Here is a 56,518-nt window from a genome sequence, read left to right as displayed (position 1 = left end):
ACGGTGCACCTGGGCCCGGCCGCGGCGCTGAAGCAGGCGGCCATCGTGGTGCCGAAAATCGTGGGGCAGATGGTGAAGGTGCTCGGGGGGCTGGTCACCCGCGACGTGCCGCTGAGCACGGTGGGCGGCCCCATCATGATGTACCAGCTGGCGGCCCGGAGCGCCGAGCAGGGGCTCGACTCCTTCCTCAACCTGATGGCCATCATCTCCATCAACCTGGGCGTGATGAACCTGCTGCCCATCCCCGTGCTGGATGGCTTCGCGCTGCTGTCCGCCGCGTGGGAGGGCATCCGCCGTCGCCCCATCCCCGTGCGCGTGCGCGAGGCCGCCAACATGGTGGGCCTGGCGCTGCTCATCCTGCTGATGCTCCTGGTCTTCACCAACGACATCACCCGCTAGAGGTCCCATGCGCGCGAGCACCTTCGTCATCTTGCTGGCGCTGGGCATCTCCACCGGGTGCGCATCGCGCGCGGCGAAGCCGGACTCGCGTGAGGACTCCAGCCCGGAGCCGTCCTCGCCCCGGGTGACGAAGCGCGAGCAGATGCCTCGCTCCTACGTGGGCGAGGGGCTGGCCTCGTTCTACGGCCCGGGGCTGCACGGCCGTCCCACCGCGAGCGGGGAGCGCTTCAACCAGAACGAGCTCACCGCCGCGCACCGCAAGGAGCGCTTTGGCGCGTGCCTGCGCGTGGTGAACATGGAGAACGGCCGCGCCGTGCAGGTGCGCGTGAATGACCGGGGGCCGTACGTGGATGGACGCATCATCGACGTCTCGAAGGCCGCCGCCTCCAAGCTGGGCATGCTGGACAAGGGCGTGGTGCGCGTGCGGCTGTACCGCTGCAAGGACGCCGTGTCGGAGATTCCCCGCGCAATGTGGGCCGCGCCGGTGTAGGGAGCGCCCATGTTCCTCTCGCTGGACACCTCCACGCTGACGATGTCGCTCGCCCTGGTGGAGCGCGGGCCGGAGGGGGCCGTGCGCGCGGTGGAGCACTCCGTGGTGCGTCCTCCCGTGAAGCAGAGCGAGGCGCTGCCCGGTGTCGTCGGTGAGCTGCTGGACCGCCATGGCGTCAAGCTGGCGGATTTGGAGGGCCTCATCGTGGGCCTGGGCCCGGGCTCCTTCACGGGGCTGCGCATCGGCCTGGCCACGGTGAAGTCGCTGGCGTACGCGGCGAACCTCAAGGTCGCGGGCGCGTCCTCGTTGGCGGCCGTGGCGCTGGAGGGCCCGGAGGACGTGCCGCTCTACTGCCTGGCCGTGGCGCGCAAGGACGACCTGTACCTGGGCGCGTATGTTCGGCGCGGCGCGACGGTGGAGGCGCTGGAGCCGGAGACGGCCATGTCGCCCAAGGACGTGGCCGCGCGCATGGCCGCGGAGCCGCGGGCGGTGGCGCTGGGGCCGGCGCTGGTGGACTACCGCGCGGCGCTGGTGTCGCACGGCGTGGCGGCGGAGCGGCTCCTGACGGGGCCGGACTTTCCCTCGGCGGTGGAGCTGACGCGGCTGGCACGCATGCCGGAGACGTTTTCGCTCGAGGCCCTCTTCGCCATGGAGCCGCACTACGTGCGGGCCTCCGAGCCGGAGCGAAACCCCAAGTTCCCTCCGCTGCCGGGGCCTGCGCCCACGGCGCGGTTGAAGGACGACTGAAGCGTCCAGCGCTCACGCGCTCGGGCGATGCAAAGGACGCGCGATGAACGAGAATCTCAAGATTGCCGTGGTGGGCGCCACGGGTGTGGTGGGCCGTGAGGTGTTGGCCGCGCTGTACGCGCGCGACGTGCCCGCGGAGCAGGTGCGCGCCTTCGGCTCCGAGCGCTCGAAGGGGCTGGAGGTGGAGTACGGCGAGGATTCGCTGGAGGTGGAGCGCGCCGTTCCGGAGGCCTTCAAGGGCATGGGGCTGGTGTTGCTGGCCACGCCCGCGGAGGCGTCTCGCACGCTGGCTCCGGCCGCTCAGGCCGCGGGCGCGTGGGTGGTGGATGTCAGCTCCGCCTTCCGGTCCGACGGCAACGTCCCGCTGGTGCTGCCGGGCTTCAACACGGAGCTCTTGGGCGCGACGATGAAGGGGCGCCTGGTGTGCCTGCCGAGCGCGGTGACGACGGCGTCGGTGCATGTGATGGAGCCCCTGCGCCGGGCCTTCGGCGTGGTGCGCGCGCAGGTGACGGCGATGATGAGCGTGTCCAGCGCTGGCGTGCGCGGCGTGGCGGAGCTGGAGAAGCAGACCGCGGATTTGATGTCCGGGCGCGAGCCGGACCCGAGCGCCTTCCCGCACCGGGTGGGCTTCAACCTGGTGCCCCAGGTGGGCGGCTTCATGGTGGGCTCCCCGTGGACGGAGGAGGAGGGCGGCTGGACGCTGGAGGCCGCGCGGCTGTTCGCGACGCGGGGCGACGCGCCCGTGCTCGCCGGCACCGCAGTGCAGGTGCCCAGCTTCTACGGCCACGGCCTCACCCTCAACGTGCAGCTGAAGAAGGCGGGCCCGGTGGAGCAGGTGCGCGCGGCCCTGAAGACGTCACCCGCCCTCAAGGTGCTGGACACCCCCGGTGAGCGCATCTACCCCATGCCCATGCTCGTCACGTCGGACCCCACGGTGCACGTGGGCCGGGTGCGCGCCTTCCCCCAGGCCCCCGAGTGGGTGACGCTCTTCGCCGCCGTGGACAACGCCACCCGGGGCGCCGCCCTCAACCTGGTGGAGGCCGGCCTGAAGCTGGCTGAACGCCCCGTCTGACAAATTGGCACGCCGGCCGCGGCCGCCCTGCCTGTTTGGCTCGCCGGAGCGGCCCGCGAGGGCCAGAAGTAGGCCTGCGGGAACGATTTCAACGTGGCCTCCCGCTTGCTAGCTTCCGGCTACCCATGCGCCTCACATTCGCCGTGCTCCTGCTCTTCGCGTCGACCGCCCTGGGGCAGACCGTGACGTTCTCCGGCTCGGTCATCGTCGACAACGACATCGTCGTCTCCAAGGCCAACTGCGCCGATCGCAGGTCCGTCTCCTGGTCGCGGACGGGGACCCTCGCTTGCAGTCCGCTCGTCTTCTGGTTGTCGGACGGCAACTGTTCGGGGGAACCGGGCGAGGGGGACAAGGAAATCTTGGAAATCGCCGAGGGGAACACCGCCACTACGTCCGGCACGCTCGAGCTGCGCATGAGTGATGCGCTCGCCGCGGGTGGCCTCACGTGTGAAACCCAGACGGCGGACAAGACCTACAGGCTCTGTGCGACGGTGGAGAAGCAGGACTCGCTTGGGGCCTGCGACAGTACGACCTCCAGCGTGGGCTCGCCGAGCGTCAACTTCATCCTGGACCCGACCTCTCCCCTGGCGCCGGCACTGCCGGGCGTGACGGGCCTGGACAGCGCGCTGAGTGTCAGCGTGACGGTGCCCAGCGACACGACGAGCATGCTGGTGGAGGTGGTGGAGCTGGTGCCAGGGGATGGGGATGGCGGGACGGCCACCGCGGGCGAGGTGGTGCGCTCGAAGACGCAGACGTCCGACAACACGGTGTTCCGGATGGATGAGCTGGAGAACGACAAGGAGTACGGCGTGCGTGCCTTCGCCTTCGACAAGGCGGGCAATCAGAGCCCGGCGTCGCCTCTGGCGACTGGCTCGCCGATTCCGAGCGATGGTTTCTTCGCGGCGTATCACGCGGCGGGTGGTGCGGAGACGGGCGGGTGTGGGGCGGGCGGGGGTGGCCTCGCGCTGGGCGCCGTGGTGGCGGCCCTGGGGTTCTGGATGACGTCGAGGAGGAAGCTGTCATGAGTCGGGCATGGGCCGTGAGTGTGGCCATGATGGTTGCCGCGCTGCCGGCGTGGGCGCAGGACGTCGGAGTGGTTTCGACCGAGCAGATGGAGTCGTCGCGCAGCGGCGGCATCATCATCCGGGTGGGCGGCTACAAGCCGCTCTTGGATGACGAGAAGGCGCTCAACGGGAATACGCCCTACGAGGACACGTTCGGTGACGCATCGCTGTTGCTCGTCGAGTTGGAGCTGCAGCGCTACTTCTACCAGGGCATCGGCACCGCGGGCGTGGGTGTGTCTGCGGGCTACGGGGAGAAGTACGCGGCCGCGAAGCTCGCGGGCGGAGGCAACGCGGCGGAGCAGACGGCGCTGAAGGTGGTGCCGCTGGCGTTCAACCTCTTCTACAAGTTCGACTACGCGGCCTTCGAGTGGGGAGTCCCCCTGGTGCCGTACGGCAAGCTGGGGCTCATCTACACGCCGTGGTGGGTGACGAAGGGCAGCGACACCGAGACGGCGGACGGCATCACCGCCAGCGGTGGCAAGTGGGGCTGGGGCGCGACGGGCGGGGTGGCCTTCCTGCTGGACGTGCTGCAGCCGCGCTTCGCGCGCGACTTCGACTCGGGGCTGGGCATCAACCACAGCTACCTGTTCGCCGAGTACACCTACGCGGATGTGGACAATTTCGGCAAGCCGGGCTTCGTGCTCTCCAGCCGGCGCTGGATGTTCGGACTCGCGCTGGACTATTAGCGGCGGATGCCGCTTTTTCCGCGCTCCTCCCGCTCGTTCGTCGCGCACTTTCTCTTGATGGTCGCCGTGGGGCCCTGGGCCTCCGGCTGCCGGCGCGTCGTCCGGGCGGACCTGGGCGCGGACCGTACGGTGGAGGCGGGCGTTCCCGTGGAGTTGGGCTCGGGCGAGGCGGGGGCGCAGGCCCTCACCTGGGAGCCCGGTGACGGGACGCCTTCACGGACGGGCTCCCGGCTGTCGCATGCCTTCGCCCGCGCGGGCACGTTCACCGTTCGCGCGCTGCATGAGGGCCAGGAGGTCGGCAGCGTGCGACTCACGGTGGTGCCGCGCCCGTTGCTGCGCGCGGTGCCCTCGGATGCGCGGTCGCTGCTGTGGGTGCCCAGGCTTCAGGGCAACGTGGAGCCGCTGGTGGACTTCTACGAGCGGCTCGTCGGTCCCGATGAGGCCGAGCAGGTGCTGCGGGAGGCTCCGCTGGTGTCGCTCGTGCTGAACAGCCTGACGAGTGGCACGAGTGTCGTGGACCCGGAGGAGGGCTTTGGACTGTTCCTGCTGCCCGGGTTCGACGGCGTGGTGGCGCTGCTGGGCGTGACGGAGCCCGACGCGGCGCTCGCGGCGGTGGCGAAGGAGTTGGAGGCGGTGGGCCACCAGGTGACCGCCACGGAGGATGGCGCCATGCGCGTGACGCCCCTGGACTCCGGCGAGCCGATGCTGCTGTTTGTCGACCGGGGCTATCTGTACCTCGCGATTCCGGACGCGGCGGACGAGGACGTGGTGCCTGGGGAGGGCGAGCCCGTTGAGGTGCTGGCTCAGGAGGAGGCGCCGGCGGTGGTGGGCGATGTCGAGGTGGCGCGCCGCGCGGTGCTGGGGCTGTCCGGTGAGGGGCTCTCCGAGTCCGCGCTGCTGACGGAGCTGCGGCCGAAGGTGGCCGAAGGCAATGTCTACCTGTACTCGGGCGCGTTGCAGCGGGCCGAGGACGCGGAGGAGGCGGGGCCGGTTCGCGGGTTCTTCGCGTCGCTGACGGTGCAGCCGGAGCGGCTGGTGTTGGATGGCTTCCTGTCGTCCACTCGGCCGCTGCTACAGGGGGCGGATGCTCCCGCGTCGGCGTTGCTGGCGGACAGCGCGCTGGGGCCGGTGGCGGCCGCGCAGCTTTCCGTGCCGCCCGAAGAGCTGGCGAAGCTGGCGTTCGGTGCTCCGGGCTCACCGCACCGGGAGCGCACCGTGGAGCGCTGGCGCGCGCGGGGGCTGGACGCGGAGGCGCTGCTGAAGGCGCTGCGCGGCGACGTGGCCATGCTGGTGTACTTCGATGCGCCCGGGTTCCTGCGGAGCTTCGTGCAGAAGCAGCGGCCGGAGCCCAAGGGCACGGTGCTGATCGACGCGGGACTTACGTCCGCGGAGCCGGTGCTGCGGCTGCTCGATGCGCGGCTGCAGGGCACGTCGCTGCGCTTCAGCGCGGAGAAAGTCCCGGGAGGCAAGCTCTACCGGACCCTGATGTGGGGCTATCCGGTGCAGCTCAAGGTGGGTCCGGAGCGGGCCACGCTCGTCGCGGGAGAGTCGCTGGACGGCCGGCCGCGCGGCGACGTGGGGCGCGCGCTGCGCGAGCGCTTCGGGGGCGAGACGTTTGGTGCCGGGCACATGTCGGTGATGGCGGACCTGGGCCAACTGCGCGCGGACCTGGAGGCGCAGGAGTCGGTGCCTGGGGTGTCGGCGGAGCGGCTCGCGTCGGCCCAGGCGCTCGTCAAGGCGGTGATGGAGGGTGTCACGCCGCTGGACTCGGCCTTCCTGGACTTCTCGCTCGCCGAAGGGGGCGCCCGACTCAAGGGAAGCCTGCGGCTTCGCGAGGACGCTCGGACGGGACGAGGCTGGCAGTGAGCGCGGGTGGCGCCGTCACCGTGCTGTACTTCGCCGCCGCTCGTGAGCGGACGGGACGGGCGCGCGAGTCGCTCAACGTGCCCGAGGGCGCGACGGTGCGAGACGTGCTCCGGTTGCTCGCGACGGCGCACCCGGGGTTGGAGCCGTTGCTGCCGCACCTGCGGGTGGCGGTGGACCAGGAGTTCGTGAGCGCCGAGGCACCGGTGCGACAGGGCGCGGAGGTCGCGTTGATTCCTCCGGTGGCGGGTGGCTCGCCTGGGTTGTTCCAGGTGGTGGACCGTCCGCTGCGGTTGGAGGACGTGGTGGAGGCGGTGGGCGGCGAGGCGTACGGCGGGCTGGTGACGTTCAGCGGCTCGGTGCGCAACCAGACGAAGGGACGTCGCGTGCTGCGGCTGGAGTACGAGGCCTACGCGCCCATGGCGGAGAAGAAGCTGGCGGAGATTGGGGGGGAGGCCACGGCGCTGTGGCCGGGCGTGCGGCTGGCGATTGTCCACCGCGTGGGCACGCTGGTGCCCGGAGAGCTGGCGGTGGTCATCGCCGCCGCGGCCCCGCATCGCAAGGAGGCGTTCCGGGGCTGCGAGCACGCCATCGAACGACTCAAGCAGGACGTGCCCATCTGGAAGAAGGAGTTCTTCGAGGACGGCGAGGTCTGGGTCGGACTGGGGCCGTGACGCCGCACAGGTCCCAGATGAGTCCCAACTGTTCGAGCCCGCGAAGCGCGAGGTACACCAGGTCCACTTCCCACCACGCGACGCGCTGACGGACCCGGCCCGCGCGGTGGTGATGGTTGTTGTGGAATTCGCCCAGCGAGAGCACAGCGTAGAGCAGGTTGTTGTGGCTGTTGTCTCGAGTGTCGAAGCGGCGGGGGCCTCGACTCAGGCTCGGGCCGCGCGGGCGCCCGGGCCCGTCCGCGCGCATGGAGGCCTCAGCGCGAGCGGAAGGTCGCGGGGATGTGGACCTCCTCCGGGCCTCCATCGGTCTGCTGCTGCGAGCGCTCCGCATCGGTGATGGGCCGCATGGGCGTGTCCAGGCCCATCTGCTTGCGACGCGCGGCTTCCTTGTCGGCCGCCAGTTGCAGCGCGCGTGCGTTGGATTCGGCCGCGCGTTGTGGCGTGGGGCCCGCGAGCAGGAAGCCCACTGGAAGGCTCAGGAAGAGCAGGCCGACGATGAGCAGCCAGCCCATGTCCTTCCACTGGAGGGGGCCGACGCGCTCCTTCACGACGGAGCCCTGGACGAGCAGCGAGAGCTGGCCTTCCGTCAGCCGCAGCGTCATTCCGTCCGCGAGGGCCACGGAGGTCCGGCCCTGGTCCTTCACGAGCTGATTGGCTGGGACGGAGGTGAAGGCGTCGCCGCGTGCCTTGTGCTCCACATGGACGTTGGGCGGCAGGTGGATGCGCCAGCCGCGTCCGGTGCGCTCGGCCATGAGGAAGGGCTCCTCTGGCAGCGTGAAGCCGTAGAGGGGCAGGGGCGCCTTTTCATCGGGCGCGGCATGCACCTTCGCCTGCTCGGGCCCGTAGCTCCAGGCATCCGCGAGGTTCTCGCCCCAGTACAGCTCGAAATACAGCCCGCCGTCCGCCTTGGTGCTCATCTCGCGTACAAGCATATGCGTCCTGCTGCCTCTCGGCCGCGTCATCGGGCGCGGAAGCCCACCGGTGGACACGAAACGTCCGCCCGCCTACCCGACAACCAAGGGAGGGCAGGGGTTCCCCCGGGCAAATCACCTCGAGGGTGTACTCGGCCCAGCTGGCGAGGTGGGGCCCGGTGTGTTCGGCCCGTTCTTCGCGGGTTCGGTGGGTCCAACGGGGACAGCGGTGGTGGGGGCGCTCGGCCCGTTTCTGGCGGATGCACTCGGTGCACCTGCTCCAGTGCCAGTGGGCGGCACTTGACCTGCCGTTCCCGAGACAGGAGGCGCCTTCGGTCCACCCGTTCCCGCGATACCCGGCGCGCTCGTTCCACCTGTGCCGGTGACAGCAGGTGACAGGGGCCCACCGGTTCCAGCGACAGCAGGAGGTGTTGAACCACTCGTTCCTGTGGCGGCAGGCGGAACCGTTCCACTCGCTCCGGTGCCAACAGGTGCCGCAGTCCCGTTGCTTCCATTTGCAGCAGGTGGTGCTGAGCCGCTCTTTCCCGCTGCGGCAGGCGGAATCGTTCCACTCGCTCCGGTGCCAACAGGCGCTGCGGGCCCACCGTTTCCAGTGACAGCAGGAGCACCTGCTCCACCCGCACCAGTACCAGCGGGCGTCACAGTGCCACCGGCTCCCGAGATAGCAGGTGCAGTTGTTCCGGCTGTCCCGGTACCCGCGGGCGCCGCAGTCACACCGGTTCCAGCGACAGCAGGCGCAATCGCTCCACCTGTCCCGGTACCAGCAGGCGCCACAGTCCCACCGTTGCCAGTGACAGCGGGAGCAATCGCTCCACCTGTCCCGGTACCAGCAGGCGCCACAGTTCCACCGGCTCCCGCGACAGCAGGAGCAATCGCTCCACCCGCACCGGTAACGGCAGGCACCACCGTCCCACCGGCTCCCGCGACAGCAGGAGCAATCGCTCCACCTTCCCCGGTACCAGTGGGCGCCACAATCCCACCGGCTCCCGCGACAGCAGGAGCAATCGCGCCACCTGCACCGGTAACAGCCGGAGGCACGGGACCCGTCGCAGGCGCCACGGGCCCACTGGCTCCAGCAACAGGAGGAGCAGTCGGTCCACCTGGACCCGACGGAGGCGTCGAGCCGGCGACCGTGGGCATTCCCGTTCCAGGTGTCGCGGGAGTCCCCGCTGCCGTCTGCGTCCCCCACCTGAATCGCTCGGGAAGCGCGCCCCGAATCTCGGCCGCCGCCACCGCGACGATGGCCACCGAAATCGCGAGGAAGCCCACCGTCTGCGCCACGGTCTCCACGCGCGGCGGCAGCTTGCGACCGCTCGCCACTTCAATCATCAGCAACAACACCCGCCCACCATCCAACCCGGGAACCGGCAACAGCGTCAGCAACGCCAACGCCATCGATGCGGCCACCAGGGCCCGCAGCACCGAGTCCACACCCGAGGACGCCGCGTCCGACGACTCCTGCCGCACCAGCGCGCCGGGCCCCGTCGGTCCTCCATGCGGCTGGCCACCTCGCACCAGCCGCAGGAGCATCGTCCCACCCTCCGACGCGAGGTTCATCGTGTGGACGAACGCATGGCCCAGCGCCTCGCCCGGCGCATGCGAGCGGTAGACGTACTGTTGGCTCACGCCGATGCGGCCCTCGCCCCGCTCATCCGCGCGGGGACGCACGCTCACCACGCGCGTCTCGCCGTGCCGATTCACCCGCAGCTCCAGCGTGCGGCCCACCCCCACCGCCACCTTCTCCACGAACTCCGTCCAGGTGCGCAGCGGCTGCCCATCCACCGTGTCGATGCGGTCTCCCGGAAGCAGTTGTGCCCGCGCCGCCTCCGAGCCGGGCCGCACCGTGCCCACCGTCAGCGGCACCACCACGTGCGTGCCCGACGTGTACAGCGCGAAGAGGACGCCCAACGCGAAGAGGTAGTTGGCCAGCGGCCCCGCCAGGATGATGAGCGCGCGCCGCACCGGCCCCATGGCCCGGAAACTGACGGCCTCCGCCGCGTCCGCGCGGTGCGGATTCATCCCCTGGATATGCACCGTGGCGCCCAGGGGCACCGCGCCCACGACGAACTGCGTCCCTCCCAACCGGAAGGACGCCATCGGAGGGCCGAACCCGAAGACGAAGCGAGGCACCCGCACGCCGAGCAGCCGCGCGGCGACGAGGTGCCCCAACTCGTGCAGGGCCAACAGCGCCCCAAGGGCGAGCAGGACGAGCGCGTAGTGCATCCCGGAAGGCCGCGCCCTACAGCTTCCGCCGCTGCCCGGTCCGCTTGTAGGCCAGGTAGTCGGAGAGGATGGTTCCGTGGTCGAAGCACAAGTCGGACGGCAGCGCGTCCAGCGCGAAGGTGCGCGCCTCCGCCGCGTCGTCCGAGCCCTGGGGAGCGCCCTCCGAGGTGCCGATGTACACCGTGGACAGCGTGTGTTGGCGAGGGTCCCTCTTCGGGTCCGAGTACGTGAAGAACTGCTCCACCAGCTTCACGTCGAGCCCCGTCTCCTCCTTCACCTCGCGAATGGCCGCCGCGTCCAGCGGCTCACCCTCGTCCACGAACCCGCCCGGCAGCGCCCACCCGATGGGCGGATTCGCGCGGCGGATGAGGACGATGCGTCCGCCGGGAAGCTCGATGATGCAGTCCACGGTGGGCTTGGGGTTGCGGTATTCGGGCATGGCCCCCAGTCTACCCCGACCGTCACGTCCGCACTGCACTCGATGCGTCCGTGGAGTATGGTGCGCACCGTGTCCACCGTGAGACGCTTCCGCCTGCTTGTCCCCGCCCTCCTCGTGAGCGCCATGTCGGGCTGTCTGCCCTTCAACCAGGACCCGGGTGACTACCAGTTCACTCCCGTGGAGGTCTTCCGCGACGAGTGCGGTCTCTACCCCGCCAACCAGGACCAGTTCCACGGCACCCTCCAGGTCACCGGGCGCGTCGTCCGCCTGGACTTCGGGCTGCTCGACACGCAGCTCATCGGCTACTTCCTCGCCGAGGGAGACGACTTCTCCATCGACGGCACCATCGTGAATGCCTCCGCCATGGTGCGAGGGCAGGAGTGTCTGCTCGACGAGGCCAACATCCACATCGACGCCACGACGCAGTGCGGGACGCGCTTCGATGGGGTGATGCGGGTGCGCTACCAGACCGATCAGCGTCCGACGGACTGCGCCTGCGAGCTGTGGATGCGTTTTGAAGCCGTCAAGGAAGCGAAGCGCTGCGAATAGCGCGCTTGAGCCTGGCCTCGCGGGTTCCTAGAACAGAGGGGTTGTCGCCCACTCCGTGGAGGAGCCCATGGCTGAAACGCACCAAGAGATTGTCTCGGTCCTGACCGAGGCCCGCGTCTTCCCACCGCCCCAGGCGTTCTCCCAACGCGCTCTCTTGAAGAGCATGGAGGACTACCAGCGCCTGTGGGACGAGGCCGCCAGGAACCCGGACAAGTACTGGGGAGACCGCGCCCGCGAGGAGCTGTACTGGAAGGAGCCCTTCCAGACGGTGCTCGAATGGAAGCCGCCGCACGCGCGGTGGTTCGTCGAGGGACGCACCAATCTGGCCTACAACTGCCTGGACCGGCACCTCGCCACGCGCCGCGACAAGCCGGCCATCCTCTTCGAGGGCGAGCCCGGAGACCGCCGCAGCATCACCTACGGAGAGCTGTCCACGCAGGTGAACCGGCTGGCGAACGGCCTCAAGTCGCTGGGCATCAAGAAGGGCGACCGCGTGGGCATCTACCTGCCCATGGTGCCCGAGGCCGCGGTGGCGATGCTGGCGTGCGCGCGCATCGGCGCAGTGCACTCGGTGGTGTTCGGCGGCTTCTCCACGGAAGCACTCCAGGAGCGCATGAACGACGCGGGCGCCAAGGTGGTGCTCACCGCGGACGGCGGCTGGCGCAAGGGCGCGGTGGTGCCGCTGCTCAAGAACGTGGAAGCCGCGCTGAAGACCATGACCACCGTGGAGAAGGTGGTGGTGCTGCGGCGCACGGGCGACTCGCTGGCGCTGAACGACTCGAAGCTCTTGGCGTGGGACGCGCTGGTGAAGGACCAGTCCGACACGTGCGAGCCGGAGTGGGTGGAGAGCGAGCACCCGCTGTTCATCCTCTACACCTCAGGCTCCACCGGAAAGCCCAAGGGCGTGCTGCACACCACCGCGGGCTACTCGGTCATGGCGTCGCTCACCACGCGCTGGGTGTTCGACTTGCGCGAGGACGACGTCTACTGGTGCACCGCCGACGTGGGCTGGGTGACGGGGCACAGCTACGTCGTCTACGGACCGCTGATGAACGGCGCGACGACGGTCATCTACGAGGGCGCGCCCACGCACCCGGCGCCGGACCGGTTCTGGGACATCATCGAGCGCTACAAGGCCACCATCCTCTACACCGCGCCCACCGCCATCCGCGCCTTCATGCGCCTGGGCGAGGAGCACCCGCGCAAGAAGGACCTGTCCTCGCTGCGCCTGCTGGGCAGCGTGGGGGAGCCCATCAATCCCGAGGCGTGGATGTGGTACCGCGAGGTCATTGGCGGCGGGCGCTGCCCCGTCGTGGACACCTGGTGGCAGACGGAGACGGGCTCCATCATGATTTCGCCGTTGCCCGGGGCCACGCCCACCAAGCCGGGCTCCGCCACGCTGCCCCTGCCCGGCATCCACGCGGAGATTTTGGACCGTCAGGGCAACGCGGTGCCGAAGGGGCAGGGCGGTCTGCTCTTCGTCACCCAGCCGTGGCCCTCCATGCTGCGCACCGTGTACGGCGACCCGGAGCGCTACGTGCGCACGTACTTCAGCGAGCTGCCCGGCAAGTACTTCACCGGCGACGGCGCGCGCACCGACGCGGACGGCTACTTCTGGTTGATGGGCCGCGTGGATGATGTCGTCAACGTGGCGGGCCACCGCCTGGGCACCGCCGAGGTGGAGAGCGCCCTCGTCTCGCACCCCCGTGTGTCCGAGGCCGCCGTGGTGGGTCGCCCCGACGACTTGAAGGGCACCGCGCTGGTGGCCTTCGTCACGCTCAAGCAGGGCCACGCCCCGTCCCCCGAGCTCAAGAAGGAGCTGGCCCAGCACGTCTCCAAGGAGATTGGCGCGATTGCCCGGCCGGATGAGATTCGCTTCGCGGAGGCCCTGCCCAAGACGCGCTCCGGAAAAATCATGCGCCGCCTGCTGCGCGACGTCGCCGCCGGAAAGCAATCCTCGCAGGACACCACCACGCTGGAGGACCTCAACGTCCTCGCGGCGCTCCAGCAGAACGACGAATAGCCATACCCCGAGGCAGGGCAGGGGAGCGTTGAATCAGGCCCCCTGCCTTCGCCCCCGTGGGACGTGGTGGCTCGGGTGCCCTACGTGAAACCACTCAGGTCGGAACTGCAACTGGGTTTCACCCTACGTGTGACGGTCGGTCTGCGCTAACAATCCGAAATATTCAGGTGTTGAGGAGTTGTTGACACTGGAAGATTACAGGGGCATTAGAGGCCGCGCTCACCCCCCCGAGCGCGACGCCCCGGGTCTTGTTTCCAGCGTCGTTTACCCTCCCCCTCGGATGTGTTCATGAATCTCCGCGATCAGCTCGACTCGCCGCTGTTCACCCATTTCATCGCCAACTACACGAACCCCACGGGGCCTGACTTGCTGGGCCGCACGGAGGCGTTCTTCGAGTGGCAGGAGTCGCGGCGGCAGACCGGGTTGTGGCCGTATTCGCGGAGCCTGGACGGGGCGCCCATGGCCGAGTGCGCCGTGCGCAGCGAGACGGGAGTTGCGCGGCAGGGTTTGAACTTCGGTTCGCAGGACTACCTGGCGCTGTCCACGCATCCGTCCGTGGTGGAGGCGGCGCACAGGGCCATTCGTGACTTCGGCGTGCACAGCGCGGGCTCCGGGATGTTCGGGGGGAACACGGCGCCGTCGCTCAAGTTGGAGCAGGCGCTCGCCGAGCACCTGGAGATGCCGTACGTGGCGCTGTTCGCGACGGGGTGGGGCGCGGGCTTCGGTGCCATCGCCGGGCTGGTGCGTCCCGAGGACCACGTGGTGCTGGACGCGCTGTCCCACGCGAGCCTGCAGCAAGGCGCGAACGCGGCGACGCAGAAGGTGAGCCGCGTGCCGCACCTGAACAACCGCGCGATGCGCCGCAAGCTCCAGGAGCTGCGCGCGAGCGACGCGGCCAACGGCATCCTCGTCGTCACCGAGGGCCTTTTCTCCATGGACTCGGACGTTCCTCGCATCGAGGAGCTGCAGACCATCTGTCACGAGTTCGGCGCGACGCTGCTCGTTGACGTGGCGCACGACCTGGGCGCGCTGGGGCCCAAGGGCACGGGCAGCCTGGGGGCGCAGAACCTGCTGGGGAAGGTGGACCTGGTGGTGGGTTCCTTCTCGAAGACGTTCTCGTCCAATGGCGGCTTCGTGGCGACGCGTTCGGCGGCGGTGCGCCAGTTCGTCCGCGTCATGGGCGGGCCGCACATCTTCTCCAATGCGCTGGTGCCGGTGCAGGCCGCGGTGGCGCTGGAGTCGCTGCGCATCGTCCGCTCGGAGGAGGGTGACGTGCTGCGCGCTCGGGCGATGGAGAACATCCTCGCGCTGCGCGCCGCGTTCGCCGAGCGCGGAGTGAAGTGTCTGGGGGAGCCGTCGAACGTGGTGCCGGTGCCGCTGGGGGACCCGAAGGTGGCGCGCGTGGCATCGAAGCTGGTGTTCGAGCGCGGCGTGTTCCCCAACCTGGTGGAGTACCCGGCGGTGCGCATCCGCGAGTCGCGCTTCCGCATGCAGGTGATGTCGTCGCACACGGTGGCGCAGATGAAGCAAGGCGCCGAGGTGGTGCTCAACGCCGTCGAAGAGGCCCGGACCATGCTCGAGGCCCCGCAGCCGAGCCCGTTACGGGTCGCGCGCGCCGAGTCAGGCAAGCGCGCCGAGGTCTGAGCCGCGCGTGTCGAGTCGGGCGCGCGCCGAGGTCTGAGCCGCGCGCGTCGAGTCGGGCGCGCGCCGAGGTCTGAGCCGCGCGTGTCGAGTCGGGCGCGCGCCGAGTCAGGCAAGCGCGTGTCGAGTCGGGCGCGCGTCGAAGTCTGATGCTCGAGTCGAGCCGGGCAAGTGCCAGGTCAGGTGCTCGCGCCGAGGTCTGAGCCTCGCGCTGTCGCCGCAATCGGCTCCCGCGAATCCCGGCGAAGCCGGCTGTGCCGCTCAGGTGTCGTCGAGGCTGTCGTCGCGCAGGTGCGTGATGTCACCCCACGTCACCAGCCGGAACGCGCCCTGGTGATAGTCGAACTGGTTCCAGCACGCGTTGAGCACCGAGAAGGCGCGCGGCGTGCTCGGCGGAATCCCCAGGCTGTGTCGGAAGAAGCTGCTCAGCACTCCTCCATGGGTGACGACGACAACGCGCTCCCCGGGGTGGCGGCTGCCCACTTCACCCAGGCACTCCACCGCGTGCCCCAGTCGCTGGGACGTGCTCTCGCCTCCCGGGACGACGAAGTCCGGCGCGTTGGTGGCGTACTCGCCGAAAATCTCCGGATGCCGACGACTCGCCTCCTCGCGGGTGAGTCCTTCGAGGATGCCCAGCCCGCGCTCCCTCAGCCGCGCGTCCGAGTGGACCGGGTGGCCCGTCCTCGCGGCGATGCGCTGGGCGGTCTGCATCGCCCGACCCAGGTCGCTGCTGTACAGCGCGCTGAAGGAGAGGGTGGACAGCCGTGTCGCGAGCGCGTCCGCCTGACGCAGCCCCTCGGCGCTCAAGGGGCTGTCCCGGTGGCCCTGGAGCAGCCCCAGGGCGTTCCACTCCGTCTCGCCGTGCCGCAGCAGGATGAGCTCGGTCTTCATGCCCGAAGCCTGACGACAGGCCCCGGGCGGGGCAAGGACTCCGTGCGTGACGTGTCAGCGGCTCAGCGTGCCCGCTCCATGTGCGTCATGCCTTCCTCCAGCAGCGCCGCCACGCCCCGGCGCACCACGTGGACGACCTTGCGGCTGTAGGCCGGGCCTCCATGGGTGTAGTGCCCGCTCACCTTGTGGTGCAGCTCCGTGGCGCCCCACACCAGAACCAGGTCCGCCCACTCCAAATCACTCCGCGCCCGGTCCGACGTGCGCCGCTCGGTGCCGTCCACCATGCGCAGGTCGATGTGGTGGCCAAGCTTCGACTCCAGCTCCTCGCGCACCGCTGGAGAGCCGCCCACCACCACGACCTTGCGCACGCCCAGGCGGTTGCACGTCTCCACGAAGGCGACCTCCGCCCGGTGGTTGGCCGAACCTCCGCAGCGCGCGCAGTGGCTGCGCGGCTCCACCCGCAGCGGCTCGCGGCCACTGGCCTGCGCCACCTTGAGGCACGCGCCATCCGCGCACACGGGGAAGAAGCGCCCCTCGAGCACCTCCGCCGCCTTGTGCAGCTTGGGCTCACTCATCCGCAGCTTGCCGGGACGCGTGAGGCCCGCATCCTCCAGCACCGCGCGAGCGCGCACCCGCGCGTCCGTCAGCGTGATTCCGCGGTCCGACAGCCAGCCGTCGATGTCTCGGTCCGTGCTCATGACTCTCTCCTCGTCGGAGACGGCACGGCGGAGAACAGCTCCGCCTGCACGGGGGAAGTTTCAGGAGAAGCCACCAGTCCCAACACCTCTCTCACCGGACCGAAGCTGCGCCGGTGGATGGGCAGGACCCCCTTCTCCTTGAGCGCCTGGACATGGCGCGCCGTCGGGTAACCCTTGTGGTCCGCCAGCCCATAGCCCGGGTAGCGCGCGTCCAGCTCCGCCATCAGCTTGTCGCGCGTCGTCTTGGCCAGGATGGAGGCCGCGGCGATGCTCATGGAGAGCGTGTCGCCCTTGATGATTCCGCGCTGGGGCGAGGGGCACTGCGGAATCGTCCGCGCGTCCACCAGCACGTAGTCCGGCTTGAGCCCCAGGCCTTCCACCGCGCGGCGCATGGCGAGCAACCCCGCGTGGTAGATGTTGAGGCGGTCGATCTCCTCCACCTCCGCGTGGCCCACCGCCCAGGCCACCGCGTCGCGCTTGATGGCGACCGCCAGCGCCTCGCGCTTCTGCGCGTCGAGCACCTTCTTCGAGTCGTCCAGCCCCTTGAGCCGGTAGCTCCTGGGCAGCACGGCCGCGGCCGCGACGACGGGGCCGGCCAGCGGTGCCATGCCCGCCTCGTCCACGCCCGCCACATGCGTGTGCCCCTGCTCCCATAGCTCCGTCTCGAAGCGCAGCAGGTGGCGCAGCCGCTGGCCCTCGGAGCGGTTCTTCTCCTGACGGGAGCGGATGCGCCGGGCGAGCGCCTGGGCGCCTCGTCGCGGATCCGCGTCGAGCGCCTCCAATAGACCGTTCGGGACGGGGTTCGCCTGGGTGACGAAGCGCTCGGTCAGCTCACCGAGGGCGCACTGAAGCCACTGTTCCCGGCTATCGATGGACATGCTTGCGGACCCGAGCGACTACCGGAACGGTAGGACTCCCCGATGAGGGAACGCGGTGCCCACCACAACACGTCCCCACCGCCGTACACACGGGAGCGCCCGACTGGTGGGTGGCTCCGAGGACGGGGATGTGACGCGAGGAGGCGGGCATGCGGGTCTGACGCATGCTGACAGCCGTACCGCAGGCGGCCGGCTCAATTCAACCTCCCTGGTGCATTCTCGCGAGGAAATCCTAGCGAACCCCGGAGAAGTTGGAGGCCAGATGAGTTCCTACGGACTCAACTCCAGCGTCAATGCGGCCGGCTCGGGTACGCAGTTGCAGGTGTCACACACCCATTCGACGCGGGAGGCAGGGGACACCTTGGCGCCGGCGGTGGCCACCACTCGCACCGGGCTGGGGGCGAGCCGCTCGTTGACGGCGGTGGTGACGCCGTCGCTGTCGGTGACGCCGGAGATGCTCTCGTTGGAGGTGAGGTTGGTGGCGGTGACGGTGGCGCCGCGCACCCGGGCTCCCTCCGCCGAGACGACCTCCACGCGCAACGCCATCAGCGTCGCCTCACAGTCGTCGATGCCGCGCTCCATGCGAGGCGCGTCATCACATCCGGAAAGCAAGCCGAGGCCGATGAGCCAGCAGAGTCCGCGCACGCGAAGCATGTGCTCAAGGTGATGCTTGTCCCTCCGCGCGGCAATGCCTGACTCAGTCGGAAGTGAGTCTCGTGCGCTCGCCCGCGTAGCGCGCCGCGCTGGTGTCCGGGTAGCGGTGCAGCACGTACCGGTAGACTTCCTCCGCGCGGGCCATCTCGTTCATCCGTTCGCCCAGCACGCGCGCCAACAGCACCAGGGCCCGGGGCGCGGTGGGCGCATCCGGTGCCACATCCGCCGCGCGCTCCAGCGCCGCTACCGCCAGTGGGAAGTTTCCTTCCACGGCCGCGGCCTGTCCGATGAACAGGTGGTGCTCGGCGGGCACACGCGAGGCGGGGAGTTGCTCCAGCGCGGCATACAGCTCCAGGGCCCGGGGTACATCGCGCCCCCCCACGGCCGTCGCCAGGGCGGAGAGCTGCTCGGTGGCGCTCGCCTGGCTCGCCCCGGCTTCCCCTCCAGGAGACGCCGCTTCCGTGACGTGCTCCGTCAAGAGCCCTGTCGAGTGGAGCGACGGTGCATCCTTCAGCGGCCGGGTGTTTCCCAGCACCGGCTCCAGGTAGTCCCGCGCCTCGCCGTAGCCCACCTGGTCTCCCCGGACGTACAGGAGCAGGCCCAGCACGTGCGCCGCGAGGAAGGGCACCACCAGCGTGACGCACTCCGCCAGGACGCGGGAGACGATGACCAGGTCCAGCGCGCGCAGCCCCGCGGCCACCCCATGGGCCACGCCCTGGAGGAGCACCAATAGCGCGAGCACGAAGGTGGTCAGCAGGTAGTCGGAGCCCAGGCCCCGGGCCAGCCGGAGCACGAGGCGTGGGTCGAGCATGTGCCACGGCGGCTGGCCCGTCGCGGCGAGCAGGAGCCCCATGGGCAGCCACAGGCCCCCCAGGAGCAGCAGGGCCCAGAGCACCGGGGCCTTGAGCAGGTCGGGTGGCAGCTCCCACTGGATGAACCAGGCGAAGGCGTCCAGCTTCGCGTGGGCGCCGGTATGGGTCAGATACCCGTAGGCGAGCGCCGGCAGGGCCGCGAGCACGAAGACCATCAGCCCGCGCAGGCCCGGGACGATGGCGTCGCGGAAGATGTCGCTGAAGTCCGGGATGTCCAGCGACGTGTCGCCGCGCGCGGACTCCTGGACGAGGCCGAAGAACGTCGCCCAGAACAGGCCGCCGTAGAGGGCGATGAGCGGGGCCCGCATCAACAGGAACGACATCTCCGCGAACCAGGCCACCGTCGCGAGGAACAGGCTCAGCGCCACCAGCAGTTGGAGTCCCGCGGCGGAGAAGGGGTAGCGCCAGGCCTTCTTCAGCCGGTGGGACAGCGGCACCGCACCGCGGTGGATGCCGAGGACCTGTGCGTCGCCGCCGCACGGTCCGCAGGCGACCAGCTCCACTGTCTGGACCCGGCGCCCCACGGCGCACTCGGGGCACAGCGCCGCGCCACAGGACTGGCAGCGCCAGCCGGCGAGGGCCTTGGGATGACGCTGACAGGCGGCCGCGGTGGTGGGAGGCATCTTCCCGGCAGCCTACGTCGTGCCAGGGGCCTCGTCCCAGGGGGCGCCGAGCCAGGCCTGATAGGCGGACTTCTGCGCCTCGCTGGGCTTGTCCACGCGCGAAAGCCACACGGCCTCCGTGGGCTTGGCGCCGAGCACCACGGGAACTTCCACCAGCCTGTCGCGGCGGAAGACCGTCACCCGCACCGTCTCCCCGGGCTTGCGGTCCTCACAGCGGCTCATCAGCGCGGCGCCGTCCGCCTTCCAGCCGTCGAGCGCCACCACGTCGTCCTCGGCGTACAGCCCCGCGTCCTGCGCCGGCGAGCCGTCCAGCACCGTGGCCACCGTGGCGCTCCCCTTGAGGGTGACGCCCAGCCAGCCCTTCGGCTTGGACTCCTTGCCCTTGGGCGGCGTGCCTCCGCGGTCGCTCGCGGACTCCCGGATGCGGAAGTTCATCTCCAGGCCGACGTGCGCGAGGACCGAGTAGTCCAGCTCCTCGGTGGTGCGCAGCGCCCGGTCGAAGAAGGGCGTCAGGTCCACGCCCGCCACTTCGTTCGCCGCGGCCTCCACGCCGTCTTCATTCACGCCGGAGCCGTCCCCGTGGCGGCGCCACAACAGCCGCAGCACGTCATCCAGGCCGCGCGTGTCGTTGGTGGCCCGGCGGATCTCCAAATCCAGGAGCGCCGACACCACCTCGCCCTTCAGGTAGTAGGAGATGGCGCTGTTGGGCGAGTTCTCGTCCGGCCGGTAGTGCTTCACCCAGCTCACCAGCGACGCCTCCAGCAGCGTCTGCGTCCGCCGGCCCGGCGTCGAGTGCAGCGCGGTGAGCGTCTCGCCCATCCGCGTGAGGTAGCGCTGCGCGGACATCAGCCCCGCGCGCCGGACGATGAGGTTGTCGTAGTACGCGGTGGTTCCCTCGAAGGCCCACAACAGGGAGGTGTAGTTCTCCTTCGAGTAGTCGAAGGGCACCAGCGCCCGGGGCTTCACCCGCTTGACGACCCACAGGTGGAAGTACTCGTGCGCGGCCAGCGTCAGCAAGTCCTCCCACCCCCGGCCCGTGGACAGCGCCGTGCGGGGGAAGAGCAGGGCGGTGCTGGCCTGGTGCTCCAGCCCGCCGCGGCCCTTGTCCGTCAGGTACAGGAGGAAGAGGTAGCGTTGCAGGGGAAGTCCGCCGAAGAGGCGGGCCTGCACCTCGCACAGGCGCTGGAAGTCCGCGCACAGCCGCTCGGGGTCCGTCGGTATGTCACCCCAGACGATGATGTCGTGCGGCACGCCCGCGGCGGTGAAGCTCAGCGGCGTGTGGGGGCCCACCTCGAAGGGGCTGTCCACCAGCGTGTCGTAGTCCGAGGCGATGAACGCCCCCGCTCGCTGCCCCAGCGCGCAGAAGGTGCTCCAGCTCGGCGGCGCGTCCACCGTGACCTGGTGCTCCAGGCCCCGCGTCGCCTCCGTGTAGAGGAACACGGTGGCGCCGTTGAGGTACGCGTGGGTGCCGTCCACGTGGCTGGTGCGCACCGTCAGCTCGTTGGCGTACACGCGGTAGCGCAGCGTGACGGCCTGGCCTCCGGCGCTCACGCGCCAGGTCTGCTTGTCCACGCGCCGCACCGTCAACGGCGAGCCGTCCTGCGTCGTCGCGGTGAGGTCCTGGACGTGCCGGGCGAACTCGCGCACCAGGTAGCTGCCCGGCGTCCACACCGGCATCAGCGCGTCGAGCACGGTGGGGCCCGCCGGGAAGGTGACCTCCACTTCCACCAGATGCGAGTGGGGCCGAGGCAGTGAGACGCGGTAGCGGACGGACGGGGACATGGCCGGGCCTTTCTTCCAGGCAGGCTACTTCGCTCGGACGAGGACGGCTCCGAAGAAGCCATCCGTGCCGTGGGTGTGCGGCGCCAGGCGCAGGAACGGGCCAGGGCCCACCTTCGCGCCCAGCTCCGGCCCCAGCAGCTCCGCCACCGGGCGCACGGTGTACTCGGGGTGGCGCGAGAGGAAGTCCTCGATGACGGCCTCGTTCTCCTCCCGCAGCACGCTGCACGTGCCGTAGATGAGCCGGCCTCCGGGCTTCACCATCCGCGAGAAGCGCTCCAGGAGCGCCTTCTGCCGGGCCACGTGCTCGGCCAGGTGCTCGGGCGTCAGGCGGTAGCGCGCGTCAGGCTTGCGGCGGAAGGTGCCGGTGCCGCTGCACGGCGCGTCCACCAGCACCCGGTCCGCCTTGCCCGCGAGCGAGTCCAGCGAGGAGTCCGCCTCCGGCCCCTCCGCGGCGATGAGCTGGGCGCGCACGTTGTGCACCCCGGCGCGGCGGGCCCGCTTCTTGAGGTCCTCCATGCGCCGCGTGTCGATGTCCAACGCGTGCAGGTCTCCCCGGTTCTTCATCTGCGCCGCCAACTGGAGCGTCTTGCCACCCGCGCCCGCGCACGCATCCACGACGCGCGTGGGGGGCGCATCCACCAGCATGCCGAGCAGCTGGCTGCCCTCGTCCTGGATTTCGAGGAAGCCTTCGCGGAAGGTCTCCAGCGAGAAGACGTTCATGCGCGTCTCCAGGTGCAGGCCCATGGGCGACAGCAGGGAGGGCTTGGACTCCACCTCCTCGGTGGACAGGCGCTTCGCCAGCGCGTCGCGGTCCTCCTTGAGGAGGTTGGCGCGGACGGTGAGGGGAGCGCGCTCGTTCATCGCCTCGGCGGCGCGCGCGGCGTCCTTGCCGTACTGCGCGAGGAAGCGCTCGGCGAGGAAGTCCGGCAGCGAGGCGGCGATGGGGAAGCGCTTCTTCTCCGGCAGGGCCTCCAGCGCGGCGGCGGCCTGGGGCAGCGCGCTCAGGGCGGAGGCATCCGCGGGCGTCAGCGACGAGGTGCGCGCCACCTCACCCAGGGCATCTCCGTGCAGGACGCGCGAGGTGGCCAGGCGCAGGACGTCCTGACGGGTGGAGTCCAGCGAGTCGAACTGCGGATGGGCGCGGGACAGCAGGAAGTCCACCGTGCGCTGGCGGCGCAGCAGGGCGTAGACGCGCTCGGCGACGGCGCGGCGCTCCGACGAATAGAGGTTCGTCTTGCGGCGCAGCGTGAAGTCCAGCGCCCGGTCCGACAGTCGCCCTTCATGGCGCACCAGCGCGTACGCCTCCAGGCAGGCCTGGAGCACCAGGTCCTCTCTCACGGGCCGAGGGGAGCGCGCCTGCTCCTTGAGCGTGGGCTTCTTGCTGTGCGTACGCTCGTTGGAGGACTTCTTCGCGGACGGTCGCGAGGTGGGGCGGAATTTGGATTTCTGGGCCATGGCTGCAGGGGCCTTTGCATCCCCCGGGCGGGTTGACAAGCGGGGAAAGCAAACCCGGGTGGTCAGGGGACGCTCGGTCCACCGACACACCCGGGCGGGGGGGCGCTCACCGACGGGGAGCGAGACGGGTTTTCAAGGACGTCGGCCGGCGCGGCGACGGCGGAGCAGGCCGGCCACCATCAGCCCGGCGGCGGGGAGCAGCGCGGCCGTGGGACCCGCGGCGCAACCCCCACCGGACCCGCCGCCCTCATCGTCGGTGCTCGGCGTGCCCGTCGTCGGCGGGGAAGGGCGGTCGTCCGGGTTGCCCGTGGAAGGGGTCCCCGCGTCGGTGCCGCCACCACTGCCGCCATCTTCGCCTCCACCACCGCCACCCGGGGCCGCGGAGACCGTCACGACGGACGTCGCGGTCCGCGTCACCGCGCCGAACGTCGCCGTCGCCGTCACGGTGTACTGGCCGGCCTTGGCGTACGTGTGCTCGGCCGTCGTGCCCTCGGCCGCGCCGCCGTCTCCGAAGTCCCAGCTCACGGGGACGACCGAGGACGTCGTCGCGCGGAAGAGGGCGCGGTGGGGCGCCACGCCGCGCTCGCCCTCCACGGTGACGGACAGGGCATCCGCCGGGGGCGGCTGCTCCACCGGGGGCAGGTCCTTGTGCAGCGTAAAGCTGTCGAGCACCGTGTCATCCGTGGTGATGAGCTTCGCGGTGAGCACGCCCTCCACCACCTCCACGTCGAGGAAGCCGTGCGCCTTGTTGTCGCGGACCTGGCTCCAGCTCGGCTGGCCCTCGGAGAACGCGCGCAGGGCCGCGCCGCCGCCGCCCACCACCAGGTAGGGGATGCCGCCCGAGGACGCGACGCCGTCACCCTGCATCGGCTTGCTGCGCTCGTAGTTGTGGTCATGCCCCGTCAGCACCAGGTCCACGCCGTACTTCTCGAAGATGGGGCCGAACTGGCGCCGCATGGTGAGCTGCGAGCCGTGCTCGCCGCTGGACCAGGGCGGGTGGTGGAAGAAGACCACCTTCCACGGCTGCGTGGTGCCGGCCAGGTCCGTCTGCAGCCACGCCTTCTGGTCCGCCAGCGAGCAGCGCTCCGCCGCCGACAGGCCAATGGCGCAGTTGGAGTCGAGCGACACGAAGTGCACGTGCCCCCAGTCGAACGAGAAGTAGCGCTCCGAGCCCGCCGGGTTGTTGGTGGGCATGTAGAGGTTGTCCAGGTACGGCTGTCCCTGGTTCGTCACGTACTCGTGATTGCCGGGCGAGGCGAAGAGGGGGACCTCCGCCAGCAGCGCGGCCATGGGCGCGAAGAGGTGGTCCTGGAAGTCGGCCTCGGTGCCGTCGGGGTAGGCGTTGTCGCCCAGGGCCACGAACAGCTCCGGCTTGCGCGCGAGCATGTCGGCGGCCACCGCCTTCTGGTCCGAGCCGCCCGTGCCGAAGTCACCCACGGCGGCGAAGTGCACGCTGCGCGTTCCGGGCTCGGGCGCGGTGGTGAAGCGCTTGGTGGGTGTCTTGAGGCCGCAGGCGCTGACCTCGTAGGAATACTCGGTGCTGGGCTTCAGGCCGGTGAGCACCACGGCATGGACGCGGCCCGAGGCCTCCGAGCGGGCGACCTCACTGACGGCTCCCACGCCATACCGCACCTCGGGCGAGCAGTTGGCCGCCAGACGGAACGCCACCAGGGCGGTGTCCGGGCCGACTTTCTGGAGGTAGGGGTCGCGGGCGAGGACGCCCGCGGAAGCCACGGCCGACACCAGGGTCAGGGCCACGGCCAGGGGAAGCGGGTTGAAGCGGGTCTTCCGATGCATGCAGCCTCCTCCCGAACCATTTCGGGACGGAGGCCCAACCGTTCACTCCGCGACCTTCATCCGGACGGGAAGTGGGCGCCGGGCGGCGAGGCAAGCCCTCGCGCACCCGACGCCTGTCCCGCCGGGCGCTACTTCTTCACGTCATAGGTCGCGAGGTCCTCGGTGCGCTCACCCTCCTCGCGCACCTTGCCGACACCGGGCACCAGCCAGTACGTGCGCTCCTTGCCCTCCTTCACCTCGCCAGCGTCGTTGAGCTTGTCGCGGCGGACCTTCACGGCGTTGGTGAAGGTGCCGGCCCGGGTCTGCACCGTCGCGTTCACCTCCAGCACGCGCCACGTATAGGTCGGGTCGCTGTCCTCCTGACTCCCGTCACCCATCACCGTCAGCTCCTGCACGGCGCTGGTGAAGGACCAGGGCAGTGAGCCCGGCGCTCGCGACAGGGACTTCACCGTGGAGGGAGACCAGGTGGTGGTGCGCACCTGCACCCCGTCCCGGTGGTCCTCTTCGCGAAGCCGCACCACCAGGCCATTGCTCTGCTCAAGCTGCCACGAGTACTCCTCGTAGAGGATGCCGGTGGCCACCCGGTCCTGCCGGCTGTGCACGAGCACGCCCGTCGTTCCCGCCGGTGCCCCCGGCACCTCGCGCGGCCCCTGCACCGTCACGCGCTTCTGGAAGTTGCCGTGCACCGGGTCCTGGATGTCGTAGACCCAGACGGAGCCCGTCGTCAGCGGCCACAGCGTCTTGGAGGCCGTGTCGTCCGGGTTGTTGTCGTTCGGGTCCTTGTCGCCCGGCAGGCCCACGTCTCCGCCTGGCGAGGGACCCGGTCCATCTCCATTCGGCAGGCTCCCTCCACCACCACACCCCACCAGCAACCATCCGGCCGCGAGCGCGACCACCCACCTGCGTGTCATGTCAGCTCCTCTCGTGTCCCCTTGGGGCCTACCGCCGTCCACCGCAGCCCCCGCAGGGGCGTGCCCTCCGTCCGTCCCAGCGCCGCCGTCAGCGAGCCGGGCACGGGCTCCTCCACTTCCAGCTCCAGCCGCCGCCCGTCGAAGTCGAGCGCGCAGCTCTTCACCAGCACGTTGCGCTCACGCAGCGCGCTCCGCAGCGATGCCTCCGCGCCCACCAGGTCGTCGGCCTGCGCGGACACCAGCAGGCGCTGCCGGGTCGCCACGGGCGTCTCGCGGTTGAACAGGTCCAGCACGAACAGCAGCGCCGCCACGAACACCGTGCCGACACCGGCGAGCCCCAGGCTTCCGTGGCCGCACGCCATGCCCAGGCCAATCATCAAGAAGAGGATGGCCGCGTCGCGCGGGTCCTTGAGGCCCGAGCGGAAGCGCACGAAGCCGCCCAGCCCCACCAGCCCGAAGGCCTTGGCCACGCTGTCGCCGATGACGGCGGTGATGACCGCCGCCGCCGCGCACAGCAGCACCTGCGCCTGAATCATGTCCGCCTTTGGCAGCGCCCGGCGCATGGGCAGCCGCCAGGGACGCAGTGACAACACCGTGCCGATGAACGCCGCCGCGAGCATCCGCGGCAGCATCACGGTGATGGACAACGAACTCATCTCCGCCTTGGCGCTCTCGAAGAGCGCTGGAATCGAAACCTCCATGTCGGGGCTCCCCTAGAGCTCGACCAGCTGTGTGGCCGCGTCCGCGACGACGCGGCTTGGGCGGACCGTGGTGCCCCGAGCGTCGAGCGTCGACGCCGTGGCGATGACCGCATAGGCATTGCGCAACACCGGCAGGCTCGCGGGGCGTGCCTCCAGGACACGTGAGATGAGCGTGCGTGCCTCGGGCCCCAAGGGCAGCCCCTTGAGCGAGGACAGCACGGTGGCGGGCCAGCGCTTCGCGTGGGCCACCCGCAGCTTCCACGCGCGCGGGTCGTTCATGCCGTCGACGGAGTCCAGCGCCTCCTTCGTCTGCGAGGAGCCCCGCTCACGCAGCGCCCACGCTTCCTGCGAGTCGAGTCCGGTCAGCGAGCGCAGCACCAGCTTCAGCGCCTTGCCCGCCAGGGCCTCGCGCAGTCCGCGCGCCACCGGGGTGTCCAGTCCCTGCGTGCCGCGCAGCACCGCCAGCCGGTCATGGGGCAGGAGCGCCTCTCTCAGCGCGTCCGCCCGCGCGTCCGACAGGCCTCCCAGGCTGCGCGCGGTCTCCACGAACAACGAGCGCTGCACGCCGGCCTCGCGCACCAGCCAGGACTCCTCGCCGTCCACGCCGGAGAGGCCCAGCAGTACGTCGGTGAGGCGTCCGTCCTTCATGCCGCGCTCGCGCAGCGCCCACGCCTGGGGAGAGCTGTCGCCCTTCAGGCCCTGCAGCACCTCCGACGGAGCCTGGGCATACAGCCGCTCGCGCATCATCGACGCGCGCGCGCCGGTGAGGCCGCCCAGGCCGAGCGCCACCTGCGCGGGGGCCAGCGGCGCCAGCACCTCTCGCAGCGTCCACGCCGCTTCATCCCCCAGGCCCAGGAGGCCCCGCGCCGTGAGGGCGGGGAAGCGCTCCACGAAGGCCAGTCTGCGCTGGTGCGCCATGAGGCCGGGCAGGCCACCCAGCATCCACACCGCCAGCGACGGCTCGCGCAGCTCCACGGTGTCCAGTGCCTGGAAGAAGCGCGCCTCCACGTCCTCCACGTCCACGGGGCCCGAGTGCACCGGCGTCGTCGACTCGGGGACGATGCGCTGCACGGGCGTGTCGCGCCCCTCCAGTCGCGCCACCACCGCGTCCACGAGCCGCTGCTCCAGCACGTGCAGCGGCGCGTCGTTGTTCTCCAGGATGAGCCAGCGTCGAGGGTCCTCCTTCGCCAGGGCGAGGAAGGACTCGCGCACGCGCACCGCCAGGCCCGCGCCCGCCAGACCCTTGCGGCTGTCCCCGTCCGAGCCGCGTCCCGCTTGGGCCTTGCCCAGCCGCTTGCGCCACCTCGCGAGGTCCGGGTCCACATCCACCAGAATGACCAGGTCCGGCCACAGTCCCTGCGAGGCCAGCTCGCACGCGGGCCGCAGCTCCGACATGGGCAGTCCCCGGCCCCCTCCGCTCAGCGCGAGCTGCGAGTACAGGTAACGGTCGGTGATGCACACCTCTCCCCGCGAAAGCGCGGGCGCCACCACTTCCTCCAGTTGCTGCGCGTCTCGCGCCAGATTGAGAAAGAACTCCGCGCGCGGTGACATCTCCAGCAGCCGCGCATCGCGCGTCAGCTCCCGCACGCGCCGGGCCGTGGACGAGCGCAGCTCGCCTCCTTCCCGTGCGTGCGCCACCCGGTAGCCGAGCTTCTTCAGCCTCCCGGCCAGCAGGTTGGAGAGCGTCGTCTTGCCGCTGCCGTCAATCCCCTCGAAGTCGATGAACACGGTGCCTTATCCCCTCGCGACCCCATCCACGGCGAAGGCATGAACCCTCGCCATCCCCTCTGCGAACTTGCTGTACGTTGGCGCGCCGCCCGGATTGAGCGACGACAGCCAGTCGGGCAGCTCCTGCCCCAGGTGCTTCACCTCCACCACCACGCGTCCTTCGCTCCACAGCGGCGGTCCCAGCCGCTCCGTCGTCAGGGCAAGCTGGGACATGGCCAGCTCTGGAGCAATCTGGTGGTAGCCAATGTCCCGGTCCACCGTCACCCGCCACGCCTGCGACGCCTGATACACGTGCCGCTGGTACGTCACCGCCAGCACCGGCAGCAGGCTGCCTCCGGTGATGAGCGGCAACAGGCGCGCGCCCCCTCGCAACACGCGCCCCAGGTCCGAGCGCGGCACCCAGACCCGACGCTTCTGCGTGAGTCCATGACGCTCGCGCTTCACCTCCAGCACCACGCGCTCCACGCCGCCGGCCCCCACGTCCGGCGAGTACTCCTTCGTGCGGACCTTGAGGCAGTCCTCCGGCGTGCGCAGCGCGCGCGACGCCAGGGGACAGCCCGGTCGGTCGAAATAGACGGACACGATGCGCGTGGGTCGCGGCATCTGTCCCTCCAGCTCCATCGACAACCGCGCGCACAGCGTGAGCGCGGCCTGCTCTCCCAGAACCAGCTTGAACTCACGCCGGAGTCTGGTCACTTCTCCCTCGGCGAACGAGAGCATGGCGTGTCTCCGTGATTAGAAGCGGGTGGCGAGCTGCAGCGAGTACTCGAGGCCCGGCGCCTCGTCCCCCGGCCGCAACGCGCGCTCCACCTGGAACTGCCCCCGGAATCGACTCCCCAGCAGCAGGTTGAGACCCCCGACCAGCGAGTGGCCCCGGCCTTCCACATCCCCTCTCAACTGCAACCCCTCCGCGCCCACCACCGGCTGGAGCGCCCACTCCGTCGTCACCGGCACCGTCCAGCTCGCCAGCAAGAGCTGCGCGGTGAACGGACCCATGGGCAGCCGTCCCGTGACGACCTCACCCGTCACGTTCAGCCCGCCCAGCTTCAGCTCCGCGTCCGCCGCCACCGCGTGGCGCCGTGCGCGGTCCAACGCCTCCGCCACGTACGTGCTGACCCCCAGGGTGAGCATCTTCTTGAACGGACGCACGCTCACGCGTCCGGCCAGGTCCTCCTTGGTGCGCACGCCCAGGTCATCCTTGGAGCCCTGGAACACGCCCGCCGACACGCGGACATCCCAGAGGCTCTTGAGCCGCACCTCGCCCATCAGTCCCATCCGACGGCCACCCAGCTCGTGCACGTCCCCCAGGTAGTCCTCCACCAGACCGCGTCCCTGGATGGGCAGGCTCCACGAGCCCTCCAACCGGCGCTGGAGGAAGGGGGCCTTGAACTGGCCGCCGTAGAGTCGGAAGCGCTTGCTGTCGTCCGCGAGGCGGACGAAGGCGTCCTTGAGGATCGACGAGTCCGCGAGGTCCGCGCTCACCTCGGCCTCCAGGTTGGACAGCGACGTGCCCACGCCCACGCGCGCGGAAGGGATGCTCAGCGCGCGCTGGTACTTCGCGCGCTCGTCCGCGCTGGCGCGGGCGTAGACCCGGCCGAAGACGCGCACTGTCTGCACCTCCTCCTGAGGCGTGTCGTCGAGCGCCGTGGAGTCCTCTCCCAGCGAGTCCTCCTGCTGCGCGCCGGGCTTGGACTTCTTTTTCTTCTTCGGGTCCGCCTGCTGCGCGGGCTCCGGCGTGGGCTGTGCGTTCGTCGGCGGCACCGGGCTCACCGCGTCGCCGGTGTCCCCAGGCTGGATGCGCGGGGGCAGGGCCTGCGCCAGCGCGCCCTCCGTCAGGCTGCTCTGGGAAGGCTCCAGGGGCTCGGAGCCTTCTGGGGGTCCGCTCTCGGGCGCTTCCACGCCATCCACCACTCCGCCCGAGAGCGGATCCTCCGCGGCCACCTGCTCGGCGGCCTCCAACCCCGCGTTGCTCGCGGAAGCCGGAGCACCCGCCAACGCCGGCCCACTCAGGAGGACCGCGACGAGGAGGCCCCGCCTCCCCAGATCATCCAACCGCCACCCGCCCATGTCCCCGCCTCCCCATCGCAGCCGCCAGAGGGCTTGTGCAACTGCGGTGCCCGAATCGACAACGTCGGGTGGAGGACGGCGTGGGCGGCGCGCGGGTGTGCCAGGGCGCGAAAACGTCGTGACCAGGGCGTTACAAGGCCCTCGGTGGGAACGGAAGTTCCACCGCGAGGGCAGCCGGGCCTGTACGAATGTCGATCAGCCGGTAGAAGGAGTTACCGGTTGGACGCCGCATCCGGCGGCGGGACGGTGGAATCGCGTTCCTCCGTGGACGCGGAAGACTCCAGCGTCGTCGTGGAAGCGGTGGCCGTGCCAGCTTCTGGCGTGCCCGAGGGCGAGGCCGGGGCCTTCATCCTCCGCATCGCGCCCCGCACACCCCAGACGAGCGCCGCGCCGGAAGCCAGGACGAGCAGGCCCCAGCTCAACTCCGGAGGCAGGGGCTGGGCGGCCACGGTGACGTAGCCCGTCAGGACCTTGAGGTGCGTGTTCTGGTAGCGGATCTCCAGCTCGTAGAGGCCCGGCTCGTCGAAGGTCAGCTCGGTGTGCCAGTTGACGCCGTCGCGCGTCAGCGTCTTCGTCACCTGGGCGGGCGAATCCTTCAAGTGGACGGTCAGCGTCAGGGGGCCGGTGAACTCGGCGCCCTCGAACGCGCCCACGTGGAGCGACAGCATGGCGGGCTGGCCCTCCCGGGGAAGGGCGGGGTGAAGCGTACCCTGCAGGCGCTCCTCGGCATCCGCCCAGCGCAGCTCCATGACGTCGCCGCGTCGCTCCAAGCGGAGTTGATCCGCACCCGGAGTCGCTGCGAACGCACCCGTCGCCAGCAGGCAGGCAATCAGCACCCCGAGCGAATTCCGTGCGCGCCACCTTTGCCTCGGCGGCGGCTGTCCCATAAGATGGCGACCCCTGACGCATTCCATCTGAGCCAACTCCCCCGGCCAGAGTACCGGGATGAACCCTCAATCATTCGGGAAATATCAGCTCCTGAAGAAGCTGGCCACCGGCGGCATGGCCGAGGTGTGGCTGGCGCGTCAGTCGGGCATCGAGGGGTTCCACAAGAACCTCGTCGTCAAGCGCATCCTTCCGCATCTGGCGGAGGACCGTGAATTCGTGGAGATGTTCCGGAACGAGGCGCTCATCGCGGCGCGCTTCAACCATCCGAACATCGCGCAGGTCTACGAGTTCGGCGAGGCCAACGGCACCTACTACATCGCCATGGAGTTCATCCACGGCGAGGACCTGGGCCGGGTCATGCGCAAGGCGGCCAGCGCGGGGCAGTGGATAGCGCGCCCCCTGGCCATCCGCATCGTCGCGGCGGCGTGCGAGGGCCTGCACTACGCCCATAGCCGCACGGACGACGCGGGCCGGCCGCTGCGCGTGGTGCACCGCGATATCTCGCCGCAGAACATCCTCATCAGCTTCGACGGCTCGGTGAAGCTGGTGGACTTCGGCATCGCCAAGGCCGCGGACCAGGCGTCGCTGACCAAGTCGGGCGCCATCAAGGGCAAGTTCGCGTACATGGCGCCGGAGCAGGCGGCCGGCAAGCCGCTGGATGGGCGCGCCGACATCTTCGCCATCGGTCTGGTGCTCTACGAGCTGCTCACGGGCGTGCGCCCGCTCAAGCGGGACTCGGAGCTGGCCACGCTCCAGGCCGCCATGGAGTGCGCCATCCAGCCGCCGTCGCAGGTGGCCGACGTCCCGGAGGAGATGGACCCGGTGGTGATGCGGGCCGTCACCAAGAACGCGGACGACCGCTACCGGGACGCGCGCACGTTCCAGACGGCGCTGGAGGAAATCCTCGTCGGCCAGCGCTGGGTGGCCGGCTCGGTGCAGATCTCCGAGCTGATGGAGACGCTCTTCGCGGACCGACTGGCCGATGAGAAGGTCCAGGGCCAGGTCGTCCCGGTGGACGACGACGCGTCGGGCAACTCGGGCTCGCCCGTGCCTCCCACGCCGCCCCCTCAGGAGCGCGGCCGGGGACGTCCGTCGTCCGCGGACATGAGCTGGGATGCGCCTCCAGGTGAAGCCTCCGCGCCCCGCGAGCGAGGAGGCCGCGCCGCCCCCTCGCGCTCCGCCCCGCCCCCGCCGCCGCGTCGCACGGGTGCCTCCGCGCAGCCGGTGGTGGAGGAGGACCCGGGCGAGTGGGACGCGCCCTCGGGCGACCTGGACGTGCCGCCGCGTCGCCGGGGTGGAACGTCGGACTCGATGCGCCGGCCCAGCAACGCGAACGTCACCCAGGTGGCGCGCACCAGCTCCCGCTCGGACCTGCGCAGTGCCGTCACCAATCCCGGAGAGCCGCCTCCGTCGCCGCCGCGCCGCTCCATGACGCGCGCCCAGCCGGTGGTGGACGTGGACGCGCCCCCGCCGCCGCGCTCCCGCACGTCCGCGTCGTTGGACCTGGACGAGCGCACGCGCATGGAGGACGAGGACGACGAGCGGACCATGCTCCCGCCTCCGGAGCCTCCGCCGCGCCGTCGCACGGGCATGCAGTCGCAGGTGTCCGCGCCCGAGCAGCCTCCTCGCCGCCGCACCTCCAGCCGCGCGGAGATGTCCGTGCCCCCGCCGTCGCGCTCGCGCGTCTCGCTCTCCTCGGCGCCCGCCGTGAGGCCGGACGACGATGTGGACCGGGCGCTGTCGGACGACTCGCGCCGCACGCGCCGCACCATGGCGACGCGCAACGTGGCCACGCTGGGCTTCATCGTGGGGTTGCTGGCGGTGGTGGCCATCTTCCACAAGCCCATCCTCGCGGTGCTCAGCGCCACGGCGTCGGACGGGCAGGGCGTGCGCCTCACCATCAACACCAATGAGCGGGTGAAGGTCTCCGTGCGCCATGCGAATGGCTGCGGCGGCTCGCAGCCCATCACCGAGCTGGGCATGACGCCGCTGACGCTGGTGTCGGGCGCCCACCTGCAGGATACGCTCATCCTGGAGAACGAGCAGCAGGGCATCTACAAGGAGGACACGGACACGCTGGCGTTCGGCGAGCCGGGTCAGGCCAAGGTGCTCACCCAGGAGTTCCGCCGGGGGAGTCTGCTGCTGCTGCTCAAGCCGGACAGCGTGCGCAACATCACCGTGCGCCGCAGGGACCAGGACGTCGGCATCTACCAGGGTGGCAACGGCAAGGGCCTCAAGATTGAGCTGATGGAGGGCAAGCACAAGCTCGAGCTCAATGGCGGCCCCTTGAAGGAGCCGTTCCACTTCGAGGTCGACATCAAGCCCAACAGCATCAACCGCGAGACGCAGGACCTGTCCGCGTTCCTCGGCTGAGGGCTCCCTCAGTAGCGGGGCAGCGAGGGGTCCACCTGAATCGAGTACAGGTCGATGCCGCCTCGCAGCGACACGGCGTCCAGTCCGCGTGACATCAGGTAGGCCGTACCGTCCAGGCTGCGCACGCCGTGGTGGCAGTAGACGACGACGGGCCGGCCCCGCAGGGCCTCCAGCTCGTCGGCGCGCTCGTCCAGCTCCGGCAGGGGGATGAGCACCGAGTCCGGCAGCGCGACGTACTCGTGCTCATGCGGGAAGCGCACGTCCAGCAGGGCGGGGCGGGACTCGGCGGGGCCGGCGAGCAGCTCGGCGAGTCGGGCGGGCATGATTTCGGGGATGGGCATGCGGGGAGGTTCCTGGCTCGAGTCGCGGGGCGCTCAGGCGGTGGTGGAGCAGAAGCGCTCGTAGTCGATGAGCTCCACCTTCGCGCCCGGCGCGCACACCGGGCACTGCGCGTCCCGGCGCAGCTTCAGCTCCTGGAAGCGGGTGCTCAGCGCGTCGAAGGTGAGCAGCCGGCCGACGAGCGACTCGCCCTGGCCGAGAATCAGCTTGAGGGCCTCGTTGGCCTGGAGAAGGCCGATGAGCCCGGGCAGCACGCCCAGCACTCCGGCCTCCGCGCATGAGGGCGCGAGCTCCGGCGGCGGCGGGGCGGGGTAGAGGCAGCGGTAGCAGGGCCCCTGTCCGGGGACGAAGGTCGTCACCTGTCCCTCGAAGCGGAAGACGGAGCCGTGGATGTTGGGCAGGCCCTTCATCACGCACGCGTCGTTGAGCAGGTAGCGGGTGGGGAAGTTGTCTCCGCCGTCGAGGACCAGGTCGAACCCCTCCAGCACGCGCAGGACGTTGTGCGAGGTGAGCCGCTCCTGAAAGGGGATGACACGGACGTCCGGGTTGAGGGCTTCAATCGCGGCCCTCGCGCTGACCACCTTGGGCTGGCCCCGGCGCTCCTGGGTGTGGAGCACCTGCCGCTGCAGGTTGCTCAGGTCCACCACGTCCGAGTCGACGATGCCCAGCGTCCCCACGCCCGCGGCCGCAAGGTACAGCGCCGCCGGGGAGCCCAGCCCGCCCGCGCCCATCAACAGCACGCGCGACTTCAAGAGCTTCGCCTGCCCCTCCTCGCCGACCTCCGGGAGGGTGAGGTGTCGGCGGTAGCGCTCCTTCTGTTCGGCCGTGAGCACGAAGGGCTTCTCCACCGGCAGCGCCGCGTCGCTCCAGCGGTTGTAGCCGCCCGCCAGCGAGGCCACGCGCGTGTAGCCCAGCTCCTTGAGGCTCTTCACCGCCAGCGCCGAGCGCGTCCCGCCCGCGCAGTAGACGACGAGCTCCTCGTCCCGCCCGGCCCGCTCCTCGATTCGCAGCTCCAGGTAGCCCCGGGGGATGTGCACGGCGCCAGGCAGCCGCCCGCCCGCGTACTCGTCCGCCTCCCGCACGTCGATGAGCTTCACCTGGGCCCGGTCGTCCAGGAGCCGCTTCACCTCGTCCACGGTGACTTCGCGAATCTCCTGTTTCACACCGGCCAGAAGCTCACGGAAGGATGGGGCCATGGGGCGGGGTATAACCCGAGGGCGGGGCGCGTTCCGCTCGGGATGAAGCGTCCGGGGCGGACAGGCGGCCGGTCCCATGGATTTTCCGGCCCCGGGCGTTATAAAGGGCCGTTCGAGAGGAGATTTTCCCGACATGGATACGACGACCACGACCCCCGCCCCGGCCACCACGACGGCCCCCCAGTCCGCCCCGCCCGAGGCCGTGCGTTTGACGGAAGGCGCCATCCGGCAGGTGAAGGAGGTCATCAAGGCCCAGGGCTTCGAGGGCTACTTCTTCTCCATCCGCGTCGTGCCGGCTGGCTGCAGCGGCCTCGGCTATGACCTGAACCTGGTCAAGGAGTCGAAGGCGGGCGACAGCGTCTGGGAGCAGGATGGCGTGAAGCTCGCCACCGACGGCATGAGCGCCCAGTACCTGGCTGGCACGGAGATCGACTACGTCTCCGCCATCACCGGCTCGGGCTTCAAGTTCAACAACCCGAACGCGAAGTCCTCCTGCGGCTGCGGCACCTCGTTCACGACCTGAGTTCCCGTCGTGGCGTGACGTGGCTCGCGACGGTCCACGCTTCCTGATGCGTGGACGGGTGCTCGCGAGCCGACACGAGGGTGGGTGTGCTGCCCGCCCTCGTGGTTCCCCATTCCGAGCGGGCCTGCTCAGGCCCCGGCGATGGGCTGCATCACCTTCAGCCAGGACTGGTTTTCCTTCTGCCGCGCCAGTCGCTGGGCGCGTCGCGCCTCGGCCTCCCGGAACGACTCGCGCTCGGTGTCCGTCTCCATCAGCAGCGGCGGCACCGGGACGCGGCTGCCGTCCTTGTCGATGGCCACGAAGGTCAGGAGCGCGCTGGTGGTGAGCGTGCGCTCGCCGGTGAGGGGATTCTCCGCGTGCACCGTCACGCCCACTTCCATGGAGGTGCGGAAGGCGGCCAGCACGCGCGAGTGCAAGAGCGCAATCCAGCCGACCTTGATGGGCGCGTGGAAGTGCAGGTCATCCATGGACGCCGTCACGACGACTTGCCGGCAGTGACGCTGGGCGGCCACCGCGCCGCAGATGTCGATCCACTCCATCACCTTCCCGCCGAACGCCGCGTTCAGGTTGTTGGCGTCCGGAGGCAGGATGAGTTGGGTCATCACCACCTCCGTGTCCTTGGCTCGCTTGGGCGTCATGTCCGACATCTCACACCTTCCATGCAGGGACTGGGGGGCGCATGCGTGGCCCCCCGTGCCTCATGCCAGGAAGGTGGAGACGCGGTCCAGGAACTCCTCACGGCCCCGGCCCCGGCGGATGTCCTGGTTTGACACATCCATCACCAGGCACTCCACGCCGTACTTCTCCTGGAGCACCTGGGGGAAGGACGCGTAGTAGCCGTTGAGGCCTCGGAGGAACTGCGGGCGGATGCCCTTCTCTTCCTCGCGGCCGCGGGTGCGGATGCGCTCCAACAACACGTCCACGCTGCCGACCTCGAAGCAGATGACCTTGTCCGGGCGGATGATGTGGCGCGACAGGCGCTGGAAGTACTCGTAGTAGAGGTCCAGCTCCGCGTTCGTCAGGTGCCCCAGGCCGTGCAGGTACTTGGCGAAAATCTCCGGGTCCTCGTACAGCGTGCGGTCCTGCACGCAGCTGCGGCGGTACGAGTGGATGAGCTCGTGGTGCTCCACGCGACGGATGAGGAACTCGAGCTGGAGCGTGAAGGACCAGCGCGACATGTCCGAGTAGTAGTCGCGCAGGAAGCGATTATCGATGACGGGCTCGTCGAACAGCTCGTAGCCGAAGCTCTGGCTGAGCATCTTCGCCGCCGTCGTCTTGCCCGCGCCGATGTTGCCGGAGAGCGCCACGAAGCGCCGCCCCTTGGGGGCCTTCACCTTCGGCTTCTCCTTCACCGCGTTCTTCGCACGGGGGGCAGCGGCCTCGCTCCGACGGGCTTCGGTGGGAGGCTTCGGGGCGGCGGCCGGAGAGGGGGACGGGCGCGAGCGCGAGGTGGTACGAGGCATGGAACCGGGGCTTAACCCGGCTTGGTTAGGTCGTCCATTCGCTGCCTCAGCAGGTCCGGTCGGTCGGTCATGATTCCGCCGACCCCTTCTTCCAGCAGCCGTCGCATCTCGTCCGGGTCATCCACCGTCCAGACGTTGACCCACTTGCCGCGCGCCGCGCAGTCGCGCAGGAAGTCCGCGTCCACCAGCCGCACCTCGCCGAAGTACAGCGGCATGTCGAGCACGGTGAAGCGAGGGTCCTCCGGCGGCGGCTCTCCGCCGCGCAGCGCGATGACGAGCGCGGCCAGCGCGTCGCGGGGGTAGAAGTGACACGCGTGGGGCAACCGGGCGACCAGCCGCTCGCCCACCGCGTCCTGCTCGCTGCCCATGCACACGCGCTCCACCGCGCCTTCGTCCTCCAGCAGTCGCGCGAAGACCTCCTCGTGGCCGGGCACGTCTGGCTTCAACTCCACGTTGAGGCGCAGCGCCGGAAAGGCGCGCAGCACTTCTCTCAGTGTGGGGATGCGCACGCCCTGCCCTCGGAAGGGAAACGTCCGGCCCTCATCCAGGGTGAATCCATACCCCGCATCCAGCTTCTTCAGCTCCGACAGTGTCTGCCCCGCAAGGGGCCCGAAGCCATCCGTGCAACGCTCCAGTGTGTCGTCGTGCGCCACGATGACTTCGCCGTCCCGCGTCACGTGGACGTCGAGCTCCAGCATGTCCGTGTGGAAGCGCTCCACCGCCTGACGGAAGGCTTCCATCGTGTTCTCCGGGGCGAGTGACGCGCCGCCGCGGTGCGAGATGTGCAGCGTGGGCCGCAGTCCTCGGAGGAAGGCGGGTAGGGCGTTCATGGCTTCCTCGATTTCACGAAGGTGTCACCGGCCTGGCGGGAGTGGCTTCCTTGCCGGCCCCCGCGGGCCGCCGGTATAAGGCCGACATCCTCGGACCGACTGGCGTCGACTTCAACCCTTGGGCGCCGCGACAAGAAATGGAGATACGAGACATGCAACTGCGCAAGACTCTTGGCGCGGCAGCGCTGATCACCGCGGCGGTTTTGGCATCGGTGGCGGGCTGTTCCGGTCGTGACGATGGCGACGAGACCCCAGACTCCGGCCCGGGCTGTTCGGGCACGTGCGGCGATGCTGGCACGGACGCTGGCACGGACGGCGGCCCCACGCAGAACTGTCCCGCGCCCGTCAACGGCATGGGCCCCATCGGCAACCTGCGCACCGCCGGTGAGCGTGGCCAGTCGGTCACCCTGGACAACGTGGTGGTGACGGCGGTGAGCAATGTCTCCCGCGGCAGCGCGGGTGACTTCATCGCCCGCTTCTGGGTGGTGAACCCCTGCTTCCCGACGGAAGGCATCTACATCGACAAGTTCTACACCGACCTCGTCATGAACTACGAGCCCGTGGTGGGCGACGTGTTGACCATCACCGGCTTCTTCCGCCGCTTCTACCCGAATGGCGACGACAACGTCCCCGCCGGGCGTGACGCGTACCGCCCGGTCATCAAGAGCGACTTCCAGCTCAACGTCGCGGGCGTCAGGGGCAAGCTCTCCATCACCAAGCGCGGCTCCGGCCAGATCCTGCCGGACAACGCGGCCCCGGCTAACTTCGGCAACTCCGAGGGCGGCAGCACGAAGCCCAACCCCGAGTTCGCCGGTTCCCGCGTCCACATCCCGGGCCCCCTCACCCTCACCAACGCCAAGCCCACGGCCCTGCGGCAGTACCCGAATGATCCGGAGAACCACAACTACGTGGGCTTCGAGGTGACCGGCGGCGTGCTGGTGGCCAGCTACAAGACGTACCAGGCCTGCGACCTGCGCGCGACGGCCGACGACGGTGGCACGGTGACCTTCCCCAACGGCATCCACGGCGTCTGGGAGACCTTCACCAACACGCCCTGCACGGACGGCGGCACGACGTCCACCGACGGTGGCCCCCCCCGCTTCACCTGCAACACCTACGGCGACGGCGTCATCCCTGGCACGCAGAACGACTACACCTACGTGCTGTACCCCATGACGTGCGACCCGGACATGGTCGGCACGGTCGCGGCGCCGTAGTTCCAGGCCCATCATCCCTTCCGGGATGATCCGCTGATTTCGCCGCCCCTCGCCCATGTCGGGAGGGGCGGTTTCTTTTTGGACGCGACCCCCAGGTCGGTGTCCGCTACCTGTCGATGTGGGCCCCCGGCTCCCCCAACCGTTTGATTGTGGGTAAGCTCGGGAAAAGTCCAACCTGTCCCACCCTGTCAGACGCCTTGTTCCCTCCGTGAACTCCCCCCAGACGGCCATCCCGTTCGGACAGTACCTGCTGATCAAGCGGCTCGCCGTGGGTGGGATGGCGGAGCTGTTCCTGGCGCACCGTCCGCCGGATCCGGAGCTGGTCGTCCTCAAGCGCATCCTCCCGTACCTGTCGGAGGAGCCCGAGTTCGTTCAGATGTTCCTGGACGAGGCGCGCATCGCCGCGCAGCTCAGCCACCCCAACATCGTGCAGGTGCACGAGCTGGGGAAGGAGGGCGACAACATCTTCATCGCCATGGAGTACGTGGAGGGCGTGGACCTTCGCCGGGTGATGGCGGAGGAGCTGAAGTTCGGCGCCACGGTCCCCTGCGGCGTGGCGGCGCGCATCTGCTCGCTGGTGGCGGCGGGGCTGGACTACGCGCACCAGAGCCGGGGCGTGGATGGCCGTCCGCTGGAGCTCATCCACCGGGACGTCAGTCCGCAGAACGTGATGATTGGCTATGACGGGCGCGTCAAGCTGGTCGACTTCGGCATCGCCAAGGCCGGCGCGTTCATGGAGCGCAGCAAGCCGGGCGTCATCAAGGGCAAGTTCCTCTACCTGGCGCCGGAGCAGGTGTCGCAGGAGCGGTTGGACCACCGCGCGGACATCTTCGCGCTGGGGACCATGCTGTACGAAATCACCACCGGCAAGCAGCCCTTCGCCAAGCCGACGACGGAGGGGATTCTCTACGCCATCCGCTTCGACGACCCGACGGCGCCGCACCTGTTGCGTCCCGACTATCCGCTGGAGCTGTCGCGCATCGTCATGCGGTGCCTGACGAAGGACCGCAACCTGCGCTACCCGCGCGCCGCGGTGGTGCACGAGGAGCTGGAGGCGTTCCTCGACTCGGGTGAGCTGCAGCAGAGCCTGGACGTGTCCGAATACATCGCCCGGCTGATGGGGGAGGAGGAGGAGCGCACCATCCTCCACATCCCCATGGCGAGGCCGGTGGGACGCACCCAGGCCACCGTTCCCCTGGCGGGGAACCGGCTGATGCAGGCGCCGTCCAGGCTGGCCCCGCTGGAGGTCACCGCGCCGACGTTGTCGTCCACCACGCCCATGGCGGAGCCGTCGCCCGGGGCCGTGACGGCGGTGCCCGGGCTCACCGCGCGTCCCACTCCCCGTCGAGTCTCCGCCGAGGCCGTTCCGGCCGCGCGCTACGCGGACGAGCCGGAGCCGGCGACGCAGATGGCGCGCCCACGCGAGCTGCCCACCGGGCATCGTGGTGCCCATGAGGACGCGGACGAGGACATGTCCACCGCCATCCGGACCGCGCCCACCGGATACGTGGTTCCGTCGGAGCTGCAGGACCCGGATGAAGAGGACATGGGGGACGGAGAGTCCACCATTCCGCAGCGGGGGCGGGGCCGCGCGCCTGTCACGCCGCCTCCGGGCCCGCCGGTGCGCCGCTCCAGCACCCACTCGGAGTTCCCTCCCACGCCTCGGTCGCTGTCGGCGGTGGAGCCCCTCACCGCGCCGCCGACCCCGCCGCGCCGCTCGGGCATGTCCCCCTCCGAGCCGCCGCGCGCCGTCGCTCCGCTGGAGCCGCTGCCGTCGCCCCGCGCGGCCGGCTTCGCGGAAGCGCCCGTCGCCAAGACGCCCTCGCCGGTGGAGACCCGCTCCCGTCGCGTGTCGACTCCACCGACGCCCGCCGCCGCGCCGCCCCGCCGGGCCCCGACGCCCGTGCCGCAGGACCCCCGAGACTTCGACATGGGCGAGGCCTCCGGCGACATGACGATGCCCATCCGGCGTCAGTCCATCCTGGACGTGGAGGCGTCGGTGTCGCTCACCACGCCCATGCGACGCATGTCGCCGCTGGACGAGGAATCCTCGCAGTCGGTGTCGCTCACCACGCCCATGCGGCGCATGTCGTCGGTGGACGTGGAGGCGTCGCTCACCACGCCCATGCGGCGCATGTCGTCGGTGGACGTGGAGGCGTCCCAGTCCGTCTCCATCACCCCGGCGACGGTGAGCCACCGCCATGCCTCCCGGCCGCAGATGCCCGCGTCCCGGGGTGGCAAGGCCGTGGGCGACGAGGACGAGAACTTCCACACCGACTCCAGCATGTCGGCGGCGCACACGAATCCCACGGCTTCGCTCCGCGACGACGGCGAGGACGACGAGTCCACCGCCGGGTACGCCGGCTACGACTACCCCGACACGCGCGCGACCACCGGACGCACGAATCCGCGAGGGCTCCTGCTGGCCATCGTCGGCGGACTCCTGCTGCTGGCGCTGGGGGCCATGTTGCTCTGGGTGCTCTACGGCCGGCTCCGGAGCCCCGTGCCGATGTCGTCTCAGGACCTCTCCCGGAGGGCGCTGGAGGAACAGCAGGTACGGCCGTCGGCTCCGGTGCGGGCCAACTCGCCGCCTCCCGTCGTGAATGCCGCGCCCCCAACCGTGGCCCCTCCACCCGCTCTGACGCCGACCGCCCCCGAGGCGGCCGCCCCTCCGTCGCCCGTGCCCCCGGCTCCGGACCCGGCGGTGGTGGCGGCGGCTCCCGGCGGCACGGCGAACGGTGGTTCCGGCCTTCCTCCGCCAGCTCCCTCCCTGGTCGAGGTGCGGTTCGAGGCCCCTGCGAAGACCATCCTTCGCCAGGAGGGGGGCGAGCGGCTGCCCGTCAACCGGCTCCTGGCCCTGCCGCCCGGCCTCATCAAGGTGGCCTACGACTGCCCCGGACGACGCGCACCTCGGGGGGCAATACCCTACCTCATCGAGCAGGCGACCCCGGGGCCGCTCGTGCTTCAGGTCCCCTGCAAGGTCCGGCGCTAGTCCGGACGGGCACTTGCCCGTATGGGCCGTGCTCCCCCCGAATCGGACAAGTGGGACTGGGTGGGCTTGAGTGCCCTTAAGTCGTTGGATTTCCTGGCTTTTCCGAGGCGCGCGCGCATTGCGCATGTCAGACGGGGCCGTAGAATCCGGCGCTCCATGGCGCGCCTCAAGAAGCAGAAAAACATCGTGACGAAGAGGAGTTACACGGCCGGACGGGTAGTGCGACAGCAGCCTGTCGCACCAGAACCGAACCGGCTCGTGAAGGTTTGGAGACGCGTGCTCGAACGCCGCCTCCGCACGCGCTTACGCGCGAAGGTGGCGGTGGAGGTCCACGACAACACGCACACGATGCTGACCTTCCAACGTCACCGGGCGATGTGGCGGCTGCGGCTGCACCACATGTTCCTGGCGGCGCCGGATGACGTCGTGCAGGCCCTGGCCAGCTTCGTGCGCAAAGGGGACCCGGAGGCGAGCACGCTGTTGGACCGCTACATCGAGCGCAACAAGATGTACATCCGGCGGCTGTCTCCGGCGCAGATGCGCAAGCGCATCCGGCTGGAGCCCCTGGGTCAGCACCACGACCTGGAGCGCATCTTCGAGCGGCTCAACGAGCGGTACTTCAGCACCCGTCGCATCGATGCGGCCATCACCTACGGCCCGGCGCCTCGGGTGAAGGGGCCCCGCAAGAGCATCAAGATGGGCTCCTACTCGGCGGACTCCAAGGTCATCCGCATCCATCCGGCGTTGGACCAGCCGGTGGTGCCCCGCTACTTCGTGGAGTGGATTGTCTTCCACGAGATGCTCCACCACATCTACCGGACGAGGAAGGGCGACGACGGGCGGCGCTGCATCCACCCGCCGGAGCTCATCGAGCACGAGAAGCGCTTCCACGACTACACGCGGGCCCAGGCCTGGGAGCAGGAGAACCTGGACCTGCTGCTGCGCGCCCGCGTCTCGCCGGACTGAAGGACTCGGCAGGGCCCATCCTCCCCAGGTTCAGGGGAGGATGAGGCCGCCGGGGCTGCGCCGCTCCTGGGTGGGGGCGGCCTCCGCGGGCGAGGGTGCACTGGCGCCAGGTGCCCCCCCAGCTCGCCGGGCGGCGGCCTCTTCGCGGGCTCCGGCGGCGGCGACCAGACCGACCACCTTCTCGAAGAGATGCTCGGCGAAGCGGGAGAAGGGCTGCGTGGCGCCGTGGAAGAGGCGCCGCGCCTCACCCCGGGCGACTTCGGCCTCGCGCTTCCTCCCGGTCCGCTCGAAGAAGTCCGCCATCCTCCACAGCCGCAGGGCGTAGCGACGGGACATGTCGGGGGTGAAGTACTCCTGCGTCACCGTGCGCACCGCGCCCTGGAGCTGGTCCTGGCGCTGTACGTCGCTGAGCGCCAGGGGGCTGACCACCACCTCGTCCAGCTTCGCGAGCAGGCGCCTGGTGATGGACTCCGGTGGGAGCCACGCGGCCAGTTCCGGTGTCTCGTGCAGCAGGTCTCCGTCGAGCGCGTGGCGGACGTCCTCCGGCTCGGGCTGGGGGAGGGTGGTGGGCTCGAGCTGGGGCTGCACGCCGAAGTGGCGCAGCGCGACATCGAGCCCCTCGGGAAAGGGCGTGTGGGCGCGCAGGTTGAGGCCAGCGGCCTCGGCCAGCAGGGCCGCCGCCTCGTGCTGGGGCAGCTCCACCGTGCCGCCCTGCTCCAGTCCGTCCTTGAGGATGCGGCGCCAGATGCTCCGGCTCGCCTCCTGGAGCTGCAACTGGAGGACGCCCTCCTCGTCGGAGATGAGGGCCTGGACCATCTCGATGCCACCCGCGCGCAGCACGCGGCCCATGACGAGGGCCCGCTCACCTCGGCCCGTCACCGTGCTGGCCAGGGCCGGGAGCGCCTCGGGGGAGGGGGAGGGCCGAGGGGCCTCCGGGGGCGCCGTGCGAGGGGGCTCGGCGATGGCGACGCCGCGTGAGCGCAGCCGGTACAGCGCCTTCTTGGCGAGCTTGGCCAGGGGCTTCACCGCCGAGGCGGACAGGGCCTCGGGCAGCGCGACCTGGCCGTCGAGCACGGCGGCCTCGAGGAGCGCGGCGGCGAGGGGCTCCGGGAGGGCTTCCACGGAGGCTGGCGTCGCGGTGGCCAGGTCCTTCGCGAGCGCCCGTGCGGCCTCCACCGCCTGGACGGGAAGGTCAGGCAGCGAGGTGCCGGCGCGCAGCGCGTCCAGCAGGGAGCGAGGGTCCAGGGCGGAGGATTTCATGCGGGCCTTGTAACGCGCGAAGCGGGCCCCGGGCATCGCTCGGGCCGGCACGCCGCCCACTGGCCCACATTCGCGCGCGGCGCGGCTTCAGCGGCGGCGCACCAGCCAGCTTCGGCCCGACTGGCCCACCACCGTCAGCTCCGTCTGGAGTCGCGCGCCGAACACCTGCGAGGGGTGGACGCCGCGCACCACGAAGGTGTCGTACCAGGCCCCCTGCGTGTCCAGGTCCACGTCCTGCGGGCGCCACTCGGACGGGAAGGTGGGCGGCACCTGGTCGCGATAGCGCAGCGGCGAGTGCGGCGTGGAGGCGAACGTGAAGTTCGGCACGCCTCCCCGCTCACGGGCCAGCACCGCCGCGGAGTGGATGAACACGGGGAAGCGCACCACGCGCGAGCCCGGGTCATAGATGAGGCCCATGACACGAGGCCGCTGGGCGGTGGCCGCCACCAGCCCCTCCCACTCCGTCGCCTCGCGGGAGAAGGCGCGGAAGCCCCGGCCCAGCGTGAAGGCCAGCACCAGCGTGCAGGCCGCGGCGGCCCACTTGAGGGGCAGCCGCCACTCCGGAATCGTCGCGGGCGCGGTGGCCACCAGCAGCGCGGCGGCCAGGTGCGCGTAGCGCGTGTTGAGGTAGTAGACGTAGCCGCGGATATCGAACGGCAGCAGGAAGTAGAGCGCGAGCGCCAGCACCCCCAGCCCCAGCAGCCGCGCGCGTGCCACCGGACCTTGTGTGCCCGTGGGCCCCGGACGCACGAGCGCCGCCACCCAGCCGGCGAGCGCCACCGCGCCCACCGCGTACATCGCCCACCGGTCCGAGCCGTCGCGCAGCGTGTTGGCGAGCACGTCGAACAGCTCCGCGCGGTTCTGCGCGAAGCTCTTCCAGCCCAGGTTCTGCGGGGAGAACGTCGGGCCCCACGCCTTCCAGGGCGCGCCGGGCTGGATGTCCGGCGGCTCGCCGAAGCGCAGCACCACCCAGCCCAGGAACAACGCCACGCCCGGCACCACGCCCAGCAGGGCCGGCACGCGGGGCCGCAGCCGCTGCGCGAGTCCGCGAGCGGTGGCGTCCTCCGGCACGGCGGTGGTGAGCAGCAGCCACGGCAGTCCGAGCGCGAGGAACCCGAAGGCCTGGACATGGAACAGCAGCACCGTGACGAGGCAGACCGCCAGCGCCGCCGTCCAGCCTCGTCGCCGGGGCACGTCCTCCAGCGCCCGCACGAAGAAGCCGCAGCACAACAGCGTCAGCGGCAGGGCCGCGCAGTAGTTGATGAAGCCCCAGCCGAAGCTGTCGCCGTACGCGAAGGGCAGGGCGAGCAGCGCGGGCCACGTGGGCCGGCCCAGCGAGCGCAGCAGGAAGCCCAGGCTCAGCGGCAGGCCCACCACGTACGCGGTGAGGAAGACGCGGTTGGCCAGGTCCAGCGGCAACAGCCAGTTCAGCGCGCTGACCAGGTAGTAGTAGCCCAGGTAGGGCGTCAGCGCGTGTCGTGCCTCGAACAGCTGGGGGTACAACGTGCTCGGGTCATCCAGCCGGTGCAGCACGGAGATGAGGTACAGGTGCTGCGGCAGGTCCACCATGGGCAGGTGGCGCGAAACCCAGAGGGGCAGTGCGCCCAGCACCAGGGCGGCGATGTGAATAAAGCGAGCGTTGGGGTTCGTCACGAGAGGTGCCGGACTGTATGCGCCGCTTCCCTGCCCGGCGAGCAACCGACGCGGGGCGTCTGGAGCAACGCGTCGGGGTAGACAAAGGTATGGCCGTCGACCTTGGCAGTCGACGGGGGCTGCGCTATAGGCGCCGATGGACGGGAGCCGAGGCCGAGAGTCTCCCGAAGGAGAGCATGCACATGACACGCAACGCGACGATGGTGGCCGCGGGGCTGCTGGCCAGCGGTCTGCTGCTGCTCGCTCCCCGCGCGGCGAGCGCCTGCGAGACCCACGCCCAGGCGGCACGGGAGAAGTCGGCGGAGGCCCAGAAGCCGTCGCCCGACAGCGCCTCTCCGGAGGCGGCTCCCGCCCCCGAGAAGGCGCGGCCCACGGGCGGTGAGGTGGACCGTCCGCTGGACGCGCTCGACTCGCTGATGGCCGCCAAGTGCCAGTGTGGCAGCAAGGCGGACTGCACCTGCAAGAAGGGCTCGTGCGAGTGCTCCAAGTGCCAGAAGCCCAAGCGGCAGGTGATGGACGCGCTGCGCGGCCGTCCCGCCGAGCTGAAGCTGGACGAGGCCCGTCGCTACGACGCCTCCGCCGGCATCTTCATCTGAGCGACTCGGCGGAGCCCTTCTCCGCCTTGAGCACCAGCAGCGGCGGCAGGGCCACGCGCTCGAAGCGCACCAGTCCCGCCGCGCTGGTCGCCGCGCGCAGTGTCGCCTCCGCCCGAGGGTGAAGGCCCACGCGGCGGTGCAGGAATCCGGACGCGGAGCCCGGCGGCGCATAGGTGCTCGCCACCCAGCGGCCCCCTGGACGCAGCACCCGCGCCACCTCCAGCATCAGCCGGCCCAGGTCTTCCAGGTAATGCAGCGAGTCGGCCATCAGCACCGCGCCGAGCGTGCCGTCGAGGAAGGGGAGCGCGGGGGCCTGTGCCCGGAGGAAGTCCACCGTGGCGCCCGCCTCGCGTGCCTGGGCCACGCCTTCTTCCAGCATGGCGGGGGACAGGTCCTGGCCCGCGACGAGGGGAAAGGCCGGCTCTCGTGCGAGCCGCCTCGCCACCAGGCCCGTGCCGCAGCCCAGGTCCAGCACCGGTCCGTCGGGTGTGCCCAGCAGGCTCCGGTAGAGGAGGTACTCGCTGTCCGTGTCGAGCGGCTGGTGCAAGAGGGCGCGCTGGAGCGCGGGGCGCACATGTCGCTCGTAGGAGCGAGCCACCCAGCGACTCTCCAGGCCCCGCTGCAGTCCTCCGGCGGAGCCATGCTCCAGCACGAGGTCGGCGACGCCCTCGGCCACCGGATAGCTGGCGCGGCACTCCGGGCAGCGCAGGGGGCCGAACATCAACACCGGCGTGGGCGCCTCGGGACGGAGGGCGCCTCTGCGGCAGCGAGGGCAACGAAGGAGCTGGACGAGCGCGTGCCGCATGAGCGGCGGAGGCTACCGTCCCCCGTCCGGCGCGAGAACCGCTTTGTATGCCGCGGACCGCTTCAGGCGGACGGGCCGCTCGGAGCCGCCGCCACCCGCTTGTCCTCGGCCACCAGGACGGGCCAGCCCCGGGCCATGGCCTCGCGGAAGAACACCGCCAGCTCCTTGCGGCTGTGGTTCACCGCGCCCTGGAACGGGTCGATGAGGGCTTCCTCGCCCAGGCTGCGGGTGGCGTTGAGCTCCACCGGCGTCCCGCACCGCTCGCAGCGGATGGACACCTGCCGCACCAGCGCCACGGGCACCGCGTACCGGGCACCGCAGTCGCCGCACTTCCACACCAGCGCGCGCTCGCCGGCCTCGCGACGGGCCAGGCTCTCCAGCTCGTCCGCGAGCCTGAGCAGCGCGGGCAGGTCCTGGGGCGGCTGGGCGAAGACGGCCGACGGACCGAACCCCGCCTCGGGGGACCCCAGCGTGGGAGGTCGGTCCCCCTGGAGCAGGGCGCGCATGCGGTCCTTGGCGCGGACATCGCGGAACTCGGCGCCCGCCAGGGCACGCTCCACCGCCTCATGGACCGGGGGGAGGTCCGGCTCGAGGCGCTCATCAACCGGCAGCGACTGGGGGTGATTCACCAGCCGGTGCGACGGGACTGCGAGAAATCGGAAGGCCACGGATGGCTCCATTGCACCCCGGCCTTTCCGGCGCAAGACGCGAGTTGGCAAATGTCCGCTGTGACGACAGATTCCGCTCTATCTGGACCACTCCAGCATGAGCTGCAACGGCGCCCGGGCCGCCTCGCGCAGGTCCTCCCGCATGGTCAGCTCCGGGGTCCGCTCCTTCATGCACTTCCAGAGCTTCTCCAGCGTGTTGAGCCGCATGTACGGGCACTCGTTGCACGCGCAGCCGTTGTCGGGGGGCGCGGGGATGAAGGTCTTCTGGGGCGCGCCCTTCTTCATCTGATGGAGGATGCCCGCCTCCGTCACGACGATGAACTTCTGCTTCGGGCTCTTGAGCACGTAATCCAACAGCCCCTTCGTGGAGCCGATGAAGTCCGCGTGCCGCAGCACCGCCTGCTCACACTCCGGATGGGCGACGACCTCCGCGTCCGGATGCTCGACCTTGAGCCCCACCAGCTTCTTCTCGCTGAAGATTTCGTGGACGATGCAGCTGCCCGGCCACAGCACCATGTCCCGGCCGGTCTGCTTCATGACGTGGCGTCCCAGGTGCTGGTCCGGGGCGAAGAGGATCTGCCGGTCCCGGGGCACCTGGTTCACGATCTTCACCGCGTTCGAGGACGTGCAGATGACGTCGCTCATCGCCTTCACCGCCGCGGAGCTGTTGACGTAGCTCACCACGAAGGCGCCCGGGTGCTTCTCCTTGAAAACCTTGAAGGCCGCGGGCGGGCACCGGTCCGACAGCGAACACCCCGCCTTCAGGTCCGGCAGCAGGACCTGCCGCGTCGGATTCAGGATCTTGGCCGTCTCCGCCATGAAGTGCACACCGCAGAAGACGATGACGTCCGCTTCCGTGCGCTCCGCCGCCTGCGCCAAAGCGAGGCTGTCTCCAACGAAGTCCGCGACATCCTGGACTTCGCTCTCCTGGTAGTAGTGCGCAAGAATCACAGCGTTCATGGAACGCTTGAGCTCCTGGATTTCCTGCGCGTAATCCACCTCGGTGCTCATGGGCCCTCCTGGCCTGGTCGACATTTAACTCGCCCGCCGGTGCCAGGCCACCTCGTCGGAAGTTGGCTGCCGGGCGGACGGACGCCTGTCGCTGGCGCGCCCTGGGTCGACTCTGCCACCGTCCCCCTTCGTGCAAGAGCGGTGGATGGTCGCATCACCTGACGGCGCGGAGAGGGTAGACTGCGCGCAATCCTCCGGGTCGGCCCGGAGGGAGGCAGTCGCCTTGCTGTCAAGCTTGGACCAGCCACACATTCGGGGTCGAGAACACGCGATCGGCTGGTGGAGAGGGGGCGGCACCGGACCTGTGGCCCGTGGGCAGACGATGGCTCTGCCCCTTCTCCATCTGAACGCCTTTCCCGTTGAGGAGAGAGCATGAGTGTCCCCACTCAGGACGTCCTGATTGTGCATCCGAACGAGGGCCGGCGCGCCGCGCTGGCCGAGGTCCTGGGAATTCACCGCGTGGTGGCGGTGGAGTCCCAGGTCGAAGCCACACGGAGGATGGAGTCCTCCGCGCCCACCCTCATCATCGCGCCCCCCGAGAACGCGCGGCGTTTCCTGAGACATGTCGACAGGGCCGCCCCGGAGGCCGTGCGCGTCTTCGTGTGCGCGCAGTCGGACCGCCAGGGACTGGAGGAGCTCGTGGAGACGGCCGCGGAGGGGCACGTCTTCAATACGCTGGACGACAGTCTCACCATCCCCGAGCTGGGCCGGCGCATCACCAACATCCTCCAGCTTCGCGCCTCCGCGCGCGTCACGCCCAACTCGCGGATGGAAGCGGGCTTCCGGCTCCTGGGCCGGGGCTACACCGCGCGCTGTCTGGACGTGGGCAACTTCGGCGCCGCGCTCCAGGTCCCCATGGATGCGTCGGTAGGCGCCTTCCTTCCCGGCGCCGTGCTGGATGATCTGCACATCGAACGCGAGGGCCGCTGGGTCCTGAAGTCCCGCCGGGCCCTGGTGCGTCACGTCAGTCCGGTGCGCAATGGCGCGGAGCACGCGCTGCGGCTGGGGCTCTCCTGGAGCGGCTCGCTGGAGGAGACGTCGGCGGCGCCCCTCGCCGTGGTGCGCGACCCGGTGAGTGTGCTGGCCGCCCTGCGCAAGGCGGTCCGCCGGGGCTCCGCCCTGTGGGTGCACTACCCGGACACGCCCTCGGTGCAGTTCATCCTCGAGGCGCCCCTGGTGGACCTGGTCGATGGCCGCTCGGTGCTGCGGGGTGTCAACGTCGGCGGCTGCCCCATCTCCGCCGGCGACGTGCTGAACCTCTCCTTCGAGGTGAGCGGGCAGAGCTACCTGGGCGCCACCAGCGTCCTGCAGCGCGGGGAGGGGGCCGTCACCCTGAGCGTGCCGCGCACCCTGGGGGTGCAGAACCGGCGGGGCCTGCAGCGCTTCCGCCCGGGACCGGACCACCGCTTCCTCGTCTCCTTCAGCGCGCCGTTCAGCGGCAAGCGCATGACGCGCTCCGTGCTGGACATGAGCAGCCGCGGCCTGTCCTTCGCCATCGACGCCTCCTGCGAAGTCCTGCCCGCCGGCTCCCAGCTGGACATGTCGCTCTTGCTGCCCGACGGCAGCGAGGTGGCGTGCCGCGCGGAGGTCCGCTCGGTGGATGGGGTGTCCTCTGGTGAGGGCGCGGACAACCCGCTGCGGCCGTACCGCTGCGGCGTGCGGTTCCTGGAGGTTCCTCCCTCGGTCCGCAACGCGGTCCTCTCCGCCTTCATCTCCTCGCGCAACCAGACGGTGGCGGACGGCGGACGGTTCCCGTTCCAGGACATCTGGCGGATGATGGAGGCGGCCCACTACGGCTTCCATCCGGACTACCCCTTCGGGGGCGAGGCCAGATACCTCGACGACCTGGAGCGGACGCACCATCAGCTGTGCGCGTCCGGGGAGCTGGGCAGCTCGCTCGTCTACAACGACGCGGATGGCGTGCAGGGGCATGTCGCGGGCCTGCGCATCCACTCCCGCACGTGGCTGGTGCAGCACCTGGCGGTGCGGCCGGGCTTCCACCGGCAGGACCAGATTGCCCACGAACTGTCCGCGCTGGCCATCGAGCTGGGCGAGGCCCACGAGGATATCGACTTCATCCGCTTCTCCTGGCGCGAGGACAACCGGTGGCCGAGCCGGCTCGGCACGTGGTTGCTGCGCGTGATGGACAGCCACGGGCTGAGCTGGCTGCGGCACTTCCAGTACATGCGCCTGGAGCTGGACGGCACGGAGCCTTCGCCCCAGGGCTCGCTGCCCGCGGTGCGCGAGGCGTCCGACGCCGACTGCGCGCGCCTGGAGTTCTTCCTGCGGGAGCGGGGCGAGGTGGTGCGCGTGCTCGCGGAGGACCTGCAAGCGGACCAGATGCGGCTGGAGGCCCTGTCGTCGCGCTACGCGGCCCACGGGCTGCACCGGGCCCGGCGTGTCTTCGTCGTGGATGGCGAGACGGGCCCGCTGGCCATCGCGCTCCAGGAAGAGGGCAGCCCGGGCATCAACCTCATCGAGAAGACCAATGCCTTCTGGTTCGTGGTGCTGGAGCCGGGGCATCCGGACGAGGCCGCCGCGGTGCGCGCGCTCATCCAGCGTTGCGAGGAGCACGCCCGGGAGCACGGACGCTCCGCCGTGGTGGCGCTCGCGGCCGACGAGGACCTCAAGGCACTGGAGGCCGCGGGCTTCACGTCCCACGGCCGCTTCTCCGAGTGGTTCTTCCACCGCTCCATGGTGCGCCGGTGGGTGGAGCTGTTCCGTTCCATCTTCGAGCGTGTCCAGCGCACGGGAGGAGAGGCGCGGGCTCGCGGCCGCGCGGCGCGGGGGAAGGCTTGAGCTACATCATGGAGTCCGAGGCGGAGACGCGCCGGCTGCTCCTTCAGGAGCAGGCGGACGACGCCCGCGCGCTGCTACTGGCCACCGGGCTGACGCCGGGAGCCCGGGCGCTGGATGCGGGCTGCGGCCCGGGTGGAATCTCTCGGACCATGGCGCGCATCGTCGGCGGTGAGGGCAGCGTCCTGGGCATGGACCTGAGCGACGTGCGGCTGGCCGAGGCCATCCAGCGCTGCGCGGGGCTGCCCCAGGCGCGCTTCATCCGGGGAGACATCCGCCGCACGGGCCTGCCCGACGCCGCGTTCGACTACACCTGGAGCCAGTACGTGCTGGAGTACCTGTCGGACCGGGACGCCGCCCTCGCGGAGCTCATCCGCGTCACCCGGCCAGGTGGCCGCGTCGTGGTGTCCGAAATCGACGGTCAGGGCCTCAACAACTGGCCGCTCCCGGCGGGGCTGGAGGAGGGCGCGCGGTGCTTCGAGCGGGGGCTCGCCTCCCAGGGGTTCGACTTGTTCGTCGGGCGCAAGCTGTTCCAGTCCTTCCGTCGGGCGGGTCTGCGCGACATCCGGGTGCACGTGACGCCCCAGTATGTCGTCGCCGGCACGGCGGATGACCGTTTCCTGGCGGACTGGGAGACGCGCTTCGCGGCGCTGGCTCCCGTGGTGACGCCCGCCTTCGGCTCCGAGGTCGCCTATGGTGAGTTCTGCCAGGCCTACCTGCGGATGCTGCGAGATCCGGATACGCTCAAGTATTCGGTGTTGGTCGTCACCGAGGGAGTGCGTGCTTGAGCGAAGGGATAGGGGAAGTCATGTCAGGCGGGGGGCAGGAGACGCCCGACAATGCCCCCGAAGTCAGCGTGCGCACGACGTCCACGTTGCTGCTGTACTTCGAGCGCACGTATGGCGTGGAGCGGCTGCAGGCGCTGTGGGCCCGGCACGACATCCCGCTGTCGCTGGAGTACCTGCGCACGCACGCCAACTACATCTCGCTGCCCTTCCTGGAGCGGCTGTCCGCGCTCTTGATGAAGGAGTCCGGCGATGTGCACTTCATGCGCAACGCGGGCCTCTTCCTGGCCACGCCGGAGGCGATGGGCTTCGCGTTCTACCTGCTGCGGGCCTTCGGCTCGCCGCGCATGTGCTACCTGAAGACCATCGAGCTGGCGCCCAGCTACAACCGCGTGGGCAGCTTCCACGTGGAGTTCCTGGAGCAGAAGCAGCTGGTGCTCACGTACTCCAGCAAGACGCCGGAGAAGAGCCGCAACATCTGTGAGCTGCGCATGGGGCAGTTCGCCTCCATCCCCACCATCTGGGGCCTGCTGCCCGCGGAGGTTCGCGAGTCGGAGTGTCAGGTGCTGGGCGCGCCGGTCTGCCGCTATCACCTCTCGTGGGCGGACCCGATGTCGCAGTGGGGCCACCACCTGGGCCTCTTGCTGGGCACGGTGAGCGGGCTCGTCGTTGGCGCGCTGGGCTGGGCGCACCCCGTCTTCGGCGTGGCGTCGCTGGCCACCGCCGGCTTCTCCATGGGCGGCTGGCTGGACGGGCGGCGCGAGCTGAAGCGCAAGGACGAAGCGCTCCGCTCCCAGAACCAGGCCATCATGGGCTCGCTGGTGGAGCTGCAGCAGCGCTACGACGAAATCTTCCGCGCCAACGTGGCCCTCGAGGACCGCGTCGCGGAGCGCACCCAGGCCCTCAAGGAGGCCAACGGCAAGCTGGGCGACGCGCTCTTGCGCCAGCAGGAGCTGGACCGGCTCAAGAGCGAGTTCTTCGACAACGTCAGCCACGAGCTTCGCACGCCGCTCACCCTCATCCTGCTGACGCTGGAGTCGCTGGAGCGCCGGGGCGAGGAGAACAACCCGGAAGTGGTCATGCAGCACGTGGCCACCATGGAGCGCAGCGCCCAGCGCCTGTTGCGCCTCATCAACAACCTGCTGGACCTGGCGCAGCTCGAGTCGGGCAAGGCGCGCCTGCGCTACCAGCCGCTGGAGCTCAACGGCTTCCTGAGCACCGTGCTGCCGCCGTTCCACGCCATGGCGGAGCGGCAGGACGTCTACCTGCGCCTGGAGGGGCAGGAGGTGACGCCCGTGGAGGTGGACCACGAGCGCATGGACATCGTCTTCCAGAACCTGCTGTCCAACGCGCTGAAGTTCACCCAGACGGGCGGGGTGACGGTGCGCGTGCACGAGGACGACAAGGACGTGCTGGTGGACGTGGAGGACACCGGCCAGGGCATCTCCCAGCAGGACACGAAGGTCATCTTCGACCGCTTCGCCCAGGCGGACAACAGCGGCACGCGTCGCTTTGGCGGCACGGGCATTGGACTTGCGCTGGTGAAGGAGACGCTGGAGCTGCACTCGGGCGGCATCAGCGTGACGAGCGAGCTGGGCAAGGGCTCCACCTTCCGCGTGCGGCTGCCCAAGGGCCGCGCGCACATCCGCGAGGACCTGCGCGAGCGGCGCCGCGCGGAGATGCCGGTGCGCCGGGAGCGCCGCATCTCCGGCTCGTTCCCATCGCTGGAAACGGGTGTACCCGACAACGGCCGCGCGTCCGTGGTGGCTCCAGCCAGGGACCACGCGGGGCCGGGGCCGGATGCGCCCCGCATCCTCGTGGTGGAGGACGACGTGGAGATTCGCGGCTTCATCGCGGGTCTGCTGAAGCAGCACTACCGGGTGATGGAGGCCGTCAACGGCGAGGAGGGCCGGCAGCGCGCCATGGCGGAGCGGCCGGACCTCATCGTGTCGGATGTGATGATGCCCGTGCTGTCCGGCCTCCAGATGCTGGTGGCCCTGCGCGAGCAGACCGCGACGGTGGACATCCCCGTCATCCTGCTCACCGCGCGGCAGGAGGTCTCCGCCAAGGTGGAGGCGCTGGGCACGGGCGCCAATGACTACCTGGGCAAGCCCTTCAGCCCGCGCGAGCTGCTGGCGCGAATCGAAACGCAGTTGCGCCTGCGCGAGGCGGCGGTGCGCTCCGCGGAGAATGAGCGGCTGGCGGCCATCGGCCTGCTGACGTCGGGCTTCGCGCACGAGGTGCGCAATCCGCTCAACGGGCTGATGAACGCGCTGACGCCGCTGAAGGAGGTGCTGTCGGACAGCTCTCCGGACGCGGAGATGAGCCGCGCCATGGTGGAGGTGATGGAGGAGTGCGGCCAGCGCATCCGCCACCTCGCCGAGTCGCTGCTCGCCTTCACCCGCTCCTCCGACGCGCCCATCATGCTGTCGCTGGACACGCTGCTGGACTCGACGCTTGGCGTGCTGACGTGGAAGGTGCCCTCGGGTGTCACCGTGGAGCGGGCCTACGAGTGCACCATGCCCATCCAGGGAGACCCCGGCTCGCTCAACCAGGTGTGGCTCAACCTCCTGGACAACGCCTTGCGCGCCGTGGGTGAGCAGGGTCGCGTCCGCGTCGCCACGGCCTGCCAGGGCGACGAGGCCGTCGTCACCATCAGCGACAATGGCGTGGGCATCCGCGCCGAGGACATGGAGCGGCTGTTCCAGCCCTTCTTCTCCACCCGCGCCGCGGGCGAGGGGACGGGCCTGGGCCTGGCTCTCAGCCGGCGCATCATCTTGAGCCATGGCGGGCGCATTCAGGTCCGCAGCACGCCGGGCAAGGGCACTCAGGTAGAGGTGCACCTGCCCCTTCGTCCCCCAGGGGGACGCTCCTCGTCAGGCAACGGCTCCGAGGGGCAGGGTGAGTCGCGCGTGGGTCGGCTGGGTTGAGGTGCGGGCTTCACGACGCGCCCTGACGTGAACTGAGCGGGCCAGGGGGCTGGGGAATTCTCGGCCGCCCCTGTTGTCCACTTGCGCATAGCTGTTGCGCTGTCTGCTACAGTCAAGTGCTCTTTCAGTCACACCCGACCACCGAAGCGAAGGAAACCACGGCATGCAAGGAACCGTAGCCGCGGGCGCTGCCCGCCAGGGGCACCCGCGAGGGCTGTATCTCCTGTTCTTCACCGAGATGTGGGAGCGCATGTCGTATTACGGCATGCGAGGCCTGCTCGTCCTCTTCCTCACGAGCAAGGTCAACGGTGGTTTCGGGTGGACCACTGGCGAGGCGCTCAGCCTTTACGGGACGTACACCGGCCTGGTGTATCTGACGCCCATCGTCGGAGGCTTCATCGCGGACCGGTTCATCGGTCAGCGCAAGGCCGTGGTGCTCGGCGGCACGCTGATGATGATCGGCCACCTCGTCCTGGCGCTCCCCAACGTGACGATGTTCTACGCGGGCCTGGGCTTCCTGATTGTGGGCAACGGCTTCTTCAAGCCGAACATCTCCACCATGGTGGGCGGGCTGTACGCGCCGGGGGATGGTCGTCGCGACAGCGCCTTCACCATCTTCTACATGGGCATCAACCTGGGCGCGATGCTGGGCAACTTCATCTGCGGCACCCTGGGTGAGAAGTACGGCTGGCACTACGGCTTCGGCTCCGCGGGCGTGGGCATGTTCCTGGGCCTCGTGGTCTTCATGCTGATGCAGAAGAAGCTCTTGGGCCCGGTGGGCCTGGCGCCGGTGAAGCCGTCGCTGGAGGCGCGGGCCAACGGTACCGCGGAGAAGAAGGGGTTCTCCAAGGACGAGATTGACCGCATCGTCGTCATCTTCATCATCGCGGTGTTCGTGGTGGCGTTCTGGACGGGCTTCGAGCAGGCCGGTGGCCTGATGAACCTCTACACGAACGAGAAGGTCGACCGGACGATGTTCGGCTGGGAGGTTCCCACCACGTGGTTCCAGAACTTCAACTCGTTCTTCATCGTCGCGCTGGCGCCGGTGTTCGCGGGGCTGTGGAGCTGGCTGTCGATTCGGGGCAAGGCTCCGAGCATCCCGGTGAAGATGGGCCTGGGGCTCGTCTTCCTGTCCACCGGCTTCGTCTTCATGCTGGGCGCGTCGAGCCAGAGCGCGACGATGGGCAAGGCGGCGGCGCACTGGGTCATCCTGGCCTACCTGTTCCACACCATGGGTGAGCTGTGCCTGTCGCCGGTGGGTCTGTCGATGGTGTCCAAGGTGGCGCCGGCGCGCATCGTCTCCGCGATGATGGGCGTGTGGTTCCTGGCGAACGCAGCGGCGAACAAGCTCTCCGGCGTCATCGGCGC

48 protein-coding genes (2 of these 48 only partly in view) are annotated in these 56,518 nt (G+C 70.2%); 21 read left to right on the top strand and 27 right to left on the bottom strand.

The genetic code is table 11. The features are described 5' to 3' along the window. The 8 genes from rseP to moaD all read left to right on the top strand — a co-directional run. Positions 1–399 carry the final stretch of an RIP metalloprotease RseP gene (gene rseP, locus HUA75_RS20595; RefSeq protein WP_174487354.1) on the top strand. 1,239 nt of this gene lie to the left of the window's left edge, so 399 of the gene's 1,638 nt are visible here — the last part of the coding sequence; its start codon lies off the left edge, out of view; the stop codon is at positions 397–399. A gap of 7 nt (positions 400–406) precedes the next feature. Beyond that, positions 407–889 (top strand): septal ring lytic transglycosylase RlpA family protein, encoded by a 483-nt coding sequence (locus tag HUA75_RS20590; RefSeq protein ID WP_141644892.1) that lies wholly within the window; start codon positions 407–409, stop codon positions 887–889. A 9-nt stretch (positions 890–898) separates the two neighbouring features. Further along, positions 899–1,636 (top strand): tRNA (adenosine(37)-N6)-threonylcarbamoyltransferase complex dimerization subunit type 1 TsaB, encoded by a 738-nt coding sequence (gene tsaB, locus HUA75_RS20585; RefSeq protein WP_141644893.1) that lies wholly within the window; start codon positions 899–901, stop codon positions 1,634–1,636. Positions 1,637–1,679: 43 nt separating this feature from the next. Continuing rightward, positions 1,680–2,708: an aspartate-semialdehyde dehydrogenase gene (locus tag HUA75_RS20580; protein WP_174454886.1), complete on the top strand. Its 1,029-nt coding sequence runs from the start codon at positions 1,680–1,682 to the stop codon at positions 2,706–2,708. A gap of 125 nt (positions 2,709–2,833) precedes the next feature. After that, entirely contained in the window at positions 2,834–3,733 is a 900-nt protein-coding gene (locus tag HUA75_RS20575) for an MXAN_2561 family MXYO-CTERM-anchored protein (RefSeq protein ID WP_174487353.1), read from the top strand. After that, on the top strand, positions 3,730–4,458 hold the full coding sequence (locus tag HUA75_RS20570) for an MXAN_2562 family outer membrane beta-barrel protein (protein WP_174454888.1): 729 nt from the start codon (positions 3,730–3,732) through the stop codon (positions 4,456–4,458). Before HUA75_RS20575 ends, HUA75_RS20570 begins: the two co-directional genes overlap by 4 nt. A 6-nt stretch (positions 4,459–4,464) precedes the next feature. After that, the gene (locus HUA75_RS20565) at positions 4,465–6,324 is read left to right on the top strand and encodes a PKD domain-containing protein (RefSeq protein ID WP_174487352.1); all 1,860 of its coding nucleotides are present in this window, start codon (positions 4,465–4,467) and stop codon (positions 6,322–6,324) included. Then, entirely contained in the window at positions 6,321–6,995 is a 675-nt protein-coding gene (moaD, locus tag HUA75_RS47755; RefSeq protein ID WP_174487351.1) for a molybdopterin converting factor subunit 1, read from the top strand. The genes HUA75_RS20565 and moaD overlap by 4 nt, the downstream gene beginning before the upstream one ends. A 254-nt stretch (positions 6,996–7,249) precedes the next feature. On the opposite strand, the gene HUA75_RS20555 is transcribed toward moaD, so the two are convergent. The 3 genes from HUA75_RS20555 to HUA75_RS20545 form a co-directional block, all read right to left on the bottom strand. Then, entirely contained in the window at positions 7,250–7,927 is a 678-nt protein-coding gene (locus HUA75_RS20555) for a hypothetical protein (RefSeq protein ID WP_141645837.1), read from the bottom strand. 114 nt (positions 7,928–8,041) lie between these two features. Further along, positions 8,042–10,150, bottom strand: coding sequence for a site-2 protease family protein (locus HUA75_RS46835; protein ID WP_174487350.1), 2,109 nt, complete (start codon positions 10,148–10,150; stop codon positions 8,042–8,044). Between the two features lie 16 nt (positions 10,151–10,166). Next, positions 10,167–10,589 carry an NUDIX hydrolase gene (locus HUA75_RS20545; protein WP_141645835.1) on the bottom strand — a complete coding sequence of 141 codons (423 nt, stop codon included), beginning with the start codon at positions 10,587–10,589 and terminating at the stop codon, positions 10,167–10,169. A 69-nt stretch (positions 10,590–10,658) separates the two neighbouring features. On the opposite strand from HUA75_RS20545, the gene HUA75_RS20540 reads away from it, so the two are divergent. The 3 genes from HUA75_RS20540 (at position 10,659) to HUA75_RS20530 (ending at position 14,805) form a co-directional block, all read left to right on the top strand. After that, complete coding sequence (locus HUA75_RS20540) at positions 10,659–11,138, top strand: hypothetical protein (protein WP_246137486.1); 480 nt, start codon at positions 10,659–10,661, stop codon at positions 11,136–11,138. Positions 11,139–11,205: 67 nt separating this feature from the next. Next, entirely contained in the window at positions 11,206–13,161 is a 1,956-nt protein-coding gene (acs, locus tag HUA75_RS20535; protein ID WP_141645834.1) for an acetate--CoA ligase, read from the top strand. A 288-nt stretch (positions 13,162–13,449) separates the two neighbouring features. Continuing rightward, the gene (locus HUA75_RS20530; protein ID WP_174487349.1) at positions 13,450–14,805 is read left to right on the top strand and encodes an aminotransferase class I/II-fold pyridoxal phosphate-dependent enzyme; all 1,356 of its coding nucleotides are present in this window, start codon (positions 13,450–13,452) and stop codon (positions 14,803–14,805) included. Positions 14,806–15,063: 258 nt separating this feature from the next. Here the strand turns inward: HUA75_RS20530 and HUA75_RS20525 are convergent, their stop codons facing one another. The 14 genes from HUA75_RS20525 to HUA75_RS20460 form a co-directional block, all read right to left on the bottom strand. Continuing rightward, on the bottom strand, positions 15,064–15,693 hold the full coding sequence (locus HUA75_RS20525; protein WP_174487348.1) for a histidine phosphatase family protein: 630 nt from the start codon (positions 15,691–15,693) through the stop codon (positions 15,064–15,066). A gap of 62 nt (positions 15,694–15,755) precedes the next feature. Next, a complete protein-coding gene (locus tag HUA75_RS20520; protein ID WP_141645831.1) occupies positions 15,756–16,391 on the bottom strand; it encodes a hypothetical protein in 636 nt (211 codons plus the stop codon). Beyond that, on the bottom strand, positions 16,388–17,269 hold the full coding sequence (locus HUA75_RS20515) for a ribonuclease HII (RefSeq protein ID WP_174454893.1): 882 nt from the start codon (positions 17,267–17,269) through the stop codon (positions 16,388–16,390). The genes HUA75_RS20520 and HUA75_RS20515 overlap by 4 nt, the downstream gene beginning before the upstream one ends. Before the next feature lie 270 nt (positions 17,270–17,539). After that, positions 17,540–17,923 (bottom strand): carboxypeptidase-like regulatory domain-containing protein, encoded by a 384-nt coding sequence (locus HUA75_RS20510; RefSeq protein ID WP_174487347.1) that lies wholly within the window; start codon positions 17,921–17,923, stop codon positions 17,540–17,542. 43 nt (positions 17,924–17,966) lie between these two features. Continuing rightward, positions 17,967–19,418 carry a tetratricopeptide repeat protein gene (locus HUA75_RS20505; protein ID WP_174487346.1) on the bottom strand — a complete coding sequence of 484 codons (1,452 nt, stop codon included), beginning with the start codon at positions 19,416–19,418 and terminating at the stop codon, positions 17,967–17,969. Between the two features lie 12 nt (positions 19,419–19,430). Then, positions 19,431–21,200 (bottom strand): M61 family metallopeptidase, encoded by a 1,770-nt coding sequence (locus tag HUA75_RS20500; RefSeq protein ID WP_174487345.1) that lies wholly within the window; start codon positions 21,198–21,200, stop codon positions 19,431–19,433. A gap of 24 nt (positions 21,201–21,224) precedes the next feature. After that, positions 21,225–22,655, bottom strand: coding sequence for an RsmB/NOP family class I SAM-dependent RNA methyltransferase (locus HUA75_RS20495; RefSeq protein WP_141645826.1), 1,431 nt, complete (start codon positions 22,653–22,655; stop codon positions 21,225–21,227). Between the two features lie 132 nt (positions 22,656–22,787). Further along, positions 22,788–24,452, bottom strand: a complete 1,665-nt coding sequence (locus HUA75_RS20490; protein ID WP_174487344.1) for a metallophosphoesterase — start codon at positions 24,450–24,452, stop codon at positions 22,788–22,790. 128 nt (positions 24,453–24,580) lie between these two features. Then, positions 24,581–25,363 carry a hypothetical protein gene (locus HUA75_RS20485; protein WP_174466811.1) on the bottom strand — a complete coding sequence of 261 codons (783 nt, stop codon included), beginning with the start codon at positions 25,361–25,363 and terminating at the stop codon, positions 24,581–24,583. Beyond that, positions 25,360–26,064: a DUF4956 domain-containing protein gene (locus tag HUA75_RS20480; RefSeq protein WP_141645823.1), complete on the bottom strand. Its 705-nt coding sequence runs from the start codon at positions 26,062–26,064 to the stop codon at positions 25,360–25,362. The genes HUA75_RS20485 and HUA75_RS20480 overlap by 4 nt, the downstream gene beginning before the upstream one ends. A 12-nt stretch (positions 26,065–26,076) precedes the next feature. Then, complete coding sequence (gene tmk / locus HUA75_RS20475; protein WP_174487343.1) at positions 26,077–27,792, bottom strand: dTMP kinase; 1,716 nt, start codon at positions 27,790–27,792, stop codon at positions 26,077–26,079. Between the two features lie 6 nt (positions 27,793–27,798). Next, a complete protein-coding gene (locus HUA75_RS20470; protein ID WP_141645821.1) occupies positions 27,799–28,512 on the bottom strand; it encodes a VTC domain-containing protein in 714 nt (237 codons plus the stop codon). A gap of 15 nt (positions 28,513–28,527) precedes the next feature. Further along, complete coding sequence (locus HUA75_RS20465; protein ID WP_141645820.1) at positions 28,528–29,859, bottom strand: hypothetical protein; 1,332 nt, start codon at positions 29,857–29,859, stop codon at positions 28,528–28,530. A gap of 212 nt (positions 29,860–30,071) precedes the next feature. Further along, positions 30,072–30,608, bottom strand: coding sequence for a hypothetical protein (locus HUA75_RS20460; RefSeq protein WP_254627648.1), 537 nt, complete (start codon positions 30,606–30,608; stop codon positions 30,072–30,074). 196 nt (positions 30,609–30,804) lie between these two features. Between HUA75_RS20460 and HUA75_RS20455 the strand changes: the two genes are divergently transcribed. After that, positions 30,805–33,120: a serine/threonine-protein kinase gene (locus HUA75_RS20455; protein ID WP_174468785.1), complete on the top strand. Its 2,316-nt coding sequence runs from the start codon at positions 30,805–30,807 to the stop codon at positions 33,118–33,120. A gap of 8 nt (positions 33,121–33,128) precedes the next feature. Here HUA75_RS20455 and HUA75_RS20450 read toward each other — a convergent pair whose 3' ends face one another. After that, positions 33,129–33,461, bottom strand: a complete 333-nt coding sequence (locus HUA75_RS20450) for a rhodanese-like domain-containing protein (protein ID WP_174487341.1) — start codon at positions 33,459–33,461, stop codon at positions 33,129–33,131. 33 nt (positions 33,462–33,494) lie between these two features. Beyond that, complete coding sequence (moeB, locus tag HUA75_RS20445) at positions 33,495–34,655, bottom strand: molybdopterin-synthase adenylyltransferase MoeB (RefSeq protein ID WP_174487340.1); 1,161 nt, start codon at positions 34,653–34,655, stop codon at positions 33,495–33,497. Positions 34,656–34,788: 133 nt separating this feature from the next. Between moeB and HUA75_RS20440 the strand changes: the two genes are divergently transcribed. Beyond that, complete coding sequence (locus tag HUA75_RS20440) at positions 34,789–35,178, top strand: iron-sulfur cluster assembly accessory protein (protein WP_174487339.1); 390 nt, start codon at positions 34,789–34,791, stop codon at positions 35,176–35,178. Positions 35,179–35,306: 128 nt separating this feature from the next. Here HUA75_RS20440 and HUA75_RS20435 read toward each other — a convergent pair whose 3' ends face one another. From HUA75_RS20435 to HUA75_RS20425, 3 genes are read right to left on the bottom strand one after another with little or no spacing between them, the layout of a single operon-like run. Next, positions 35,307–35,825 carry an acyl-CoA thioesterase gene (locus HUA75_RS20435; protein WP_141649209.1) on the bottom strand — a complete coding sequence of 173 codons (519 nt, stop codon included), beginning with the start codon at positions 35,823–35,825 and terminating at the stop codon, positions 35,307–35,309. Positions 35,826–35,876: 51 nt separating this feature from the next. Beyond that, a complete protein-coding gene (locus tag HUA75_RS20430) occupies positions 35,877–36,641 on the bottom strand; it encodes a deoxynucleoside kinase (protein ID WP_141649210.1) in 765 nt (254 codons plus the stop codon). An 11-nt stretch (positions 36,642–36,652) separates the two neighbouring features. Beyond that, entirely contained in the window at positions 36,653–37,471 is an 819-nt protein-coding gene (locus HUA75_RS20425; RefSeq protein WP_174487338.1) for a glycerophosphodiester phosphodiesterase, read from the bottom strand. 152 nt (positions 37,472–37,623) lie between these two features. Between HUA75_RS20425 and HUA75_RS20420 the strand changes: the two genes are divergently transcribed. The 3 genes from HUA75_RS20420 (at position 37,624) to HUA75_RS20410 (ending at position 42,646) form a co-directional block, all read left to right on the top strand. Continuing rightward, positions 37,624–38,688: a hypothetical protein gene (locus HUA75_RS20420; protein WP_141649212.1), complete on the top strand. Its 1,065-nt coding sequence runs from the start codon at positions 37,624–37,626 to the stop codon at positions 38,686–38,688. 208 nt (positions 38,689–38,896) lie between these two features. Further along, positions 38,897–41,680 (top strand): protein kinase, encoded by a 2,784-nt coding sequence (locus HUA75_RS46225; RefSeq protein ID WP_371746154.1) that lies wholly within the window; start codon positions 38,897–38,899, stop codon positions 41,678–41,680. Positions 41,681–41,836: 156 nt separating this feature from the next. After that, positions 41,837–42,646, top strand: a complete 810-nt coding sequence (locus tag HUA75_RS20410; protein ID WP_141649457.1) for a hypothetical protein — start codon at positions 41,837–41,839, stop codon at positions 42,644–42,646. Positions 42,647–42,676: 30 nt separating this feature from the next. Here the strand turns inward: HUA75_RS20410 and HUA75_RS20405 are convergent, their stop codons facing one another. Both HUA75_RS20405 and HUA75_RS20400 read right to left on the bottom strand, forming a co-directional pair. Next, positions 42,677–43,906, bottom strand: a complete 1,230-nt coding sequence (locus HUA75_RS20405) for a hypothetical protein (protein WP_174487336.1) — start codon at positions 43,904–43,906, stop codon at positions 42,677–42,679. Positions 43,907–43,993: 87 nt separating this feature from the next. Beyond that, the gene (locus tag HUA75_RS20400) at positions 43,994–45,559 is read right to left on the bottom strand and encodes a hypothetical protein (RefSeq protein WP_174487335.1); all 1,566 of its coding nucleotides are present in this window, start codon (positions 45,557–45,559) and stop codon (positions 43,994–43,996) included. Positions 45,560–45,741: 182 nt separating this feature from the next. On the opposite strand from HUA75_RS20400, the gene HUA75_RS20395 reads away from it, so the two are divergent. After that, positions 45,742–46,155 carry a metallothionein gene (locus HUA75_RS20395; protein WP_174487334.1) on the top strand — a complete coding sequence of 138 codons (414 nt, stop codon included), beginning with the start codon at positions 45,742–45,744 and terminating at the stop codon, positions 46,153–46,155. On the opposite strand, the gene HUA75_RS20390 is transcribed toward HUA75_RS20395, so the two are convergent. The 3 genes from HUA75_RS20390 to nadA all read right to left on the bottom strand — a co-directional run bounded on the left by HUA75_RS20390 (position 46,148) and on the right by nadA (position 48,639). Further along, a complete protein-coding gene (locus HUA75_RS20390) occupies positions 46,148–46,960 on the bottom strand; it encodes a class I SAM-dependent methyltransferase (protein ID WP_174487333.1) in 813 nt (270 codons plus the stop codon). The two genes, HUA75_RS20395 and HUA75_RS20390, sit on opposite strands and share 8 nt — an antisense overlap. Positions 46,961–47,022: 62 nt before the next feature. Next, positions 47,023–47,628, bottom strand: a complete 606-nt coding sequence (locus HUA75_RS20385; protein WP_141647074.1) for a hypothetical protein — start codon at positions 47,626–47,628, stop codon at positions 47,023–47,025. Positions 47,629–47,706: 78 nt separating this feature from the next. Continuing rightward, a complete protein-coding gene (gene nadA / locus HUA75_RS20380) occupies positions 47,707–48,639 on the bottom strand; it encodes a quinolinate synthase NadA (protein ID WP_141647075.1) in 933 nt (310 codons plus the stop codon). A 372-nt stretch (positions 48,640–49,011) separates the two neighbouring features. Here nadA and HUA75_RS20375 point away from each other — a divergent pair, with 372 nt between their 5' ends. From HUA75_RS20375 to HUA75_RS20360, 4 genes are all read left to right on the top strand, one after another. Further along, positions 49,012–51,438, top strand: coding sequence for a PilZ domain-containing protein (locus HUA75_RS20375; RefSeq protein WP_141647076.1), 2,427 nt, complete (start codon positions 49,012–49,014; stop codon positions 51,436–51,438). Next, positions 51,435–52,223 (top strand): methyltransferase domain-containing protein, encoded by a 789-nt coding sequence (locus HUA75_RS20370; RefSeq protein WP_174454914.1) that lies wholly within the window; start codon positions 51,435–51,437, stop codon positions 52,221–52,223. The genes HUA75_RS20375 and HUA75_RS20370 overlap by 4 nt, the downstream gene beginning before the upstream one ends. Before the next feature lie 20 nt (positions 52,224–52,243). Further along, the gene (locus HUA75_RS20365; protein ID WP_174476784.1) at positions 52,244–55,150 is read left to right on the top strand and encodes an ATP-binding protein; all 2,907 of its coding nucleotides are present in this window, start codon (positions 52,244–52,246) and stop codon (positions 55,148–55,150) included. Between the two features lie 163 nt (positions 55,151–55,313). Continuing rightward, on the top strand, positions 55,314–56,518 hold the 5' portion of the coding sequence (locus HUA75_RS20360; protein WP_141647078.1) for a peptide MFS transporter. It continues 187 nt past the right edge of the window; 1,205 of the gene's 1,392 nt are visible here — the first part of the coding sequence; it begins with the start codon at positions 55,314–55,316; the stop codon falls past the right edge of the window.

This window comes from Myxococcus sp. CA040A (assembly GCF_013336725.1).
GTDB classification, from domain to species: domain Bacteria; phylum Myxococcota; class Myxococcia; order Myxococcales; family Myxococcaceae; genus Myxococcus; species Myxococcus llanfairpwllgwyngyllgogerychwyrndrobwllllantysiliogogogochensis.
The sequence above is the reverse complement of the archived record's forward strand: the minus strand, read 5'-3'. Positions and strand labels throughout refer to the sequence as shown.

What these genes read in the sequence shown, in the direction of transcription:
- HUA75_RS20590 (WP_141644892.1), top strand. Translation starts at nt 407, where the DNA reads ATGCGCGCGAGCACCTTCGTCATCTTGCTGGCGCTGGGCATCTCCACC.
- tsaB (WP_141644893.1), top strand. Translation starts at nt 899, where the DNA reads ATGTTCCTCTCGCTGGACACCTCCACGCTGACGATGTCGCTCGCCCTG.
- HUA75_RS20580 (WP_174454886.1), top strand. Translation starts at nt 1,680, where the DNA reads ATGAACGAGAATCTCAAGATTGCCGTGGTGGGCGCCACGGGTGTGGTG.
- HUA75_RS20575 (WP_174487353.1), top strand. Translation starts at nt 2,834, where the DNA reads ATGCGCCTCACATTCGCCGTGCTCCTGCTCTTCGCGTCGACCGCCCTG.
- HUA75_RS20570 (WP_174454888.1), top strand. Translation starts at nt 3,730, where the DNA reads ATGAGTCGGGCATGGGCCGTGAGTGTGGCCATGATGGTTGCCGCGCTG.
- HUA75_RS20565 (WP_174487352.1), top strand. Translation starts at nt 4,465, where the DNA reads ATGCCGCTTTTTCCGCGCTCCTCCCGCTCGTTCGTCGCGCACTTTCTC.
- HUA75_RS20555 (WP_141645837.1), bottom strand. Translation starts at nt 7,927, where the DNA reads ATGCTTGTACGCGAGATGAGCACCAAGGCGGACGGCGGGCTGTATTTC.
- HUA75_RS46835 (WP_174487350.1), bottom strand. Translation starts at nt 10,150, where the DNA reads ATGCACTACGCGCTCGTCCTGCTCGCCCTTGGGGCGCTGTTGGCCCTG.
- HUA75_RS20545 (WP_141645835.1), bottom strand. Translation starts at nt 10,589, where the DNA reads ATGCCCGAATACCGCAACCCCAAGCCCACCGTGGACTGCATCATCGAG.
- acs (WP_141645834.1), top strand. Translation starts at nt 11,206, where the DNA reads ATGGCTGAAACGCACCAAGAGATTGTCTCGGTCCTGACCGAGGCCCGC.
- HUA75_RS20530 (WP_174487349.1), top strand. Translation starts at nt 13,450, where the DNA reads ATGAATCTCCGCGATCAGCTCGACTCGCCGCTGTTCACCCATTTCATC.
- HUA75_RS20525 (WP_174487348.1), bottom strand. Translation starts at nt 15,693, where the DNA reads ATGAAGACCGAGCTCATCCTGCTGCGGCACGGCGAGACGGAGTGGAAC.
- HUA75_RS20520 (WP_141645831.1), bottom strand. Translation starts at nt 16,391, where the DNA reads ATGAGCACGGACCGAGACATCGACGGCTGGCTGTCGGACCGCGGAATC.
- HUA75_RS20515 (WP_174454893.1), bottom strand. Translation starts at nt 17,269, where the DNA reads ATGTCCATCGATAGCCGGGAACAGTGGCTTCAGTGCGCCCTCGGTGAG.
- HUA75_RS20510 (WP_174487347.1), bottom strand. Translation starts at nt 17,923, where the DNA reads ATGCTTCGCGTGCGCGGACTCTGCTGGCTCATCGGCCTCGGCTTGCTT.
- HUA75_RS20505 (WP_174487346.1), bottom strand. Translation starts at nt 19,418, where the DNA reads ATGCCTCCCACCACCGCGGCCGCCTGTCAGCGTCATCCCAAGGCCCTC.
- HUA75_RS20500 (WP_174487345.1), bottom strand. Translation starts at nt 21,200, where the DNA reads ATGTCCCCGTCCGTCCGCTACCGCGTCTCACTGCCTCGGCCCCACTCG.
- HUA75_RS20495 (WP_141645826.1), bottom strand. Translation starts at nt 22,655, where the DNA reads ATGGCCCAGAAATCCAAATTCCGCCCCACCTCGCGACCGTCCGCGAAG.
- HUA75_RS20490 (WP_174487344.1), bottom strand. Translation starts at nt 24,452, where the DNA reads ATGCATCGGAAGACCCGCTTCAACCCGCTTCCCCTGGCCGTGGCCCTG.
- HUA75_RS20485 (WP_174466811.1), bottom strand. Translation starts at nt 25,363, where the DNA reads ATGACACGCAGGTGGGTGGTCGCGCTCGCGGCCGGATGGTTGCTGGTG.
- HUA75_RS20480 (WP_141645823.1), bottom strand. Translation starts at nt 26,064, where the DNA reads ATGGAGGTTTCGATTCCAGCGCTCTTCGAGAGCGCCAAGGCGGAGATG.
- HUA75_RS20470 (WP_141645821.1), bottom strand. Translation starts at nt 28,512, where the DNA reads ATGCTCTCGTTCGCCGAGGGAGAAGTGACCAGACTCCGGCGTGAGTTC.
- HUA75_RS20465 (WP_141645820.1), bottom strand. Translation starts at nt 29,859, where the DNA reads ATGGGCGGGTGGCGGTTGGATGATCTGGGGAGGCGGGGCCTCCTCGTC.
- HUA75_RS20460 (WP_254627648.1), bottom strand. Translation starts at nt 30,608, where the DNA reads ATGGAGCTGCGCTGGGCGGATGCCGAGGAGCGCCTGCAGGGTACGCTT.
- HUA75_RS20455 (WP_174468785.1), top strand. Translation starts at nt 30,805, where the DNA reads ATGAACCCTCAATCATTCGGGAAATATCAGCTCCTGAAGAAGCTGGCC.
- HUA75_RS20450 (WP_174487341.1), bottom strand. Translation starts at nt 33,461, where the DNA reads ATGCCCATCCCCGAAATCATGCCCGCCCGACTCGCCGAGCTGCTCGCC.
- moeB (WP_174487340.1), bottom strand. Translation starts at nt 34,655, where the DNA reads ATGGCCCCATCCTTCCGTGAGCTTCTGGCCGGTGTGAAACAGGAGATT.
- HUA75_RS20440 (WP_174487339.1), top strand. Translation starts at nt 34,789, where the DNA reads ATGGATACGACGACCACGACCCCCGCCCCGGCCACCACGACGGCCCCC.
- HUA75_RS20435 (WP_141649209.1), bottom strand. Translation starts at nt 35,825, where the DNA reads ATGTCGGACATGACGCCCAAGCGAGCCAAGGACACGGAGGTGGTGATG.
- HUA75_RS20430 (WP_141649210.1), bottom strand. Translation starts at nt 36,641, where the DNA reads ATGCCTCGTACCACCTCGCGCTCGCGCCCGTCCCCCTCTCCGGCCGCC.
- HUA75_RS20425 (WP_174487338.1), bottom strand. Translation starts at nt 37,471, where the DNA reads ATGAACGCCCTACCCGCCTTCCTCCGAGGACTGCGGCCCACGCTGCAC.
- HUA75_RS20420 (WP_141649212.1), top strand. Translation starts at nt 37,624, where the DNA reads ATGCAACTGCGCAAGACTCTTGGCGCGGCAGCGCTGATCACCGCGGCG.
- HUA75_RS20410 (WP_141649457.1), top strand. Translation starts at nt 41,837, where the DNA reads ATGGCGCGCCTCAAGAAGCAGAAAAACATCGTGACGAAGAGGAGTTAC.
- HUA75_RS20405 (WP_174487336.1), bottom strand. Translation starts at nt 43,906, where the DNA reads ATGAAATCCTCCGCCCTGGACCCTCGCTCCCTGCTGGACGCGCTGCGC.
- HUA75_RS20395 (WP_174487334.1), top strand. Translation starts at nt 45,742, where the DNA reads ATGACACGCAACGCGACGATGGTGGCCGCGGGGCTGCTGGCCAGCGGT.
- HUA75_RS20390 (WP_174487333.1), bottom strand. Translation starts at nt 46,960, where the DNA reads ATGCGGCACGCGCTCGTCCAGCTCCTTCGTTGCCCTCGCTGCCGCAGA.
- nadA (WP_141647075.1), bottom strand. Translation starts at nt 48,639, where the DNA reads ATGAGCACCGAGGTGGATTACGCGCAGGAAATCCAGGAGCTCAAGCGT.
- HUA75_RS20375 (WP_141647076.1), top strand. Translation starts at nt 49,012, where the DNA reads ATGAGTGTCCCCACTCAGGACGTCCTGATTGTGCATCCGAACGAGGGC.
- HUA75_RS20365 (WP_174476784.1), top strand. Translation starts at nt 52,244, where the DNA reads ATGTCAGGCGGGGGGCAGGAGACGCCCGACAATGCCCCCGAAGTCAGC.